Raw genomic sequence first — 57,281 nt, 5'->3', positions numbered from 1 at the left:
ACCATCTTCACGATCCGGGCGATCACCGAGTCCGCCGGGTCACGCTCGACCCGCACCCGCAGAGCACCGGCGCCGTTGATGGTGCCGGCGAACACCTCGTCCCCGGCCCGCTTGGCCACCGGCAACGGCTCGCCCGTGATGGTCGCCTGGTCGACATCACCGGCCCCGTCGAGGACCTGGCCGTCGGCGCCGACCCGCTCGCCGGGCCGCACCAGGATCGTGTCGCCCACCGCGAGGGAGTCGGCCGGGACGCTCTCCTCCTCACCACCGGGCAGGAGCCGGGTTGCGGTGGTCGGCGCCAGGTCCAGCAGACCGCGCACCGAGTCGGCGGTCCGCGCCGTCGCGACCGCCTCCAAGGCCCCGGAGGTGGCGAAGATGACGATCAGCAGCGCGCCGTCGAGGACCTGGCCGATGGCAGCGGCACCGATCGCGGCCACCACCATCAGCAGATCCACGTCCAACGTCTTGTTCCTGAGTGCCTTCAGACCCTCCCGCCCCGGCTCCCACCCGCCCGTGATGTAGACGGCGGCATACAGCGGGGCCCACAGCCATGTCGGGGCACCGAGAAGATCCAGCGGGAGGGCGATCAGGAACAGCACCAGCGCGGCCAGCGCCCACCGGGACTCCGGCAGCGCCAGCACCCGCGTACGCCGCTTCGGGAGCGCCGGACGCAGTCCGGCAGCGGTCGGCGCGGGCCGCTGATCCAGGACAGAAGACATGACAAAACAACCCTTCACGGACGGACGGGGTAACGCGCCCACCATACAGGAACATCTGAACAGGTCTTCAGGTGTCACCGGTATGATGCACCCATGGGCCACGGAACCGACGCCAGCAGCGCCACCACCCGCGAACGCCTCGACGCCGTCGGCACCGCGGACGTCGCCGCCACCCTCCAGGCCCTCGCCACCCCATCCCGGCTCCACATCCTGGCCCGCCTCCAGGAAGGCCCCTGCTCCGTCAGTGACCTCGCCGACGCCGTCGGCATGGAAGCCTCCGCCTGCTCCCACCAACTCCGCCTGCTGCGCAACCTCGGCCTGGTCACCGGCGAACGCCACGGCCGCTCGATCATCTACGCCCTCTACGACAACCACGTCGCCGAACTCCTCGACCAGGCGCTCTACCACGTCGAACACCTGCGCATGGGAATCCGCGACAACTCCGCAGCCACCGAAGAGGTACCGGCCGGTCTGTAAGAGGTAGTTGAGGACCTCGCGCTGCAGACACGGAGCCGGTCAGCGGATCACGCTGAACCGCAGATGGGTGGCGTTCGACGTCTCGATCACCTTCGTACGCTCCAGCCGGTACTGCCCGCCCAGGTGCTCGAAGAGCCGAGTCCCGCCGCCGAGCAGGACCGGGGCCAGATGGATCTGGATCTCGTCCAGCAGCCCGGCCGCGAGGCACTGCTGAGCCGCGCTCGCGCCGTGCACGGCGACCCCCTTGCCGCCCGCCGCCGACTTCGCCTGGGCCACCGCGCTGTGGATGCCGTCGGTGACGAAGGTGAAGACCGACGGGGGCCGTACAGTCTCCAGGGCGGGTGCCTTGTGGGTGAGCACGAAGCACGGCGTCGGTCCGGCGGGCCCGCCGTCGCCCCAGCCGCCGTCGCCCTCCGCCAGGCCGTATGACACCCGGCCCATCAGGATGGACCCCAGCCCTGCGCGCATCTCGTCCAGCAAGTCGATGTCGCGCGGGCCCGGCTGGTGCAGCCACTGGTGCAGCGGCAGGCCGCCGTCGCCCAGTTGCTGTTCGCGGGAGACATTCGGACCGGCGACGAATCCGTCCAGTGACATCGAGATGCCTGAAACGACCTTGCTCATGACCTCGTCCCTCCGTTGGGTGCCTTCCTGAGGTGACGTCGGAGCCGCGTGGGAGTTCTCGACATCGCTCGGGGCGGGGCGAGGGTTACGCGAATACGGCTTCCGGGCGCAGGCGGCGCCGGGCCCCGCCAGTGTCCGGTTGTGCTCGTACGGGCCCGTCGTGTGATCTGAACCGGGGAAAATACGGCAACTGGCCGTCCGTGGCCGACCGCCGCGGCTGATCAACCCATCGGTCGCCTAAGCCATCGGCTGCATCGACGGCCCCGAATGTTCCAGTCCTGGCAGAAGCCAGCTCTGGAACGGAGCCAGTGCAGCCAGGACCAGGAACAGCACACCGACCGCCGTACTGAACACCGGTCCCAGCCGCCACAGCTTCTCGATGAAGATGACGACCGCGAGTCCGGCCATCGCCGCGATGTTCATCGTGCCCAGCGGTACGAGGACGATCATGAGCCCCCAGCAACAGCCCACGCAGTAGAGTCCGTGGTGCGCTCCGACACGCAGATCGCGGGCACGCGACCGGTAGCCGGCGTAGCGCACGAGCTGGCCCATGGGGCTTCGGCAGTGGCGCAGGCACACGTTCTTCAGCGGACTGAGCTGGTGAAGTCCGGCGAGCAGGAAAGCGCCGGCGCCGATCCAGCGCCCGGCTTCGGGATGGCTGTCGACCAGACGGCCGGTCACCGTGAGGATCCCGTACACCGCGAGTCCGAATGCCGTCCAGGCGATCAGGTATCCGCCCACGAACTGCGCGATCCGCGCCGCCCGGACCGTACCGGACGACTGACGGCCGATGGCCCGGACCCAGGTGATGGCCACCGGCGACACGGACGGGAACATCATGGCTGCCATCATGATGACCCAGAGCAGCAGGAACAGCGGCAGGCCAAGGCCCATCGTTCCCGGCCCCGTCTCTGTGCCGCTGGCCTGCCCCACCACGAGGAGCCACGCAAGCAGGGCGAGCAGCAGCATGAGGGACCAGGCGGCGGTCATCTCCCGGGCGGAGAGGAGATTGCCCGGCCGCATGGGCGCGGAGAGCGATGCCCGGTTACGGAACACGCTTCCAGGTCACCACAGAAGGCGGCCCCTTGCGCGGTGTCCGCTCCGCCTGGACATCTTGGCTCCCCTACGTCAACGGGAGGAGGATGGAGGTGATGACCCGCGTCACCGAGTGGATGCGGTGTCCCACGGCGATGTGTTCCCCGCGAGATTGCCGACCACCTGATTCACCCGGGGTGGGTCGCGAGGAGGCGAGGACATGACGGAGACCGGGAAGTCTGTTCCGAAGTGGCATGCGGCCGGGGACTGGTTCGACACCTGCAAGTGCAACGTTCCGTGCCCGTGCTCGTTCGCACAGCCGCCCACCTACGGTGACTGCGAGGGAGTCCTGGCCTGGCACGTGCGCGAGGGGCGCTACGGCGATGTGCCGCTGGACGGCCTCAACGTGCTGATGCTCGGCTCGTTCGTCGGCAACGTGTGGGCCGAGCACTCCGATGCGTACGCGGCCGTCTTCCTCGACGAGAGGGCTGACGACGCGCAGCGCGAGGCACTACAGATGATCTTCGGCGGTCAGGCGGGCAGCTGGCCTGCCGAAATGATCAGCATGTTCGGAGCCGAGATGCGAGGCATGGACTTCGCCCCCATCGAGGTGCAGGTCGACGAGGATCTCGGTGGTTGGAAAGCCACCGTTCCGGGACGGGTCGAGGCGAGCGCGATGGCCCTGACGGGACCGACTACACCCGACGGCGCACGTGTGCAGTCCACCAACCTGCCGGGATCGGAGACCGGCCCGGGGCAGATCGCGACCTGGGGCCGCGCGACAGCGGACCGCGCCGACGCCTTCGGCTTCCACTGGAGCAGGGAGGGTCAGTCCAGCAAGCACATCACCTTCGACTGGTCGGGTCCGACCTGAGCCTGCCGGCGAGGTCGTGTCAGATGTGCCAGAGATCGGCGATCTGGACCGCATCGGGAGCGCCGGAGGCGGATGCAGCCCGGCGAGACGGCGCTGATATCTGCTGTGCTGTCGTACCAACGGTGCCGCAATCCGGACATCAATAATCCGTGCAGGTCAGACAACTGCAGTGCGTAGGTGTCGCAGTGCAGCGCAGGTGACGCGGGTTGCACAACAGCATCACGCGGCATCAGCCGCTACTGGGCAATCACTCGAGGCCTCGTCATGCGTACGCCTCGGGTTCGAATCCCGAAGGCGGCTCGGAAAGCCCAGGTCAGAGGTTTCAAGACCCTTCGTGAGAGATCACGGACATGCTTGCCGCCCTCGGCGCACTCCGAAACGCCACCAGAGTCCGCTGGGCCTCCCAATCGCGGCAGTGCGCCCCGGCCAGGGGGAAGCGCGCATCGCTGCCGGCCGCCGGGAACGGCCCGTGCCCGCGCCCCTGATTGCCGCGTTGGCCCGTCCGGTTGGTGGAGTTGGTGCGTCGTCGGCATTGTGGGATTATGTACATAAAATAACAAAAAGGGGATCAAATGTCTGCGATCAAAGAAAGCGTCGACATCTCCTGTCGCCCCGAAGAAGTCTTCTCCTACGTGACTGATCCCTCGCACCTTCCCGAGTGGCAGGAGAGTGCCGTGTCGGTACGCCCTGTGGGAGATGCTCCTGTGGCCGTGGGTTCGAGAGTCGTGGTGACCCGGCGGATCGGTCGCCGGGACATCCCGATGACCTCGGAGGTGACCGAGTTTGATCCGCCGAGGAGCTGGCGGGTCGACGGCATCGACGGTCCCATCCGAGGGCACGTGAAAGGGACGATCGAGCCGCTCGGCGACGGTGAACGGTCGCGCCTGACGATGTCCCTCGACTTCGAGACGCATGGGATCGGCAAGGTGCTCGTTCCGCTCGTCGTCCGTCCGCATGTGCGCAAGGAGATGCCGAGGAACGAGCAGACGCTGAAGAGACTCCTCGAGGGGAGTGCGTGAACCCGGCTCGCTCTCCGGCTGCCGACCCGGTCTCGCTCCCAAGGGGCGGGCGACGGACGGGCTTGCGCTTGCGGGCCCCTGTTCGCCGCCCGGGAGCAGAACCCGCCGGACCGGCCTGGCCCGGAAAAATAGGCGGTGACCTCGTCACGCTGTTCCTGGCCGGTGATGTGATGCTCGGCCGCCGAGTCGACCAGATCCTTCCAAACCCGGCGATCCGAAACTGTCGGAGTCCTACATCAAGGACGCCCGTGCCTATGTGGACCTGGCCGAGGCGGCGAACGGCATGATCCCCCGTCCGGTCGACTTCCCCTGGCCCTGGGGCGACGCGCTGGACGTGCTCGCCGACGCGGCGCCCGATGTCCGGATCCTCAACCTGGAGACCGCCGTCACGCAGAACGACGAGACCGCGCCCGGCAAAGAGATCCATGACCGGATGCACCCGGCCAACCTGCCCGGTCTGGCCGCCGCCCGTCCGCACGTCTGCGCCCTGGCCAACAACCAAGTGCTGGACTATGGCCGCCGCGGGCTGGAGCAGACCCTCGACGCCCTGATGGACGCGGGCCTTCGCTCGGCAGGGGCGGGGCGGGACGCCCACCAGGCCCGGCGTCCCGCGATCGTGCACGTCATAGGCGGACGGCGCGTCCTGGTCTTCTCCGTGGGAATGGCCTCCAGCGGCATACCCGGCAACTGGGCCGCCACGGCACAGCGCAGTGGGGTCGACTTCGTCGCCGAACCGTCGCACGCCGCCGCGGCCTCGATCGCCGCCCGGCGGCGTCCGGCCAAGTGGCCGGGCGACATCGTGGTCGTCTCGGTCCACTGGGGCTCCAACTGGGGCTACCACGTCCCGCGTGACCAGGTCCGCTTCGACCATGCGCTCATCGACGACGGCGCGGACGTTGTCCACGGCCACTCCTCGCACCATCCGCGGCCGCTGGAGTCGTACCGGGGAAAGCTCATCACCCACGGCTGCGGCGACCTGATCAACGACTACGAGGGCATCGGCGGCCGCGAGGAGTACAGGGACGACCTCCGACTGCTGTACTTCGTCACCGTGGACCAGGTTCCACGACGTGCGCATCGCCCCAATGAGGTCCCGGCGGATGCGGCTGGAGCGCGCGACGGTCGAGGACTCGCGGTGGATGCAGGACGCTCTGGACCGGATCAGCCGGGCCTACGGCTCACGCGTCGAACGGAACCCGGACAACACCCTCACCGCCCGGCCGTACCAGGGGCCGTAGGTGTGAGCGGGATCATGCACCCGACGGGAGCGCGGACCGCTCGGCGACATGTACGCCCGGCGCGCCGTTGGGGCGTGTCGTGGACTCACCGGGCTCCGGGTTCCCTGGACCGTCTCCGCAACGGCCGCCCGGGCGCGTACAACGGACTTCAGTCGGGGCTCGAGGACCTCACCTCGCCCGGGAGGCGACCATGTACTTCACAGACCGAACCGACGCGGGCCGGCGGCTCGCCGCCCGCCTGCACCACCTCAAGGGCCAGGATCTGGTGGTCGTGGGGCTTCCCCGCGGCGGCGTCCCGGTCGCCGCGCAGATCGCAGAGTCCCTGGGCGCTCCGCTCGACGTCTGCCTCGTACGAAAGCTGGGGGTGCCCTTCCAGCCGGAACTGGCCATGGGCGCCATCGGTGAGGAAGGCGTGCGCGTCGTCAATGAACCAGTGGTGCGGGGCATGGGTGTGACGGACCGTGATCTGGCGGCGGTGGAGGAACACGAGCGAGGCGTCCTGGAGCAGCACGCCGGCCGCTATCGGGGCGAGCGGCAGCCGGCCCGGTATGAGGGACGGACGGTTCTGGTGGTGGACGACGGTCTGGCGACCGGCTCCACGGCACTGGCGGCCTGCCGGATTGCGCGCGCCCGCGGCGCGTCACGGATCGTGCTGGCGGTTCCCGTGGCGCCGCACGACTGGTCAGCCCGCCTCGGAGGCGAGGCGGACGAAGGCGTCTGTCTGCATACCCCCCGGGAGTTCCACGCGATCGGTGAGTTCTACGCGGACTTCGGGCAGACGAGCGACGAAGAGGTCATCGCCTGCCTGGACCACAACCGCGCGGCGCACGCCACGTCCGACACGCCGCCGACCACAGGCGGCGCCTCCCCGGAACACGATTCCCTGCCCTATGACAGGTCGGTCCGGATACCGGCCGAAGGCGCCGCGCTCGACGGGCGGCTCACGATGCCCCGCGGTGCCCCGGGGGTCGTCCTCTTCGCCCACGGCAGCGGCAGCGGCAGGAAGAGCCCGCGCAACCGCTTCGTCGCCACCGGGCTGAACCGCGCCGGCCTGGGCACGCTTCTGTTCGATCTGCTCACCGAGGCCGAGGCGGTGAACCGGGACAACGTGTTCGACACGGCGCTGCTCGCCCGCCGCCTGACCCAGGCGACCGAATGGTTGCGCGAGCAGCCCGACACCCAGGGCATGGAGTTCGGCTACTTCGGTGCCAGCACAGGCGCCGCGGCCGCGTTGTGGGCCGCGGCGGAACCCGCCGCGGACGTCACGGCAGTGGTCTCCCGCGGGGGCAGGCCGGACCTGGCCGGCCCCAGGTTGCCTGAGGTGAAGGCTCCGACGCTGCTCATCGTCGGAGGCCGCGACCACCTGGTGCTGGACCTCAACCGACAGGCCGCGGCACGCTTGAGCTGCGAGCATCAGCTGGCCACCGTCCCCGGTGCCACGCATCTCTTCGAGGAACCCGGCACCCTGGAATCGGTCACCGAGCTGGCCACGGACTGGTTCAGCAGGAACCTGGCCTGATCCGGGAGCTATAACTGGTGGTACAGGGGGAGAAGTTGCTTCTTCGCAGATCAAGTGCGTTCGTCGGCGCGTACGACGGCTTCGGGGTCGAGCATGAGGATTGTCGAGGCCGCCGTTGCCGCACCGGCCGGAGTCAGTTCTCAAGTGAGCAAGCCGTCAGGCTCGGGTGTCGACGTGATGCCTCACAGTCGCCGGACGCGCAGCACACCTGTCTGCATCGGGAGAGTGAACTCGCCGCGGGCGGTCTCCGATCGCCGATCGGCTTGATGAGGCTCCATGACCAGTGAGAACCTGTCCGGATCCCAGGCTCCCGTGGAGGCAGTGCGGCAAAGGCTGTGGACGACCAGTTGATCGACGAGCTGGTGGGCCGGGCCCAGGCCGAGGGTCTGCAGCTGACCGGCGAGGGTGGGCTGCTGCAGCCGTTGACGAAGCGGCTGCTGGAGTCCGCCCTGGAGGGCGAGATCACCGACCACCTCGGCTATGCCAAGCACGACCCGGCCGGCAAGAACGGTGACAACTCCCGCAACGGCAAACGCTCCAAGACCGTCCTGACCGATGTCGGACCGGTGGAGATAACCGTGCCCCGCGACCGCGAAGGGCTCCTTCGACATCACCTTCGACGGCCGCCTCTCCGCAGCCCGTCAGTAGCCGTCAAACCCGGTTACACCGCCCGTTTGACAGATCCTCGCCCCGGCCCTCGACGACCTGGGCACGGGCGTCCGCTTCGGCGAACCGGCCACGCAGGGTGTCGTGGAGGAAGCGGTGCTGCGGCTGCTGGCGTAGCTTCGCGTATTCCGTGGCCGCAGGGGAACTCGGTGGCCATGAACACCGAGGCAGGAATCAAGGGATCGTACTGGCTGGAGACCGCACCGCCCGGCGAGCCCGCTCCCCCGCCGTCTCATGACCTCTCGGTCGACGTCGCGGTGGTCGGCGGCGGCATCGCGGGACTCAGTGCGGCCTGGGAGCTGGCCAGGCAGGGGCGTGAGGTGGCCGTACTGGAGGCCGGACGGCTCGCCGCCGGGGTCACCGGTCACACGACGGCCAAACTGACCGCCCTGCACACGCAGGTCTACGACCGTCTCCGCCGCACCCGTGGCCCCGAGGGCGCACGGCTGTACGCGCGCTCACAGTCCGCCGCGATCAGCCACGCCGCCGAGATCGTCCAGGAGCTGGACATCGACTGCGAGTGGGAGGAGGCCGCGGCCTTCACCTATGCCGAAGACCCCCGGGGCGTGGCGGAGCTGCGGGCCGAGGCGGAGGCGGCACGCGAGGCGGGACTGCCGGCCGACTTCGTCACGGAGACCGATCTGCCATTCCCGGTGGCCGGCGCGGTGCGGGTGACGGGGCAGGCTCAGTTCCATCCCCGGAAGTACCTGCTGGCGCTCGCGGACGACCTGCGCCGGCGCGGCGGTGCCGTGTACGAGGACACGCGGGTCGTGGGCCTCAGCGAGGGCGAACCGTGCGTGCTGTCGACCGACGCCGGGGTGTCGATCCGCGCCGGCGAGGTCGTGATCGCCACGCACTACCCGGTGTTCGACCGGGCCCTGCTCTTCACCAGGCTGTCCCCGAGGCGGGAACTGGTGGTGGCCGGTACCGTTGACGAGGCCCTGGCCCCTCGCGGCATGTACATCACGCCCGAGCAGGCCACGCGGTCCGTCCGCAGTGCACCGTACGGCAACGGCAAACGCCTGCTGATCGTCACCGGGGAGCACTTCACCCCCGGTGCCGCCGGCGTCGAGGAGCGCTTCGCCCGGCTGTCCGCCTGGGCCCAGGACCACTTCCCGGATCTCACGCTCACGCACCGCTGGGCCACCCAGGACAACGACTCCACCGACTCCGTGCCGCTCGTCGGACCGCTCCACGCCGGCAGCCGCCACACCTACGTGGCCACCGGGTTCGGCGGCTGGGGGCTGAGCGGCGGCATCATGGCGGGCGGCCTGATCGGGGACCTCGTTCGCGGACGCGAGTGCGAGTGGAGCGGCCTCTACGATCCGCGCCGCCTGTCCTCCGTGATCCGCGAGGGCGGCTCCTTCCTCAAGCAACAGGCGCACGTGGCCCGGCACTTCGTCGGTGACCGGTTGCCACCACTGACGGGCCCGGCACCGGAGGACATCCCTCGCGGCGACGGAGCCGTGGTGCGGACAGGTGGCCGGCAGTGCGCGGTTCACCGCGACGAGAACGGCTCGCTCCACGCGGTCTCGGCCCGCTGCACCCACCTGGGCTGCATCGTGGCCTTCAACCGTGCGGAGCAGGCATGGGAGTGCCCGTGTCACGGCTCCCGCTTCGCCCCGGACGGCCAGATCCTCCAGGGGCCTGCCGTACGGCCGTTGGAGAAGCGCGACATCTGAACGGTACGGCGTTTCGCGGCCCTGGGCGACGGGAACCCGGTGAGCATTCCGTCGAGAACCTGCCCCTGACACAGAGAGAAGTTGAAGCGCCGTGACCGCGCGCACTGCCCCGCAGAAAGTCCTCAAGGTGGCCAGGACCGGTTGGTCGAAGGCCCGTCACCGCCGCGGCACGGGCGTACGTACCTGCGTCCGCGCCGTGGACAGCAGCGGCCCCCCGGCTACGGCGCTCGCGGGTGCGGGCGCGGGCGCGGAGTGGAACGTCGTCCGGGGCGAAGACTGACCGGCGACTGGCCGTGGCGGTGCCGGCGTCCCTGGCCTGCATGATTGCCACGCCGCGGGGAACCCGGCCGCCATGGGTGTGAACCAGGCTGAGGCCCCGATTCTCGAAGCGCTCGCCCGATACGCGGACGCCGACGAACTGGGGTTCACTCCCCCGGGCCACAAACAGGCACGCGGCGCGGACCCCCGCGCCCGCGGGGTCCTGGGTGACGCCGTCTTCTACGGTGACGTCCTGGCCAACGGCGGTCTGGACGACCGGCTCACCCGGGGCGGTGTCCTGGCGCGGGCCGAGAACCTCATGGCCGACGCGGTACACGCGGACCACACGTTCTTCTCGACCTGCGGCAGTTCCCTGTCGGTGAAGGCCGCCATGCTGACGGTCACCTCCCCCGGCCACCAGTTCCTCGTCGGACGCGACGCCCACAAGTCGGTGGTGGCCGGGCTCATCCTGTCCGGTGTCGAACCCGTGTGGGTGGAACCCCAATGGGACACCTCCCGCCACCTCGCCCATGCCCCCTCGGCGGCGGCCTACGCTCAGGCGTTCGCGGAGCATCCGGACGCCGACGGTGCCCTGGTCACCAGCCCCACCCCGTACGGAGCCGCCGCCGACCTCAAAAGCATCGCCGAGGTCTGTCACCGGCTCGGCAAGCCACTCGTCGTGGACGAGGCATGGGGAGCCCACCTCCCCTTCCACGACGCCCTGCCGTCGTGGGCCATGGACGCGGGCGCCGACATCTGCGTGACAAGCATCCACAAAATGGGCAGCGGCCTGGAACAGGGCTCGGTGTTCCACCTCCAGGGCGACCGCATCGATCCCGCCGAACTGGCCTCGCGGGCCGACCTCCTCGGTACGACCAGTCCGAACGTCCTTCTCTACGCCGGCATCGACGCCTGGCGGCGGCAGATGGTCCAGCACGGTCACGAACTCTTCGGCCAGGCACTGGAGTTGGCGACACGCACCCGCACGGCCATCGAAGCGATCGGCGGCTTCCACGTCAACGACGCGAAGGACTTCTGCGGCCCCGGACTCGCCCACGACTTCGACCCGCTCCCGGTCGTCATGGACATCGGCGAACTGGGCACCAGCGGCTACCGCGCCGCCGACTGGCTGCGAACCCACCATCACATCGATGCCCACCTCTTCGACCACCGCCGTATCAGCACACAGCTCACCCACGCCGACGACGAGCAGACCACCGCGCGTCTCCTCGCGGCCCTGCGAGACCTGGCCGACCACACCGCCGAACTATGGGACGTCCCCCAGGTCGCCGTCCCGGCCCCTGCCGGTCTACGGATGCCCCAGGCCCGCCCGCCCCGGGACGCCTACTTCGCGCGACACGCAAAGGTCCCCACGGCCGAAGCCGTCGGCCGGATCGCGGCCGAGATGATCACCCCCTACCCGCCCGGCATCCCCGTGGCCCTGCCCGGCGAACGCCTCACCGAGCCCGTACTGAAATACCTGGTCACAGGAGTCAAGGCCGGAATGTTCCTGCCGGACGCGGCCGACCAGCGGCTGAAGACCGTACGGGTCGTCGAGGACTGACGCACACCCCGCGCCCGGAGCCGCACAGTGCCGTACGCACCTGCCTCCGACGAGTCCCGTCGCGCCCTGCGCCGTGGCCCGGGTTCGAGGACAGCGCCACAACTCCTCGGCGTACGGCACACGACGACGCCCTCTCCGATCACGCCGGCGAGCCCCACAAGGTACGCCGCCCGCAGCGGACGTTCCCTTGGACAGCAGACGCCGGCCCGACGGGTCCGCTCCGTCGCGCAGCGTCGACCGGGCCTTGTCGAGGCGCACGGACGCGGGACCGCCAGAGCTGCGAGCGGGAGCACTTCGAGAAAGCCTGCCATGTGCTGCTCGACCAGCCGGACGTCCCACTCGCCGGTTGCCGGCGACACGTCGTACAGCAAGGTCGCGCTGTGTACGAGGCACATGCGCACATCGTGGTGAGCACCAGGGGATCGACACGGGCGAGCAGCCCAGGACCACCCGCACGCCTAATCCGCTTCCCAGTACCCTCCCTCCGCCGCTCCCCGGACACCGCTCACGCCCCTGTTATGCACCTCGGATCACGGGGTACTCGCCAAGGCGCTCGGAGATCCGCCGCCACATGCTCCACCTGGGAGAGACCATGCCGGACTTCGGATGCTTCCTGTCGGGTGAGGAACACAGCCCGGCGGAACTCGTCGATCAGGCCCGGATGGCCGAGCAGACCGGTTTCGACGCACTCCGGATCGCGGACCACTACCGCCCGTGGAACGACCGCCAGGGCCAGAGTCCGTTTGTGTGTGCAGTGATCGGCGCCCTGTCACAGGTCGTTTTCGCTGTCCGTCGCAACGGCGGTGACCTGCCCACTGGTCCGCACTTTTCCCGCAGTGATCGCCCAGGCGGCCGCCGCCAGCGCCGCCCAGCTGGGTGGCCGTTTCCGGCTGGGGGTCGGCACCCGGTGAGGCGCTCAACGAGGACATCCTGGGCACCAGCCGGCCCGAAGTGGCGGTACGCCTGGAAATGCTGGAGGAAGCTCTCCAGCTCATCCGGCAGTTGTTCACCGGCGAGCAGATCAGCCATCGCGGCAAGCACTACACGGTGGAGAACGCCCGCCTGTACACCCTGCCCGACGAGCCGGTGCCCATCGACGTGCCCGCCTTCGGCCCGCAGGCCGCCGAGGTTTCGGCACGCATCGGGGACGGGCTGATCACGATGATGCCCGACACCGCCCTGGTCGAACGCTTCCGCCGCGCAGGCGGGGGCACCAAGCCGGTGTACGGCGGCCTCAAGGTGTGCTGGGGCACCGACCGGCAGCAGGCGCTGCACACGAACACCGCTCACCACCTGGGGGCCAATGAGCAGCTGCCCGGCGAACTCCCGCAGATCCTGCCGACCCCGAGCCACTTCGAGCAGGCGTCCCAGCTGGTCACCGAGGACCAGGGGGCGGCAACCGTACCGTGCGGCGACGATCCGGACGCCCACATGGCGGCCCTGACCGAGTTCGCCGACGCGGGATTCGACACCGTGTACGTCAACCAGATCGGCAAGGACCAGCAGGGCCTCTTCGACTTCTACCGCACGAAGATCCTGCCCCGACTACGCGACTGACAGCCGCGCCCGAGAGCACTGCCGACAGCACTGAATGGGTGGTGGAAGCCGTGGACCGGCCCGCAGACACGACAGGGATCGCTCTCGTCGTGATCGACATGATCAACACCTACGACCACGAGGACGCCGAACTGCTCGTGCCGTCCGTCAAACGTGTGGTGCCCGTCCTGGCGGAGCTGATCGACCGAGCCCGCGAGGCGGACGTACCGGTGATCTACGCGAACGACAACTTCGGACTGTGGCGCTCCCACCACGGAGAACTCGTCAATGACGCGCTGAAGCGACCGCACGCGGACCTGATCGAGCCGATCAGGCCCGACGACGACTCGCTCTTCGTGGTGAAGGCCCGCCATTCCATCTTCTACGAGACGCCTCTGTCCTACCTGCTGGGGCGACTGGGCGTCGGACACGTGGTGCTGAGCGGCCAGGTCACCGAGCAGTGCGTCCTCTACTCCGCTCTGGACGCGCACATCCGCCACCTGAACGTCACGGTGCCCAGGGACGCCGTCGCCTCCATCCACCCCCACCTGGAATCCGCCGCCCTGGAAATGATGGAGCGCAACATGGGCGCCCGGATCACCACGGCGAAGGAGATCGACTTCGCCCGGTAGCCCGCCGTAGAGACGCCTCGTACGACCAAACACCGCGTCTCGGCCAACGGCTCAGGACAGCAGTCTCCTCTGCACGGCCCGCGCCGGATCACCCTGGGTGCTTCACTGCCGCCACCTCCGGGCCGTGGGTCCACCTCGGTGCGCGGCTCCACAGGCTGTCGAAGGATTCAGGAGTCGCAGGAGGCTCCGCCGTCCGGCTGCCTCGGCCGCCCGGACGTGCGGTGACTGGTGTCGCACCACGGGTAGGTGCGGCTGCGTCGACAGGTGCACAGGGCGACACAGAACCGGTCGGACGACACGATGGTGCCATCCTCCAGTGTGACGTCCACAGGTCCTTCGACCAGCAGTGGCCCCGCGCGCTGGGCCACCATGCGGCAGCGCCGTTCATCCGGGTCGTACGGCACGAATGATCACCAGCTCTTCCTTCTCGGCGTCGCCTTCGATCAGGCCGCGGTCGCGCAGCCAGCCGCTGCGGGAGCGCAGGACGGGACCGAAGGCGACGCTGCGGTGTTCCACGATTCCGGCGCGCAGGCCCGCCATCCGCAACCGCCGCAGCGACTCTTCCGGGCCACTCAGCGCGGACTGCACCACGAGCAGCACGCCGCCGGGCCTCAGGAGCCCGGGTGCGTCCTGGCAGATCCGGTCCAGCACGAGACGGCCGTCGTGCCCCGCGTCCCAGGCCCGCGCCATGCCCCGCCGGGGGCACGCGCCGGTGGGTGCCGGCACATACGGCGGGTTGGACAGGATGAGGTCGAAGGACCGGCCCGACACCGGAGCCAGCAGGTCACCGCGTTCGACTCGGATCGGGAGACGGGCGAGTAGCGCGTTGACCTTGGCGTTCAGAGCCGCTCGCCAGGAGATGTCAATCGCCGTGACACGGGTGCCGAGCCGCGCTGCAACCAGAGCGACGGCACCTGTTCCCGTACCCACGTCGAGGACTTCCGCGTGCGGGGGAAGGAATTCATCGTGCAGGAATCGGACGAGCAGGTCGGTGTCGTCCTGAGGGGTGTAGACGCCGGGCAGAGTGACCATGGTCATCGGGGTTCGTCTCCGGTTCCCGTGGATGCGGCAGAACCTGTTCGTGGTCGGAACACCGATCGCACAGGTATGCGCAGTGACGACTCCCCGGCCCGCCACGCACCGAGAAGGCGTTCGGCGAGGCGGTCTTCGAGATGGGTGGTGGCGTCCACACCGAAGGCGACATCGCTGTCGAGGTGGGGCTCCTCTTCGAGCAGACCCGCTACGACATCCCGGCGGACGACCTGTTCGTGCACGGCGTCGGCCTCGACGTGTTCGTCGTAGAAGTGCTCGGCGGCCGGTCCTGCGCCGGTGCGCCGCATGGCCTGGGCGAGGCGACGTGAACCCGGCGACGAGGTGATCTCGACGGTGGCGAAATGTCCCACCAGAGCCCCTCGCAGGGCGCGGTGAAGGCCGAAGAGGGACATCAGGTTCACGACGGCGAGAGCCTCAGCACCGGTCGCCTCGAGATAGTGCCCATACGCGGTGTCCAGGTCCAGGTCGGCCATCAGCGCGGCGAACAAGCGGGCATGCACGCGATCCGCACGGCCTCCGCCGAACTCGTCGAACTCCACGGCCGCCATTCCCGCCTTTGCCCGACCCCACAACCGGGGCAGCACCCAGGCGTGCGGATCGGCTTCCTTGAGGTGGTAGAGCGAGCGCTGGGCAGCGTACTCACGCACCTGCCACAGTTCTCCCTCGTCCCGCAGGAAGTGGCTGACGCCCCAACCTTCGACGGGTTCGACGAGCAGCTCGTCCAGTGCCTCGTCGGCGTGCTTGTGCACGGGAGCGGCATCGCGGAGAGTCCTGAGAAACGACTGTTCCAGGGCTGCCCGGACCTTGAGCAGGTCGGGGTCCCACTCGCGGTCGGCATCGACGTCGGCGAACCCCCGGTAGTGCAGCTCGTAACAGATGTACAGGGCGAGCTGGAGATCGTCTCCGAGCGGGGTGACGGCGGAAATCTCCTTGCTGTTCGGAAGTGGTCCCGTACTGCACAGATATTCGATGATCGCTGCTGAGATCCGACCACGAGCGGACGGCAGGGTCGGCTCTCGTGATGTGGCATGCATGAACACCGAGTACCCGTGATCCAGAAGCCCTCACGTGAGCCGTTGTGGGACGTTCGCGGTGCGGGTTCCGGGTGGTTCTCCCTTGCCGTACTCGTGCTCCGGGTACTGAGACTCCTGGTGCGCGCAACAAGCCCGGGGTGACACCGTTGGGGCTCTCGCCGTATGCCGGATCGTCTTGCGGGTACTCGCAGGTTCCGTACACCGACCCCTGGAGCCGTCAGTGAGCCCACGCCCCCGCAACGTATTCGTCGTCGGTCTCGACGAGGCCAATCTGCGGACCTTCCGGGCCGTCCCCCGCGCCGAAGAGCTGTGCTTCCACCGCCTCCTGACCATCCAGGAGCTCCAGCACGGCGAGGTGGCCGTACCGGATCTGCTCGACCGGGCCCGGAGCGTGCTGGACGGCTTCGACGGACCGGTCGACGCGATCGTCGGCTACTGGGACTTCCCGGTGAGCACGCTGGTCGCGCTACTCGGAAAGGAATACGGGACGCGCGCCACCAGTCTGGAATCGGTGGTCAAGTGCGAGCACAAGTACTGGAGCCGTCTCGTGCAGCAGGAGGTCGCCACGGAGCATCCACGCTTCGGCCGGGTGGATCTCGACACGGCCGACCCGCAGCCGCCGGAGGGTGTGCGCTTTCCTATGTGGCTCAAGCCGGCGCTGTCGTACTCCTCCGAACTCGCCTACGGGGTAGGGGACATGGAGGAATTCAGCTCGGCCGTGGAACACATCGGCCAGGGAATCCACCGCGTCGGCCGCCCCTTCGAGTACATCCTGGACCAGCTCGACCTGCCGCAGGAGATGGCCGGGGTCGGCGGCCGGGTCTGCCTCGCCGAGGAGACGCTCAACGGGGTCCAGGTCGCGGTCGAGGGGTACGAGCACGACGGCGAGATCACCGTGTACGGCGTTCTCGACTCGATCAACTACCCGGATTCCACCAGCTTCCTGCGCCACCAGTACCCCTCGGCCCTGCCCGATCCGGTGCAGCAGCGCCTGCGCGAGGTGTCACAACGGGTCATGCGACGCATCGGCTGGCGGCAGGCGACCTTCAGCATCGAGTTCTTCTACGATCCGGCCACCGACAGGATCTCGATCCTGGAGATCAACCCCCGCCACTCCCAGTCGCACGCGGAACTCTTCGCCTACGTCGACGGCGTGCCCAACCACCACTGCATGCTCGCCCTCGCCCTGGGCGAGGATCCGGCCATGCCGTTCCGGCAGGGCCCGCATGCCCTGGCCGCCAAGTGGTACCACCGCTGGTTCACCGACGGCGTCGTACGCGAGGTGCCGCCGCCCGAAGAACTGGCCCGCATCGAGAAGGAGATACCCGGCGTCCGGATCGACGTCGTGCCCGACGAGGGGCAACACCTGTCGGACGTCGACCAGCAGGACAGTTACAGCTACGAGGTGGCGCACATCTTCACCGGCGGTGCCGACGAGCACGAACTGCGCGAGAAGTACGACCGCTGTGTCGCCGCGCTACGACTCGCCTTCGACCAGACGACCGGCCGTAGGACCGATCGCACGACCGACCGCACAACCTGAGAGACGCATGCGATACATCGAGAACCTCCCGCACACCACCAGGCAAGAGGACCACGTCAGGATCCCGATGCCGGACGGCGTCCACCTCTCGGCACGCGTCTGGCGCCCGGTGTCCTCGGACGACTGCCCCGTCCCGGCGATCCTGGAGTACATCCCGTACCGCAAGGGCGATCTGAGTTCGGTCCGGGACTCGATCCACCACCCCTACATCGCCGGGCACGGCTACGCGTGTGTCCGCGTCGACCTGCGTGGTACCGGTGACTCCGAGGGTCTACTCACCGACGAGTACCTGGAAGTCGAGCAGAGCGACGCGGAGGCGGTGCTCGACTGGCTGGCCGCGCAGCCCTGGTGTGACGGCACGACCGGGATGATGGGCATTTCCTGGGGCGCGTTCGCGGCGCTGCAAGTGGCCGCTCGGCGCCCCGCGAGTCTGCGGGCCATCGTCATCTCCTCGTTCACCGACGACCGTTACTCCGACGACATGCATTACATGGGCGGCGCGATGCTGTCCGACAACCTCGCCGAAGCGGGCACCATGTTCGCCTACGCAACGTGCCCGCCGGACCCGTCCGCGGTCGGCGAGCGCTGGCGCGAGATGTGGCACGAGCGTCTGGATACCGCCCAGCCGTGGGTCCTCAACTGGCTGCGGCACCAGCGCCGCGACAGCTACTGGCGGCACGCGTCGGTGTGCGAGGACTACGCCGCCGTACGCTGCCCCGTCCTCGCCTCCAGCGGCTGGGCCGACGGATACTCCAACGCGGTGACCCGTCTGCTCGCCCACCTGGACGTGCCGCGCAAGGGGCTGATCGGCCCCTGGTCCCACAAGTACCCGCACCTGGGCGAGCCCGGACCCGCCATCGGCTACCTCCAGGAAGTGGTGCGCTGGTGGGACCACTGGCTGAAGGGGGCCGACAACGGGGCGATGGACGGTCCAATGCTCCGGGCGTGGATGCAGGACAGTGTTCCGCCGTCCACCTCGTACGAGGATCGCCCCGGCCGGTGGGTCGGCGAACTCACCTGGCCCTCGCGGCACGTGCACGACACCGCGTATGCGCTGCGCTCCCGCCACCTCACCGCCGAGGACCAGGCCCCCGACGACGGGAAGAGCCAGACGCTGCGCTCTCCCCTGTCCGTGGGCCAGTTCGCCGGAAAGTGGGCCTCCTACAACGCCCCGCCGGACCTGCCCTACGACCAGCGCGAGGAGGACGGTGGCTCCCTGGTCTACGAGACCGAGCCCTTGACGGACAGGCTGGAGATCCTCGGAGCCCCACGCGTCGAACTCGAGGTGAGCGCGAACCAACCTGTGGCCATGGTGGCCGCCCGGCTGTCGGACGTGGCCCCGGACGGCAGCGCCACCCGGGTCACCTACGGCGTCCTCAACCTCACCCGCCGGGACAGCACGGACGAACCGGCGCCCTTGGAACCGGGCCGACGCCACCGGGCCACACTCCACCTGAACGGCGTGGCGCAGGCATTCCCGCCCGGCCACCGGGTACGGCTTTCCCTGTCCACGTCGTACTGGCCGTTGGCCTGGCCACCGCCACGGCCCGCGCTCCTTACGGTGTACGAGCAGCCGTGTCGCCTCGTCCTGCCGGTCCGCCCGGCTGACGAACCGGACACGTCGGCCCCCTTCGAGGCACCCGAGGGCACAGCCCCCATCACGACGACCCGAGTGACACCGCCCGAACAGCGCTGGGAGGTCAGCCGCGACCTGGTCGACTACGGCGCGGCGCTGAACATCGTCAAGGACCGTGGCACGGTCCACTTCGACGCGATGGACCTGGACGTCGGCTGCCGTGCCCACGAGCGGTACACCTCGGTCGCCGACGACGTCACCTCACCGGCCGGTGAGGTGACGTGGACCATGAGTTTCCGGCGCAAGGGCTGGGACGTACAGGTCCGCACGAGCACGACGTTGACCTGCGACGCCGAGACGTTCCACGTCAACGCCACGCTGGACGCCTACGAGAGCGGCCAACGCGTCGCCTCGCGCACCTGGAACGAGTCGGTCCCCAGGGACGCGCTGTAGACCGTGCCCGGGCAGACCGTTGCGAGGGAGAAAGGATCCGACCGGCCCTGCGTGGCGAGCCTCGTCCTGGGTACCCGCGGTCCGGCCGGCGTCCAGCACCCCCGTTGGGAGACGCCCTTGCCCCACGAACCGCCCGGCTGACGCTCCGCGCGCCATGCCCGCCCGGGTGGGCCAGTCTGGAAACGACGCCCACCACCGACATCGGAGACCCCAGCCGCCGAGAGGACGCGCCATGGGTGTACGTACCTGGATCAGTGACTGGCCCGCCTTCCGTCAGCTCACCGGATCCGACCCGCTGGGCCGTGGCTGGGCCGCCATGTCGGCGCGCACCGAGCAGCTGAGGCCCCGCACGGACACGGCCGACCGGGTGGTGAGTTCCGTCTGCCCCTACTGCGCGGTGGGCTGCGGCCAGCAGATCTACGTCAAGGACGACAAAGTCGTCCAGATCGAGGGCGATCCTGATTCGCCCATCAGTCGGGGCCGGCTCTGCCCCAAGGGCTCGGCCACGCTCCAGCTCACCACGGGCTCTGCGCGCCGCCACCAGGTGCTGTACCGGCGGCCGTACGCCACCGACTGGGAGCCCCTGGACCTGGAGACCGCCATGAACATGGTGGCCGAGCGGGTGGTCGAGACGCGGCGGCGGACCTGGGAGTGGGAGTCGGACGGGCTGCGCACCGCGCGCACCCTCGGCATCGCCAGCCTGGGCGGCGCAACGCTCGACAACGAGGAGAACTACCTCATCAAGAAGCTCCTCACGGGCCTCGGCGTGGTCCAGGTGGAGAACCAGGCCCGGGTCTGCCACAGCTCCACGGTCGCCGGGCTCGGCACCTCCTTCGGGCGAGGCGGCGCCACCACCTTCATGCAGGATCTCCAGCACGCCGACTGCATCGTCATCCAGGGCTCGAACTTCGCCGAGGCCCACCCCGTCGGCTTCCAGTGGGTGATGGAGGCCAAGGCGCGCGGGGCGCGGATCATCCACGTCGACCCGCGTTTCACCCGCACCAGCGCGCTGGCCGATCTGCACGTGCCGATCCGGGCCGGCAGCGACATCGCGTTCCTGGGCGGGATCATCAACCACGTCCTGACCGAGGGGAAGGACTTCCGGGAGTACGTCCTCAACTACACCAACGCCGCGACCCTGGTCAGCGAGGACTTCCGCGACACGGAGGATCTCGACGGCGTCTTCTCCGGTCTGGACGAGGACAAGCACCACTACGACCCGTCGAGCTGGCAGTACGAGGGCGTGGCCGTACAGCAGCCCACGGGAGAGGTCGACGAGCAGTACGAGGAGCGTGTCCGCGGCTCCGGCGGACCCGAGACGCACGGTTCGGGCGGGGCGCCCACCGGGGGCCGGGCGCCCCGGGACGAGACACTGCGCCACCCGCGCTGCGTCTACCAGATCCTCAAGCGCCACTACGCCCGCTACACCCCGGAGTTGGTGGAGGAGGTCTGCGGCGTGCCGCGTGCGACCTTCCTGCGGGTGTGCGAGGACCTGACCTCGAACTCGGGCCGCGAACGGACCAGCGCGTTCGCGTACGCGGTCGGCTGGACCCAGCACTCGGTCGGCGCACAGTACATCCGTGCCGCGAGCGTGCTCCAGCTGCTGCTCGGGAACATCGGCCGGCCCGGCGGCGGCATCCAGGCGCTCCGCGGCCACGCCTCCATCCAGGGCTCCAGCGACATCCCCACCCTCTACAACCTGCTGCCCGGCTACCTCCCCATGCCGCACGCCCACGCGCACGAGGACCTGGACGCGTTCATCGAGGCCAGCCGCACCGACAAGGGCTTCTGGGGCAACATGCGGGCGTACTTCGTCAGCCTCCTCAAGGCGTACTACGGCGACGCGGCCACCGCCGACAACGACTTCTGCTTCGACCACCTGCCACGCCTGACCGGCTCCCACGCCACCTACGACACAGTGATGGCCCAGCTGGACGGCATCTGCAAGGGCTACTTCCTGATGGGTGAGAACCCTGCGGTGGGCTCGGCCAACACGCGGCTCCAGCGGCTCGGCATGGCCAATCTGGAGTGGCTGGTCGTGCGCGACTTCTCCCTCATCGAGTCGGCGACCTGGTGGCAGGACGGCCCGGAGATCGAGACCGGGGAGCTGCGGACCCAGGACATCGGCACCGAGGTGTTCTTCTTCCCGGCCGCCGCCCACACCGAGAAGTCCGGCTCCTTCACGAACACCAACCGCTGGCTGCAGTGGCATCACGCGGCCGTCGAGCCGGAGGGCGACGCCCGCAGCGACCTGTGGTTCATGTACCACCTGGGCCGCCGCATCCGGGCGAAGCTGGCCGCCTCGACCGACCCGATGGACCGGCCCGTACAGGATCTGACCTGGGACTATCCGGTGGACGGCCCGCTGGAGGAGCCGGTCGCCGCCGCCGTGCTCGCCGAGATCAACGGCCACGGCCCGGACGGGGCGCCGCTCTCGGCGTACACCGAACTCAAGGACGACGGCTCGACGAGGTGCGGCTGCTGGGTCTACTGCGGGGTCTACGCGGACGGGGTCAACCGGGCCGCCCTCAGGAAGCCCGGGGCCGAGCAGGACTGGGTGGCCGCCGAATGGGCCTGGGCGTGGCCCGCCAACCGCCGCATCCTCTACAACCGTGCCTCGGCGGCCCCGGACGGCACGCCGTGGAGCGAGCGCAAGGCGTACGTCTGGTGGGACGAGGCGGAGGGGAAGTGGACCGGGTACGACGTCCCGGACTTCGTACCCGACCGCGCACCCGGCCACGTACCGTCCGACGACGCGACCGGGCCGGACGCCCTGCGCGGCGACGACCCGTTCATCATGCAGGCCGACGGCAAGGGCTGGCTGTACGCCCCCGCGGGCCTGGAGGACGGCCCGCTCCCCACCCACTACGAACCGCAGGACTCGCCCTTCACCAACGCCGTCCATCCGTCGACACCGCGGTCGCCCGTACGGCAGTTGATGCCCCGGGAGGGCAACCGCTACCACCCGAGCGGCGACGAGAAGGGTGCTGAGGTGTTCCCGTACGTCGTCACCACGCACCGTCTCACCGAGCACTTCACGGCGGGCGGCATGAGCCGCTGGTCGCCCTACCTCTCCGAGCTCCAGCCGGAGTTCTTCTGCGAGGTCTCCCCGCAACTGGCCGCCGAACGCGGTCTGGAGCACCTGGGATGGGCCACCATCGTCACGGCCCGCAACGCGATCGAGGCGCGCGTCATGGTCACCGCGCGGATCACGCCCCTGACGGTGCAGGGCCGGACGATCCACCAGATCGGGCTGCCGTTCCACTGGGGGCCCAACGGCGTGGCCACCGGCGACGCGGCCAACGAACTCGTCGCGATCGCCCTCGACCCCAACGCCCACATCCAGGAGGACAAGGCGCTGAGCGCCGACATCCGCCCTGGACGCCGACCGCGCGGCCCCGACCTGCCGAAGCTGGTCGCCGAGTACCGCAGGCGCGCGGGCATCACCGCCACCACGGGAACGGAGACCCGGAAATGACGGACCGCCACCTGCTGAGCGGTACGGAACCCGACCTCGCGCGCGACGCCGGCCACCCCGAACCCCCGCCACGCGTCGGCTTCTTCACCGACACCTCCGTCTGTATCGGCTGCAAGGCCTGTGAGGTGGCGTGCAAGGAGTGGAACGCCATCCCGCAGGACGGGCTCTCCCTCACCGGCATGAGCTACGACAACACGCAGGGGCTCGGTGCCTCCACGTGGCGTCATGTCGCCTTCATCGAGCAGCAGAAGCCTCAGGTCCCGGCGCCGGACGGACGTACCCGACTCCCTCTGGTGGAGGCCGAGTCCGACCCGTCCGACGGGGCGGGCGGCGAGCTGCGCTGGCTGATGTCGTCCGACGTGTGCAAGCACTGCACGCACGCGGCCTGTCTGGACGTCTGCCCCACCGGCTCGCTCTTCCGGACCGAGTTCGGCACGGTCGTCGTCCAGGAAGACATCTGCAACGGCTGCGGCTACTGCGTGCCCGCCTGCCCGTACGGCGTCATCGAGCAACGCCCCTCCGACGGCCGGGCGTTCAAGTGCACGATGTGCTACGACCGCCTCGGCGCCGGCCAGGAGCCCGCCTGCGCCAAAGCCTGCCCGACGGAGTCCATCCAGTTCGGCCCGCTGGACGAACTCCGCGAACGCGCCGCGCTGCGCGTCGACCAACTGCACGCGGCGGGCGTGGACGACGCCCGCCTCTACGGCCACGAACCCGATGACGGGGTCGGCGGCGACGGCGCGTTCTTCCTGCTTCTCGACAAACCCGAGGTCTACGGGCTCCCCCCGAACCCGGTCGTCACCACCCGCGACCTCCCCACGATGTGGAAGCACGCCGGTGCGGCGGCCCTCTCCCTGGCCGGGGGCCTCGCCGTCTCCTTCGCGCTGCCCGCGCTGCTGGGAGAGAAAAGGAAGGGAACACGATGACGGAAACGGAACGACCCAAGCGCCGAGGGCGGCGCCGCGGGGAACAACTCATGGTCCCCCACACGGAGTTCGAGTCGTACTACGGGCGCCCGGTCATCAAGGCACCGTCCTGGGCCGCCCGGGACATCGCCGGATACTTCTTCCTGGGCGGGCTCGCCGGCGCCGGCTCGGTGCTCGCGGCGGGCGCCCAGCTCACCGGGCGTCCGAGGACCGCCACCGCGATGAAGGTGTCCTCGCTCGCCGCGGTGTCGCTGTCCGCCGCAGCGCTCGTGCACGACCTCGGGGTGCCGAGCCGTTTCCCCAACATGCTCCGGGTACTCAAGCCGACCTCGCCCATGAGCGTGGGCTCGTGGCTCCTGGCGGGTTACGGTCCGGCCGCCGGCGCGGCCGCCGTCACCGCTGTCAGCGGGCGGCTGCCCCGGGTCGGGGCGGCGGCGACCGCGACGGCGGCTCTGCTCGGCCCGGCGGTCGCCTCGTACACCGCCGTCCTGGCGTCGGACACCGCCGTTCCCGCCTGGCACGGCGCGCACCGCGAACTCCCCTACCTGTTCGCCGCCTCCGCGACGGCGGCCGCCTCCGGCATGGCCCTGCTCCTCGGCCCCACACACGAGTCGGCACCCGCGCGCTGCGCCGCGGCCCTCGCCGTCGGCGCCGAGGAGGTCGCGACCCGGGCGGCCGAGCGGCGCCTCGGCATGGTCGCGGAAACCTACCGTCAGGGCCGCGCCGGAAACCTGCTCCGGGCCGCCCGTCTGCTCACCGCGACAGGCGCCACGACCGGACTGTTGCTCGGCCACCGCAGCCGCCCGGCGGCCGTCGTCGGTGGCTTGGCCCTCCTCGCGGGCTCGGCCTGCACCCGATTCGGTACTTTCGCGGCCGGAGTAGCCTCGGCCGAGGACCCGAAGTACACGGTCGCGCCCCAACGCGCGGCAGCGAACTCGTCCGACGAGGCTGCGAGCTGACCTCTCCAGGTCGTGGCCGCACTTTCCCGATGCCATACTTCCTGCGACTCCGGGTATCCACGGACGGCGAAACACTTCTCAGCAGGCACACAACACCCGATGGGAAGCAGCCGACAGGCCAGGGGCGGTCTGCTGCCGACGTGTATGAGGGACGGACGCGGGCAGGGGCGGGTCATGCGACAGCACTCAACTTCTCAGCAAGGATGCGGAGCCAGGGGCTAGCCTGCCCATCTGCGTGGCGCTCAGGCTGCTCCCTCTCGGCAGGAAAGCCACTCCGAGTCCGATGACGTGCAGCCGCTCCGGCAGGAGATCGATCAGCTGCGCCAAGCCCTGGGCACCCGGCCGGTCATCGACATGGCACGGGGAATCCTGATGGCGGGGTTCGGCTGCTCGGCCGAGGCGGCATGCGAGATCCTGGTGAAGGTCTCCCAGCACAGCAACACCAGACTGCGTGACGTGGCCGACTGCCTGGTCGAGGCGGCACGACCCGGCGGCGAAATGCCGCAGGAACTTCAACAACACCCGTCGGTGGCCGTTCAGACCACGCAGAACGAGCCGACCGCTCCCGTCCAACCGGGTCCTGAGGGTATCCGGCACTCGCAGTAGGAGGCGGCTGGCCGCGGATGGACCTTCGGGTCGCACCTTCGAGCCTGCGAGCATGACGCGCAAACCATGCGCTCCTCCCACCTCCGGTGTCTGCTTCCGGGGAGCAACCGAGGCTGTGGGGGGGGACCTCGGGCGGTTCGCCTCTGGCGGGTCGGGTACTCGCGGCTCATGCGAGTCAGCGTGGTGGATGCAGGGTCGAACACGGTCCGTCTGGCGATCGCGGACACGGACGCAGGGGTGCCACTACCGGTGCACACCGTCAAGTGGAAACTGCGGCTGTCCGAGCACGTCCAGCCCGACGGAGCCATCGGCGACGAGGCATTACAGCAACTGGTCAAGGCCGTGGCAGCCGCCGGGAGAACGGCCCAGGAGTGGAAGGCGTCCGCACCCCTCGCGTTCGCGACAGCCGTGGTGCGCCGCGCCCCCAACCGCCAACAGGTGCTGGACACCGTGCGGGCGCAGACCGGTATCCGCATGTGCACCCTGCCGGGCGAAGCGGAGGCGGAACTGACGTTCCTGGCGGCCCGCCGCTGGATGGGCTGGCACGCCGGCCCCCTGGCAATCCTCGACATCGGGGGCGGCTCACTGGAGGTCGCCTACGGCCGGGGCCGCCTGCCCGACTTCGCCGTCTCCCTCCCCCTCGGCGCAAACCGCCTCACCCAAGACTTCTTCACCACCCAGGACCCACCCACCGAGGCAGAGATCAAGGCGCTGCGCCGCACGGCCCGCCATCAACTGCGGGACGTGGCCGAGCGGATCCGCTGGGAGAACCCGCGCACCGTCGTGGTCACCTCCCGTACATTCCAGCAACTGGCCCGACTGTGCGGAGCCTCCCCCGGACGCCACGGCCCCTTCAAACGGCGCACCATGCACCGCAAGAACCTGCGCGAGGCCATCAACGTCCTCGCCGCCGTGCCGACCGCCGAACGCGCCCAGCTCTCCGGCATCTCCGCACCGCGCGCCGCCCAGAGCCTGGCCGGGGCCATCGTCGGCCACACCGCCATGAAACTCATGGCCCTGCGCACCGTCACCGTCTGTCCCTGGGCCGTCCGCGAAGGCGTACTGCTGCGACACATCGAGGACGGCGAGGGCTGGTGGACGGACATCACCCGCAACACCCACGCCGCCCTAGGACACGCCGATCCCCTGCGCCTGGCCATCCTGCCCTCACCGACAGGCGCCCACAGCGGATCATGAACTCCACCGGATCGCCGAAACCCACCCGCACCTGACCAGGCACAGATCGGACCTGGCTCCCACGTACGAACCCACGGCATGGAGCTACCGGCGCTCCGACCCGGACCTGGGCCCGACCACCTGGAAGCACAACGCGGATGTAACCGTGTCCCGCGCACCGACCAGATCATGGCCGAACCTCCATGGCGCCGCACAGATGTTGAGGACCCGACTCTGTAGCCGCGCCCGACGGGCCGAACGGACCGATCGCCCCGTCACCACGGACCGATCGCCCCGTCACCACGTGAGGGTGCCCGGCAGCAAGAGGGCTCCGAGCACGGTCGTGCCCGCCAGGAACCAGGCGACGTAGTCGCCGATGTGTCCCGACTGCAGCCGACTCAGGGGTTCCGTCCAGCCGTACGGTTCCTGGCGGGCCGGACCGAGCACAGCGGCCGCGGCCAGCCCGATGGCCAGCGCGACCGCGGCGAGTCCCAGAAGAAGCCCGGCCGGTGTCCAATGGGGTGCCTTGTGTGCGCCGAACGCGTCACCGACCGAGGCGACGAGCCCCGGCAGCAGTCCGGCCGCGAGGGACCCGGCGAGCAGCAGGGCCGGGACCACGGTCATCGTGGCCGGGACCCGTCGGATCCTTTCCCGGGTCTCCGGCTCCTCGTCCTTGCCCCGCGTCTCGTGGGCCGACTCGCCCACGGGTCGTGGCCCGAGGCCGAAGAAGACCCTGGCGGCCACGCGGAGCACCGCGCCCGCGGTGACCGCCGAGACGGCCACGAATGCCACGGTCAGCGCACCGCCGGCCGCCTCCTCCGTCACGGACTTCCCGAGCCCTGTGCCGAAGGGCGGCAGGCCGGCGAGGACCAGGGCACCGGTCACGAACAGCGCGCCGACGCGTCTCAACTCCCCGGCTCTTCCATACAGTTCGTGCTCGTCGACGCTGCCGTAGCGGTCGAGCAGGATGCCCGCGCAGGCGAACAGGGCGGCCTTCGCTCCGGCGTGGCCCAGAACGTAGAGCGCGACCCCGCCGTCGGCCTCCGGGCTCAGCAGGCCGATGCCGATGAGGAAGAGCCCGGTGTGTGCGACGGTCGAGTAGGCGAGGAGGCGCTTCACATGGCGTTGCTGCCAGCACATCAGCGCACCGATCAGAGCTGTCAGCAGGCCGAGGACGACCAGGGCCCTTTCGGCGTCCGGCGCGGGGACGCCGCCCGGTCCGGCGAACACGGTGCCGTACACCCTCCACACTCCGTACACCCCGAGTTCGACCATGACTCCGGACAGCAGCATGCAGACCGGCGTCGGCGCGACCGCGTGGGCGTCGGGCAGCCAGAAGTGAAAGGGCACGGCGGCCGCCTTGACCAGCAGCCCGGTCAGGACGAGCACACAGGCGCACAGGGTCAGGGCGTCGGTGTCGCCATGTGCGCCCAGCCCCTGCCCGATCTGCCGCATCCCCAGCTCGCCGGTGCGGGCATACAGCAGCGCGATGCCCATCAACGTGGCATACGCGCCCAGTGAGTTGACCACTCCGAACGTGAGGGCGCCCTGCACCGCCTTGGCCTCCTCGACGCGGTAGCCGGTCAGCGCGTAGGCGACCACGCTCATCAGCTCGAAGAAGACGAAGGCGTTGAAGAGGTCACCGGTGAGCGCGAAGCCGCACATGCCCGCCTGAAAGAGGAGCACCAGAGCGGGGTAGGAGCCCGCGTGCCCTCGCGGGGGTTCGTCGAAGTAGTGCCACGAGTACACGAGGACCGCCAGAACCAGAAGCGAGACGAGTGCCGCGAGGCCGGTACCCGGTCCGTCCCCGACCAGCACGATGCCCACGCCCTGGCCGCCGTGCGGGCGCCAGCCGCCGACCCACTCGACGGCTTCCGGGGAGGCGTTGGTGAGCAGCGCCAGGGCCAGGGCCGCCGTGGCCGCGGCAACGACGCAGCCGATCGTCTCGGCCGCCACTCGGGGCAGTCGGCGGCCGGCGGCGACCAGCAGGGCCGCGCCCATCAGCGGCAGAGCCACGACCAGGGGCAGCAGTTGGTTCATCCACGCAGCTCCGACAGCTCGTCGGGGTTCACCGTGCCGTGCCGTTTGGCGACCTGTACCACCAGAGCGAGAAGCAGGGCGGTGACGGTTGCGCCGACCACCACGTCCGTGAGGGCGAGAGCCTGCACGACGGGATCGACCAGTGGCCGGGAACCGGGCTTCAGGTCGGAGAAGACGGGCGCCGTGCCGCCGTCCCGGTATCCCACCGCGAGGAGCAGGACGTACGTCGAGGACTGACATACCGTCAGACAGCCCACCGCGTGGACGAGATGGCGGCTGGTGGCCAGGCCGTAGCAGCCGGCCAGGAAGATCCACGCGGCGATCAGATAGGGCAGTACGGACATCATCGTGCGCCAGCTCCCCCGCCGGCTCCCCGGCTCATGTTCCGGCCTCCTTCTCGATCTCCACGGCCTGGTCGAGGAAGCCGGCGAGCAGCACGACGACCGCGCAGGCCACCTCCATGCCGACCGCCGCGTTCAGCAACGGTACGAAGCCGCCCGATGCGAGAGTGTTGAACGTCCCGTACGGGATCAAGGTGTTGGCCAGGAACGCCGAGCCCCCGAGGAGTCCCGCTATGCCCAGGACGAGGTAGGCGCCCTCCCCCACCGCGTCCCCGATCTCGTACAGACCGACCGGCCGGATCCGCTCCAGGGCCCGGTAGTCGGCCCCGATGTAGAGCAGGTGCAGGGCGGTCGCCGCGACGACACCGCCCTGGAAGCCGCCGCCCGGGCTGAGTTGTCCGTGCACGACGACGTACAGGCCGACGAGCAGTGTCACGGGGAGCATGGTCAGCGCGTATCGACGTATCGGCACGGAGATCTGCGCCGGGGTGGGCCGCACTTGGCGCTCGTCGCGGGTCTGGCGCAGCAGGACCACCGTTCCGAGTACCGCCGCGAAGAGGATGGTCTCTTCGCCCAGGGTGTCGAAGGCGCGCTGGTCGAAGTTGACGGCGGAGACGACGTTGGCGGTGTGGTGGGCAAGCGCCGCGCCGACGGCCCGGTCACCGTAGGGATGACTGTTCCCGCCGAAGTCCGGAAGCCGCAGGCAGGCGGCCGTGAACAGAATGGCAAACCCGAGACCGCCCACGGTCAGGATCCACAGCCGAAGTCGGCGGCTCATCGGTCACCGCCCTCGCGCCGACCGGGGCGGCGCACCTTCCGTACGGACAGCAGGATCAGCAGAGGGGTCAGGGCCGAGCCCACCGCCAGTTGCGACAGGGCGACGTCCGGGGCCTGCAGCACGGTGAACAGGACGGTGAGCGTCAGGCCGAGCACGGCGAGGACGAGCGCTTGGCGGGCCGGGTCGCGGACTGCCACGACGGCGGTCGCCGAACCCGCGACGAGGAGCAGCGAGATCAGCACGAGGACATCGGTCATCGCGTGACCTCCGAGCGGGAGAACCCACCGGTGAGCGCACGAGAGACGATCACGTTCCCGACCACAAGGAGGACTCCTACGAGTACGAGTTTCGCCGCCGCCCTGCCCGGTCCGCTGGCCAGGCACAGCGCCACCACAACGGGCACCGTGACGCAGACGACCGACACCGTGAACAGACGGGTGTGCGGTGGATCGTCCTGGAGTTCGTCGGCGAGCAGCCGGGCGTACACGAGAGTGCCGACCGGGCCGAGCATGGCGACCACCAGGGCGACATCGACGTAGGACGGACGGTCGTACCCCTGAGAGAGCAGCAGAATCGCCAGACACACCACCGACGTGCCGAGGTTCTGGGCGGCGACACCACGCCCCAGTGGGCCGGTGGCCACGCCCCACACGACCGGCACGAAACCTGCGACGAGGAGCACCGAGGCGGTAGCGAGCCACACGTTCACCGGCCGGTCACCGCCCGGCGCGCGGCCACCGCCAACACGGCCGCCAACAGGGCGCAGACCGCCCCTGCGAGCACTTCCAGCGCGTCGACCGTGCTGATGAGTACGAGCCACAGGACCGACAGCGAGAACCACCACACGAGCAGTTCCGCGATCAGGGCTGCCGTCCGTTTTCCCGTCATGCGCGAGGGGCGGGGCAGTCCGCGCCCGCCGGTTGGTCGGTGAGGGTCAAGACGGCCTCCTCATGGTCGCCGTGCGCGGGGTCGCGGTACTCACACCGCGGGTAGCCCGGCGGGGCATCCGGCAATCCCCGGGCATGGGAAACAAGCGCACAGCAAACCAGTCGGCGATGGAAAAGCCGGGGGAAAGCCATGTCCGCGCCCCAGGCCAAGCAAAAATGGACCCGTCTGGCCCTGCGCGGCGAGAAGTGGCCGTGCCAGCCCCGCCTGGCCCAAGGCCGCTGACGGCTCCCGCTGTCCGGTGGACCGTGAGTGGCTGTGCTCACCGGGCATCGTCATCGCCGACCGGGCTACCCGTGTGTCGGCCTGAGCCCTGGCCAGGGAGGGCGCGCACTGTGAACGCTCGTGCCGATGCCCTCCCGCGAGTCGCTCAGCTGTCGGCCAGCCGCGAGCGCAGTAGCCGCTTGCCGATTTCGGCGCCCTTGCGGCTGTCCGCCTGGGCCTTGCGGAAAGGATCCACGACCTCGGTGTCCTTGTCGCGCTCCGCATCCGCGATGTACGCCTCCAAGCGCAGCGCATTGCTCAAACACGCCTCCACATACCAGATCAGGTTGTAGTCCTTGTCCGGCGTGCCCGTAACGCCACCGCTCTCCGTACTGCTGGTCATACCAGCCTCCTGCGTGTTCGGGCTCTCGCCCTTCGGGGCGACCCGGGTACCCGCCCCGCCCCCGCACACACCTCGGCCCCGCACGTGTCTCACGCGTGCCGGAAGGTGTGGCCGGTCCAGCCTTGATATGTGGACTCGAGGCGCCCGAACCCCAAAATCGGGAAGTCGGGGCTGTCTCGGCCGGCCGGGGACGATGAAGAGGAATGGCGTCCGGCGCAGACTGTGGGTGCGTCTGCTGCCGACCCAGGTGGTGGACTACACTGTGCTGGCCATGAGCCTGTACACGGACTGCGGCTATCGGCAGGTGTGGGCGGCGTTGACGGCCGGATGGCCGCGGGACATGGTGGCCGACCCGTCGGCGGCAGCTCTGCGCCAGGCCCGGAAACGATTGGGCCCCAGGCCCCACACCACACGCCCCGCCGGATACCCCCAAGTGCGGCTGACGCCCTGGTCGAGTGCGGCACCCGCGCACTGATCGATGCCGTCCTCGGACCGCGGCACTACATCGGGCACAGGTTGCCCCAGGTCCCGGAGCTGCTGCCGTCGCTCAGCCAGGGATGCCGCCGCTCGCCGACCGCGGTCATGACGGCTCCGAAGCACCGCGGGACGCCGCCGCCACTGGCGCGGCCTGTGGCGGCGAGTGCAGTCGCGACGTCTGCTGCCGATGATCGAAGCACTGCCCCGTGGGCGCGCGCTTGGCCCTGGTCACCGATCGCCGCTCCGGTGACCGGCTCACCCAATGGGCACGCAACAGTGGCCGAGGACCGCGTCCCCGGAAGCTGACCGCAGTCACCCCCCGGTTGACCAGTCACAGGATCACCGTCGCCGGCACGGGCAGCACTGCCGCGGCACGATATCCGGCTCCCCGGCCGAGCACCGTCCTTCGAGCGAGGCAGATACCGATGCCGTACTCCCCGACCGCGGCGGGAACCCGAACATGTCCGTGTGGATCACTCCGGCGGGGGCACCCGGAGCCACAGTAGAGGCGACGTGCATCGCCACAGTCCCCGACAAGCCACCCCGCGACACACCGCACGTGCGACACGCGGTAGTGGAAGCAGGGACCGCAGCCCGTGCGGCCCATGCCGAGCCGAGAGTGCCCCTTGGCCACAGGACAGCTGCCGACTTGGGCGGCCAAATACCCCGAGGAGCGGCTCGACACCACCCCTCAAAACCCAGCGCCGGCCGCGCCGCATCCCGCTGATCCACGACTGAACAGGAGCCACCATGCCCGAGAACCCCACTGACAAGCACCCCCGCCCCGACTTCCCACAGCAGGACCAGGAACACCCTGGCTGGACCGGCCCGATGGACCCGCCGCCCGACCATGGCGAAACCTCCTACGAAGGCAGCGGACTCCTCCACGACCGCAAGGCGCTGGTGACCGGCGGCGACTCCGGCATCGGACGCGCCGTAGCCCTCGCCTACGCCCGCGAAGGCGCCGACGTGCTGTTCACCTACCTGCCGGAGGAGGGCCAGGAAGCCGCCGAGACCTCACGCCTCGTCGAGGACGCGGGCCGCAAGGCAGTCTCCGTTCCCTGCGACATCCGCGAGGAGGAGCAGTGCCGCCGACTGGTGGAGCGCGCCCTCGACGAATTCGGACGGATCGACATCCTCGTCAACAACGCCGCCTACCAGATGTCCCAACCGGACGGAATCGAGGCGATCCCGACGGAGCAGTTCGACCGGGTGATGCGCACGAACCTGTACGGCATGTTCTGGCTCTGCAAGTTGGCCCTGCCGCACATCCCGGCGGGTGGTTCCATCATCAACACCACGTCTGTGCAGGCGTACAAGCCGAGCCCGCATCTGCTCGACTACGCGATGACGAAGGGCGCGATCGTGACTTTCACCCAGGGGCTCGCACAGATGCTGTCCTCCGCCGGTATTCGCGTCAATGCCGTGGCACCCGGACCGGTATGGACACCCCTGATCCCGGCGACGCTCCCTGACACCGCCGAATTCGGTAAGCAAGCACCGCTCGGGCGGCCCGCCCAGCCCGCCGAGATGGCGCCCGCCTTCGTCTTCCTCGCCTCGCCACAAGCGAGTTTCATCACCGCGGAGATCCTCAACGCCACGGGCGGCACTCCACTGCCGTGAAGAACTGGAAGAAGGCGACCCTCTTCACCTGGCGCTCGATCACCCGCGAGGCTCAGACCATCAGGCACTCGGCCCGCAGGTGCGCCACCGAGGCCGGGCCGGAGCGCGACACCGCGGTGCAGTCCCTCAAAGCAGCGGGCGCCGCGCTGCTGGCCTGGACGGTGGCAGGTTGGTGGTGGAGTGCGCCCATGGCCCTGCTAGCACCATGGACGGCGTTGTTCCTCGTTCAGAGCACCGTCTACCGGTCGCTGTTGGCCGCGCTGCAGCAGTTCGCCGTGGTCGTGGCAGGCACGCTCCTCGCCGCCGGAGCGGGCGTACTGACCCACAACACCATGACTGCGATGGCGCTGGCGCTACCGCTCACCGTGCTGCTCGGCAATTACGCGCGCTTCGGCGCACAGGGCCTGTACGCGCCCACGGCCGCGCTGTTCGTACTCGTCTACGGCTCGTACACGGGCTTTGACATCCTGCACCGATTCCTGGAGACCCTGCTGGGCGCGGTCATCGGCATCGCCGTGAACGCCCTGATCCTCCCACCGGTCCATTCCCGCCGTGTCCGCCATCTACGGGATCGACTGCCCCAGGACTGCGCCGAGTTCCTGCACACCGTCGCCGACGGCCTGGAGGAACCGTACAACCGGGAGCAGACTCGCGCCTGGTACCACCAGGCGGTACGGCTCACCGACGCAGTGACGGACCTGCGGGTCGCGCGGCGCTGGTCGAACGAGAGCTACCGCCTCAATCCCGGGCACAGGCTGCGCCGATCCGTTCTCGCACCTCCGCGGGCCGACTGGGACCTCACCTGGGACCAGATCACCGAACACATCCGGACGACCATGCGCACACTCACCGAGGCCACCGTGCTGCCGGACGGCGTGCCCGGCATCCTCGCGACGCTGCTGCGAGCTGCCGGTGACGTGCTAGACCTCCAGGAAAGCCACGCCGCCGACGATGGCCGTCACGCTGAGGCCGTGGCAATGGCAGCTCATTGCCAGTTGACTCTCATACTCGCCGATGGCCGCTACGAGACCACCCCCGCACTGGGAGGACTGACCGCGGACACCCAGCGGCTCCTGAACGATCTCACTTCGCTCGTCAATGCCCGGCACGAGACACCCCGCAGCACAGCTGGGGAACCGCCCTGAACGGCAGCGTCACCAGGGTGATCGGAGACGACAGCGTGACGGCTTCGCCGTCTGCCTCTCCCCGCGCCTGGGCTGGCTGAGGTCTGGGCCACCACTCGATGCGCCCGCCCCCAACCGGGAAGTCACACCGCATGAGCGGAGCGTCGCCCCGATCGCGGATGCCTTCGACCTCGCTGACTCAGCTGCCGGGCCGGGGACCGGCCGAGCGGGCGACGCAGGCTGTGCTGACCACGCTGGGCGAACGGCTACCGCCGGAACCGGCAGATTCCATCCGGCAGGCGACGGACTCCTCGGCCGAGGGGCCCGCGGCCCTCTCGACTGAGCGATTCGGCATGGCTCGAGGTACTCGACGCCGCGCTCGCTCCGGAACTCACGGAGAACGTGGCCGGGGCACCACCCGCCGGCATCCGCGTACTGCTGCCTGCGCGCCGCGCCGCCGAAGATTCGGACTGACGCGGAACTACGGCGCTGAGATCACACAACCGCACCGGGGCTCCCATGGTCGGTGAGGTCGTCACCATTCGGCCCCGAACACACCAACGACCGGTCTCCCCCAGCCGTTCGGACGCCCGTGCCGGAACAGAGATCGATGGCCGACCGACCTGGTACGCCCACGTGCCGGTTGATGGAGCAGCCTCTGCCGGCGGAGTGCCGGGAAGCCTGGTCGGTGAAGTCTCGTCAACGAGTCCGTAAAGAGAACAAGGAAGGTTCTCGGCGAAGGCAGGGGCAGGGTTGCTGCGGAGGGTGAGGCCCAGATGGGTGGTGTAGAAGTCGACGGCCGCCTGGACGTACACACGGGCTCGCGCGGTCATGGACCTGGACGCCGAGATCACGCGCGTTGACGCGCTCATCGAGGACCGGTTCCGCCGGCACCAGAACGCCGAGACCATCGTGATCGTGCCCGGCGTCGGCGCCCTTCTCGGCGCCGAGTTGATCGCTTGGCCCGCTGCCCTGTCGGTACGCCAGCGCCAGCACAGCGCCGGACAGCCCGTGTCGCCATACGAGTCCACTCCATGGCACATCAAGTGCCACACCAGACTCGTCACCGACCGTGTACGCCGCGGACGTACGGCCTGTTGCGGTCCGCCTTCCTCATCCCCGCCGGATCGGCCGAGTGGGGGAAGGCCGGGGCGCGGTAGCCGCTCGCGTGGGGCTCGTTGCGTTGTACTGCTGTTGGAGGTGGGCGGATGGCCGGGCGAGCGTGCGGGGTAGTGGTTGCCGTTCTGCTGGGCGGCTGCAGCGCCAGCGGGTGTGGAACGGTGGCCGAACGGCGGAATGACGTACGCGACACAACGGCCGTGTTCGAGCGGGCCCTCGGTGAAGGTGCGTACGACCGGGTGTGCGCCGTTCTCGCGCCCGTGACCGTGGAGGAGGTGGAGCAGTCGGCGGGCAGCCCGTGCGTAAGAGCGATGAGTGAGGCGTCGCTGCCGCCGGGCGGTCCCGTGCGGCGGACGGACGTGTACGGGAACCAGGCGCGGGCGGTACTTTCGTCGGACACCCTGTTTCTCTCCCACTTCACCTACGGCTGGAGGGTGGTGGCCGCCGGATGCGAGCCGCGGCCGCAGGAGCCGTACCAGTGTCGGATCAAGGGCGGGTGAGGTGGTGAGGATCATGTTCACCATGGTCGTCGTGATCATCACGGTCGGCCTCGCCTACCTGGCGGCACTGGGGTTGATGCACCAATGACCGAGCGCTCGTCCCAGGCCGGATCGCCGAAGCACCGGGGCCTGCGGGGCTTCGTGCAGGACAACGGGCTCGGACTGTTCTTCACCGCCGCGTTCGTCTTGGCCCTGGTCGGGCAGGCGTTCGCCGGACACGCCGACTTCAACAACCAGATGGCCGCGGACCAGCTCCAGCAGATCTCTCTCGGCGAGTACGTCACGACGTCCGATTTCGCCGTCGATGTGTCCGAGAACTGGCAGTCGGAGTACCTGCAGTTCTTCCTGTACGTCGGGGTGACCGTCTGGCTGTTGCAACGCGGTTCCCCGGAGTCCAAGGAACTGCACAAGGCCGGCACCGAGTCCGACGAGGCACAGTTGGTCGGCGAGTACGCCCAGGAGGGCTCGCCCAGGTGGGCCAAGGTCGGCGGATGGCGGCGTGCGGTGTACTCGCACTCGCTGCTGCTGGTGATGGGGACGGTCTTCCTGCTCTCCTGGCTGGTCCAGTCGATCACCGGCACGGCCGCCCACAACGAACAGCGGCTACGGCAGCTGCAGGCGCCGCTGAGCTGGGCCGACTACCTGGGCGCGGCGGATTTCTGGAACCGCACGCTTCAGAACTGGCAGTCCGAACTCCTGGCCGTCGCCTCGATGGCCGTCCTCTCGATCTACCTGCGACAACGCGGGTCCCCGGAGTCCAAGCCGGTGGGAGCGGCCCACAGGGCCACCGGAGTGGAAGGCTGAGGGCACGGACCAGGCGGTCGGCCCTAACCCGGATTCAACCGCTCTGCCGTCACACCGCCCCACAGGCGTGCCCGGTACGGTCCTCAGCTGTCGGCCAGCCGCGACCGCAGCAGCCGCTTGCCGATGTCGGCGCCCTTGCGGCTGTCCGTCTGCGCCTTGCGGAAAAGATCCACGGCCTGGGTGTCCTTGTCGCGCTCCGCATCCGCGATGTACGCCTCCAAGCGCAGCGCGTTGCTCAAACACGCCTCCACATACCAGATCAGGTTGTAGTCCTTGTCCGGCGTGCCCGAGACGCCACCGGTCTCCGTGCCGCGGTTATACCAGCCACCTCCGTGATCGCGGGCCCCGCGCTGCAGGGCGGCCCGGGTACCCCCGCCCCCGCACACACCCCGGCCTCAGCCCCGCACACCTCCCGGCGTGCCGGAAAGTGTGGACGGGGTCAGCCTGGATACGTGGACTCAAGAACCTGGATCCATCCGAAAGGTATGTGCGCCATGGGAAGCCAGAACGACGACGTCATGGGTGACGAGGTTTACCAGCCCCAAGGCACCGACGACCGTGAGGACGAGGGCGTCCTGGATCCGGAGGACACACTCAGCGACCGGGGCAGCGACCCCTACGAGGAAGGCTGGTCACCCCCCGAGCGTCCGCTCGCCGTGGAACACCAGGGCACCACCGGTCGTGAGCAGCACGAGGGCGAGAGCCTGGACCAGAGGCTGGCCGAGGAGCGTACGGATCCGGTGCTGGAGGAGCCCGGAGCGGACGACGACATGGGGGATCTCGCGGGCGGGCAGGGCGAGCCGCTGGACGCGGAGGTGGGTGTGGACCGGGCGGGCCGCCTCGTGGCTCCGGACGAAGGCGCGCACGAGGATGGCGAGAAGGACATGATCGCTCACGACGTCGGCATCGACGGCGGCGCGGCCTCCGCGGAAGAGGCTGCCGTCCACCGGGTCCCGGACGAGGACGACACATTGCCGTAGCTCTCGTGCCCCCGTTTTCCGAACGTCCCGTCCCAACGGCCTTTACGTACGGGAGGTCTTCATGGATTCCGACGTCGCGCGCGGCACCTCCGCCTCACCCGACAGCCACCACTCTGAAGTCACCCTGCGGGTGAACGGCAAACCGCACACACTCACCGTCGACCACCGTTCCGTTCTTCTGGACGTGCTGCGCGAGGACCTCGACCTCATCGGTGCCAAGAAGGGCTGTGACCACGGTCAGTGCGGCGCATGCACGGTCCTGGTCGACGGCCGTCGCGCCAACAGTTGCCTGCTGCCCGCCGTCGCCCTCGACGGGGGCGACATCACGACCGTCGAGGGACTCTCGGGGGACGGCGAGGAACTCCATCCGCTCCAGCGCGCCTTCCTGGACCGAGACGCCTTTCAGTGCGGCTACTGCACCCCAGGACAGATCTGCAGCGCCCTGGGCGCGGTCGCCGAGGCGGCGGCCGGCCATCCCTCCCACGTCACCGACCCCGCTGTTCCCTCCGGGCGGCCCGTGCCGCTGGGCGGGGACGAGATCCGCGAGCGGCTCAGCGGCAACCTCTGCCGTTGCGGCGCCTACCCGCACATCGTCGAAGCCGTGCAGGACGTGATCTCGTGAAGCCCTTCGGATACGTACGCGCGGGCAGCGCCGAGGAGGCGGCCGACGCGTACGCCTCGCATCCCGGCGCGCGGTATCTCGGCGGCGGCACCAATCTCGTGGATCTGATGAAGCTCGGCGTGGAAGAGCCGGCCACCCTGGTCGACGTCAGCCGACTGCCCCTGGACTCGGTGGAGGTGCTGCCCGACGGCGGGCTGCGGATCGGGGCCACCGTCCGCAACAGCGACCTCGCCGCCCATCCTCTGGTCCGTGATCGCTACCCGGTGCTCTCGCAGGCGCTGCTCGCGGGCGCCTCCGGACAGCTGCGCAACATCGCCACCACGGGCGGCAACCTTCTCCAGCGCACCCGCTGCCCCTATTTCCAGGACACCGGCAAACCCTGCAACAAGCGTGAGCCGGGCAGCGGCTGCGGTGCCCGGGACGGCGTCCATCGCGACCACGCGGTGCTCGGGTATTCGCCGCAGTGCATCGCCACGCATCCCTCCGACATGGCCGTCGCCCTGTCAGCCCTCGACGCACGCGTCGAGTTGTACGGGACCGACGGCGAACGCTCCGTCCCTGCCGCCGAGTTCCACCGGCTGCCTGGTGACCACCCTGAGCGTGACACCGAGATCCGCCCCGGTGAACTCATCACCGCGGTCGTCCTTCCGGCCGCCGCGGCCGGGCTGCCGTCCCTTTACCGCAAGGCCCGCGACCGCGCCTCGTACGCCTTCGCCCTCGCCTCCGTCGCCGCGGTCCTGCACACCGGCGACGGCGTCGTCCAGCACGCCGGAATCGCTTTCGGCGCGCTGGCCCACCGGCCCTGGCGCGCCCGACGCGCGGAGGAAGCCCTGCTGGGCGCAGCACCCACGGTCGCCGCCTTCGAGCGTGCCGTCGACCTCGAACTCTCCGCCGCCCAGCCCCTGCGTGACAACGCCTACAAGGTGCGTCTGGCCCGCAACCTCGCCCTCGACGTCCTGACCCGGCTGGCGCCGCCGGCCAACACCTGACAGGGCCTCGCGACCGGCACCCCCAGGAGGACTCCATGGCCGACACCGATACCGCGCTGGGCGCGCCCGCCGAGCGCCGGGAGGGCCGTGACAAGGTCACCGGCCTGGCCCGTTATGCCGCCGAACACACTGTCTCCGGCCGGGTGCACGCATGGCCCGTGGCTGCCGCCGTCGCCCGTGGTTCGGTCCGCGCGATCGACACCAGCGAGGCCCTGCGGCTCCCCGAGGTCCTGACCGTGCTCACCCACGAGAACGCTCCCCGGCTCGCCGACCCCGACGACCCCACACTCGCCGTCCTGCAGAACTCCCGGGTACCGCACCGCGGTTGGCCGGTCGCCCTGGTCGTCGCCGAGACGCTGGAAGCGGCCCGGTCCGGTGCCGCGGCGGTGCGTGTCGAGTACACGGCACAGGACCATGACGTGACTCTCACCGAGACCCATCCGGGAGCCTACGTCCCCGAAGAGGCCAACGGCGGCTACCCGGCACAGCGGGAACAGGGCGACCCCGAGGGCGCGTTCACGTCCGCCGCGGTCCGCGTCGACGCCGACTACCGGGTGCCGCCCCTGCACAACCACCCCATGGAGCCGCACGCGGCCACAGCCCACTGGGACAACGGCCGGCTCGTCGTGCACGACTCCAGCCAGGGCACCACGGTCGTACGAGCCACACTCGCCGCGCTGTTCCGGCTTCCCGAGGACCGGGTCACCGTCATGTCGGAGCATGTCGGCGGCGGCTTCGGGTCCAAGGGGACCCCACGCCCCCACGTGGTGCTCGCCGCGATGGCGGCACGCCAGACCGGACGCCCTGTCACTGTGGTTCTGCCCCGCCGCCTCCTGCCCGCCCTCGTCGGCCATCGCGCGCCCACCCTGCACCGCCTCCGCCTCGGCGCCACCGAACAGGGCTCCCTCACCTCGCTCCGGCACGAGGTCACCACCCACACATCCCGCATCAAGGAGTTCGTCGAACAGGCGGCTGTGCCCGCCCGCATCATGTACGCCGCGCCGAACAGCCGCACCAGCCACCGCGTCGTACCGCTGGACGTTCCCAGCCCTTCCTGGATGCGCGCGCCCGGCGAGGCACCGGGCATGTACGCCCTGGAATCGGCCATGGACGAACTCGCCGTGGCACTCAAGATGGACCCCGTCGAGCTGCGCATCGCGAACGAGCCGGACACCGAACCGGACAGCGGCAAACCGTTCAGCAGCCGGCATCTCGTCGAGTGTCTGCGTGAGGGCGCCCGGCGCTTCGACTGGTCGCACCGCGATCCCCGGCCGGGCACCCGTTCCGCGGGCCCCCTGCTGGTGGGATCGGGGGTGGCGGCCGCGATGTATCCCGTGCTGATTCAGCCCTCCACCGCGACCGCCCATGCGCGGCCGGACGGAAGCTTCATCGTGCGGGTCAACGCGACCGACATCGGCACCGGTGCCCGCACGGTCCTCGCGCAGGTCGCCGCCGACGCCCTCGGCGTCCCGCTGGAACGGGTCCATACCGAGATCGGGAACAGTGACCTGCCGTCGGCTTCACTGGCCGGCGGTTCCTCGGGCACCGCCTCGTGGGGCTGGGCGGTCCACGAGGCGTGCACACGGTTGCGCGCGGTCCTCGCGGAACACACGGGATCCCTGCCCGAGACGGGTCTCACCGCGAGCGCCGACACGGAAGGCAGCGCGGACGCCGACAGCGACTACTCGCGGCACGCCTTCGGCGCCCACTTCGCCGAGGTCACCGTCGACACGGTCACCGGGGAGGTCCGGGTCCGCAGCCTGCTGGGCGTGTACGCAGCGGGGCGCATCCTCAACGCCCGTACCGCCCGCTCCCAGTTCATCGGCGGCATGACGATGGGCCTGGGTATGGCCCTGACCGAGGGCAGCACCATGGACGCCGCGTTCGGTGACTTCACCGAGGCGGACCTTGCCGCCTACCACGTTCCCGCCCATGCCGACGTCCCCGCCGTCGAGGCCCACTGGATCGACGAGGACGATCCCCATCTCAACCCGATGGGCAGCAAGGGCATCGGCGAGATCGGGATCGTCGGTACGGCGGCGGCCATCGGCAACGCCGTCCACCACGCCACCGGTGTCCGGTACCGCGAACTTCCCCTGACGCCGGACCGCGTGCTGGCCGCCCTGCCGTGAGTCCGTTCATTCCGCGGTGAGCGCGGAGGGGACGTACGTGGACGAAGACCTTGTCGTCGTCCAGGGCCAGGACGGAGCGCTCAACGTGGCCTGCACGGGGACGCGGCCGGTTTCCCGCCTGGTTTTGTCTCGGGCAGCAGTCGGCTGCCGCTCACACGCCGGGCAGCCACGTACTCGCGTGCGCTGCCGCCCCTCCACTGCGCCCACACCGGGTTGACGGCGACGTCCCCACCGCGTGACAGACCGGCATGCCGGAGGAATTCGACGGCATCGTGGTCGGCGGCGGGCGCCCGTAGGCCCACGCCCTCAGTGGCGTTTCCGCAATGCCCGCGCGGCGACTTCCAGATCCGACACCAGGCCCGCGTACGCGGCCTCTCTGTCATCGGAGCGCAGTACGGCCGACGGGTGAAGCGTCGCCACCACATAGGGCTCTTCGCCCTCGTTCCGGTCCTCACTTCCGTGCCGTCCTGCGTCCAGGTCAGGCAGCGGAATGAGGGTTCCGCGGTCCTTGGTCACTCGAAACGACTGTCCGAGCAGGGCTTTTCCGGCCGTCGCGCCGAGGGCCACCACCACGTCAGGACCGACCAGGTGCAGCTCGGCAAGAAGCCAGGGCCGGCAGGCGGTCAGCTCGTGCAGGTCCGGCGCCTTGTGGATACGGCGTTTGCTGCCTTCGGCGAGAGCGAACTTGAAGTGCTTCACCGCGTTGGTGACATACGTGGTCTTACGGTCGATCCCGGACTCGGCCAGGGCCTTGTCCAGCAGCCGGCCGGCGGGGCCGACGAAGGGCTCGCCCTGCTTGTCCTCCTGATCCCCGGGCTGCTCCCCCACGAGGACAATCCGTGCTGTGGACGCGCCCTTGCCGAATACGGTCCGGGTGGCGTTCTCGAAGAGGGGGCAGCCCCGGCACTCCGCCGCCGCCCGCCGGTGGGCAGGGAGCCCGCCCCGCTTCGGCAGGTATGGGGTGGCGTCATACGCGTCGGGGCCCGGGGGCCGGTCCGCGTGTGCGCCGTCTGATCGGTTCATTTTCCTGCCTGCTCACGTCCTGCCGGGGATGCTGTCGCGCCGAGGGCCACCACCCAGGCGCACCCACACACCAGCTCGCCTGCGACGCCAAGACCAACGGCCACGGAGCCGATCGGCCCTCCGGCCGTGTTCACCCCGGTCACGCAGTGCACTGCGTGATGCGTCGCCTTCATGAACGCCGAGTACCCAGCCCTCCAAAAGGGCAACCGATCCGCATCGCTGCGTGGGCGCTTCCTGCGTCGCGGCTGCCATCACAACAGCCCTCCCGAAGTCATTGCCCGGAAGGACGACAGTTTCGCGAACAACGCGATCATGCCCACAAGAACGAGCGGGTCGCGACAAGCACGCATGCATGTCCGGCCCGCCGCGTAAATGGGTCCCCGAGAAGGTTCTGTCCGTCGGCCTGGGCCGCGCGGTGGAAGTGATGCGTGACCATTGCGTGCGCCGGCTCCGGTCATCGGCGAAGGGCAGCGCCCGGTGGGGCAGCGCTTCCATCGGCGGCCTGGCCTTCGCGACCCCGAGCGGGCACTCGTCGCCACCAGCGCCGCCAGGACCGACAAGTGATATGCGCTCACGAATAACACGCCACCGGGCGGCGGTCCCGCCCACAGCCTCACGGCGCGTCTGGACACCTGGCACAGCACAAGGGTGCGAACCCGTGCCGCTGGCCTTGATCGTGATGGTGGGGCCGGTCACGTAGCCCTTGCTGGGCAGACTCAGGGCCGTCGCCAGGCATCATCGGGGAGATGGCTGCCGGCCTGCGGTCCCATCCGCAGCATGCCCCCGTCCACCGCCCACGAGGCACCCGTGACGTAGGACGCGTCCGGGCCGGCGAGGAAGGCGATCACTGCCGCGACCTCCCGGGCATCGCCCGGGCGCCCCAGCGGCACCCCGGGCCGTCGCTCGGTGGTGACGTCGGTGTCCTCCTGGCCGGTCATCGGCGTGGCGATCTCACCGGGAGCGACAGCGTTCACGGTGATCCCGTGTTCGGCCAGTTCCAGTGCCATGACCTGGGTGAGCAGCCCGAGTCCGCCCTTGGCCGCGCAGTACGGTGCCGCTCCCACACGTGGCTGATGCTCGTGAACGCTGGTGACGTTGATGATCCGGCCGCCTTCGCCCTGGGCGATCATGTGGTGGGCGGCGCGCTGAGCGCACAGGAAGGGCCCCACCAGATCGACATCTACGACCTCGCGCACGGTGCCGAGATCCAGATCGAGGAACGGGGTCATGGTGCCGGTCCCCGAGTTGTTGACCAGCACGTCGAGCCTGCCCAACCGCTCGGTCAGCCGATCTACGACCCCGGCGGCCTCCGGAAGCCGGGTGAGGTCCAGCTGCTCGGTCTCGGCGCGGCGCCCTGCCGCGCGTACCTCGTAGGCCGTCTGCTGTGCCCCTTCCTCGTCGCGGTGCCAGGTGACGCCGATGTCCATGCCGGCTTCGGCCAGCCGGACGGCTGTGGCACGGCCGATCCCGGAGTCGGATCCGGTGATCAGGGCCACGGGGGCGGCAAGTGGTCCCGGGGCGGGGTGCTGCGGTTCCATGGCGCCTCCAAGTGAGTGTTGGCCGGCTCACTCGACGGGACGAGCGAGGGTGGGCTGTGCCGGCACGGACGTGTCCCCGGCACGGAGGTGGTAGACGCTGAAGGCCTGGCGGATGACCGGCTGCGCGACATTCCGTACACGCACGCCTCCGCCGGTCATCCCGCGTTCCGTGCCGGCGTGGGCGTGCCCGTGGACGACCAGGTCGGCGCCTGCCGTGTCCACCGCCTCCGCCAACAGATAGCTGCCGAGGAACGGATAGATCTCCGGGGGCTCGCCCGCCAGGGTGTCCGGGACCGGGGAAAAGTGCATGAGCGCGATCCGTACCGCGCACCCCTCCCGCGCCAGAGCTTCGAGACTGCCGCGCAGACCGTCCGCGCACCGGCGCGTGTACCGGACGAACTCCTTCATCAATGGTTCGCCGAACTCACTGCCGCACCGTCCCGCGAACCCGCCCCCGAACCCCTTGGTACCGGCGACGCCGACGCGGAGGCCGTCGACCTCGACGACCGTTCCCTCACCCTCCAGGACCCGTACGCCCACCCCACGGAGAATGTCGGTGACCTGCTCCGGCTTCTCGTCATGGTGGTCGTGGTTGCCGAGAACAGCCACGACGGGGACGGCCAGACCGGTCAGCTCTTCGGCGACCGCCCGTGCCTCCTCCGGTGTGCCGTGCCGGGTGAGGTCGCCGGCGAGGAGCAGCAGATCGGCGCAGCCGGGCAGGGTGTCGAACGCGGGCCTGAGGAGCCCCTGGCTGTCCGGGCCCATGTGGATGTCACCGACGGCCGCGACGCGGATCATGTCAGGTCCTCCGAGTGGTCGGGCGGCGCGGCCTCGGCGATCAGGATGTCCGTGTGGACCGCGAGCCCCGCCAGCTCCTGGCCCACCGCACGCAGCAGTTCCTCGCGGCAGTCGGCGCTGGGCACGGTTCCACGGACCGTCACGGCCGCCCCGTGCATCTCGATGCGCATGCCCAGCTCGCCCAGTTCTCCCGCGGCGAGGCGCGCCTCCAAGCCGGCGATCCGGTACTCGAGGTTCGCCGCCGGCGCCGTTTCCCTGCCCTGGCCGTCCATGACCGTCTCCTCATGTCCCACTCGCCGGCGCGATCACCTGCAGGCGCTCCAGCAGGTAGAGGAACGCCTCCGGCATCGGCGCGCCCGCGCAGTCCTCGCGCACCCGCTCCCAGTCGACCTTCTCCCGCAGCGCCCGTGCGATGGGCAGCACGGCGCCGAAGTCGCAGTGGTGCTCGGAGAACGACGCCAGCAGGCTCCACACCAGATCGGTGGCGGCCAGCACGGGCATGTGCACCGAGTCCACGGGCAGCTCCACCGCTCGGCCCAGCATCTCGGACGTTACCGGTTCGTGGGCCAGCTCGAAGAGCAGATCGATGTCCTGGCCCAGGCACTTCGCCTTCCACAGCCAGTCCTCCGGCGGCTCGACGACGCTCAGACCGGCCTCGGTCAAGGTCGCCGCGACGCCATCCGCGTCCTCGCGTCTCACGCAGAAGTCGGCGTCGTTCTGGAGCCGGCCCGACCCGCCGTGGGCGTGGACCGCAACACTCCCCGCGACGGCAAAGCAGTGGCCTTGCCGCTTCAGCAAGGAGCCCACCTGCTTGGCCGCCTCCAGAATCGCCTGATGTCGATCCGGCGCAGGACCCTGACCCTCCGGCGCTCCAAGTGCTGCCGGGTGGAGGGCCATTTCGGCCGAGTACTCGGCCAGGGGCGCGCCTGACAGAGTGCCGTGCTCGCTCTCAGCGGTGTCCTTCGCCTCGGGCATGCCTGCCACTCCATCTCCCTGGCCAGAACGCCTCGGCAGCCGGCCTCGCGTGCGCCTTCGCCTCTCTGCTTGTCAGCTGGCCGAGCCAGGATTCTCGGGCCGGATACGTCCTCGCCAGGCACCCGTCTCTCCCCCGCGCTCTTCGACGTATTCCTTGAAGCGGTGCAGATCCCCCTTGACCCGGCGGTCGATCATGCCCAACGCGTCGGCGCCCTTCTCGGCGGCCCCGGTGGGCTCGACGTCCATCGTGAGCTCCACTCGAGTGTGGGTGTCGTCCAGCCGCTCGAACCTGACCGAGCCCCGCTGCCGGGTGTCGCCGTCGACGACTCGCCAGGTGATCCGGTCGTCCGGCAGCTGGTCGACGATTTCGGTGTCGAACTCGCGTCGTACCCCACCGATCTTCGTGGTCCAGTGGTTGTGCCGGTCGTCAAGCTGTCGCACTTCCTCGACGCCCTCCATGAAGCGCGGGAACTCCTCGAACTGTGTCCACTGGTTGTAAGCCGTGTGGACGGGGACCTCGACGTCGACCGCTTCCTTCACCATGCTCATCGTTTCCTCCTCAGTGGTGGTCGTTCCGCGCAGTTGGGCGACCATCGCCCGTCCGCACGACTCCGGGTACCCCGGTACAGAGCCATGAAGACCGCATAACAGGGCGTATCCCCTATCGCGGCGGGCATTCGGTAGCCACGAACGCCTAGACGGGAACCCAGGGTCCATTAGCGGCAAACCCCGCAGGGGGCGACACCGCTGCCCCGCCGTCGAATCACCTACCGACACCGGGCACCGCCAACCGCCGTGCGGCCCCGGCCACCGGCTCAGCGCGACGGCGCAACAAAACGGCACATCCGGTGGGTGGCCGTCCCGCCCGGTCGCCGCTTAGCGGGAGCGCCAGACCGGGAGTTCGCGGCCCTGGACGGATTTGGTCTTGGAGCGGAAGTAGGTGCGGTACTTCTCGGACTTCGCGGCCAGCCTCTCGGGGGTTTCCGTGCAGTTGTCGAACCTCGACGAACAGCACGGGCACGCCGGCTTCCGGGGCCTGGAGGATCGCGTCGGCGCACACGGCGGTGCGGGTGCCTCTGCTGCCGGGAGCCGCTCGTCTGTCCTGGTTCGCGTACGGCCTACCGATCGTGACGACGCCCGCCGCCCCTGATGTTACGGGTGAACGCCTGCACGCACCGCCGGCCCGACCTCCAACTGCACATCCTCGACTCACCCGCCCGGGCCTCCCGCCCAGGCCTCCCCGCTACGGCGCGCTGGCCGGCCCCTGCCTCTTCCGGCCTCTCACCTCGCGTCACTGCGGTCGGCCCGCCGGCCACTCCCCCGGAACAGAACGGCCCTGGGAAGGATGCAATGAGTCCACAACGACTTGGTTCTGCGTCGCCTTTCCAAGGAAAAGCGTTGATCGGCTTCTCGGATCGAGCGACGATCACCGTCCGCTGCATCTGCGCAGCCACCCATCCGGAAGAGGATTTTCCATGCGGACGAGACATAAGAGCCGAGTGTTCACGCTCCTGGCAGCCAGTGCGGTCCTTGTCGGCAGTTCCCTCACTCTCGGGGCGGGCAACGCGGCCGCTGCCACGTGGACTTTCGAGAAGGGCCCGTCATACTCGGACGGGACCTTCAGCATCATCGCCTACAACAACGGCCGCTACGCGGGCCTCATGGAGTGGCGCGGCGATCCCCTCAGCGGCTACCCCGGCGACGCGTTCCGGGTCTTCGACAAGCTCTCCGACGGACGCGGCATGGAAGCCAAAATGATCCTCCCGGTGACCGGACGTAAGGCCACTACGCGCGGGCACTCGGCCGAGTACTTCAGCCCGTGGAGCACCGGAGATCTCACAGAGGGCACCAAGGTCACCATCCAGCTCTGCTCCGTCGCGGGTGACTACGCGGACTGCAGTTTCGCCTACAGCGGCCACGCGTAACCACACGCCGGCCAGCCGTCCTCGAACCATCTCGCCGCCCGCCCCGGAAACCGTGGGACGGGCGGCTTTCCCGCTCATTCTTCGGTGACGAGGATGATCGTCTTGCCGGGGGTGCGCTTGTCCGGCGTGAACGCGGAGGCCGCCTCGGCCAGCGGCCGGACGGCGCCGACGACCGGCGTGAGGCGGCCGTCCCGCAGCCGCTGGGCGAGGTCGGCCAGGCGGGCCCGGTCGGGTTCGACGACGAAGAAGACGGCTCGTCCGTCGCGGGGGTGGACGGTGACCGGCTCGGCGATGGTGACCAGGGTGCCGCCGGGGCGGACCAGTGCGGTGGAGCGTTCGAGGATCTCGCCGCCGATCACGTCGAACACCACATCAACCTCGCCGATTTCCTCCAGCTTCTCGGCCTGGAGGTCGACGAAAGCGTCCGCGCCCAGGCCGAGGACGGTGTCGCGGTCGCCGGCCCGGCCGGTGCCGATCACCCGGGCGCCGCCCTCGCGGGCCAGCTGCACGGCGATGGAACCGACGCCGCCCGCGGCGCCGTGGATGAGCACGCTCTGACCGGTGACCACGTGGGCGTGGTCGAACAGGGCCTGCCAGGCGGTGAGCCCGGAGATCGGCAGCGCGGCGGCCGTGACGTGGTCGACATCGGCCGGGAGCGGGGCAAGATTGCGGGCCTCGACCGCCGTGTACTGGGCCAGCGAGCCATTGCGGCTCCAGTCGGTCAGACCGAACACCCGCTGCCCGACCGTCAGACCTGTGGTGCCGTAACCGAGCTCGGCGACCACGCCCGACAGCTCGTGGCCGGGCACACTCGGCGTCCGGTCACGACCGGCCCGATCGGTCCAGGTGCCGGGCCAGTCCAGCTCACCCGGGGTGAACCCGGCAGCATGGACCTCCACGATCACATCGTTCTCCGCGGCACGCGGGTGGGGCACCTCGGACAGGGCCAGACCGCCGACACCGGCGTCACGGTCCTGGACAGTGATGGCTTGCATGAAGGATTCCTCCGAGCAGGGGGACGTTTGAGGAGCGCGCATCACGCCTAGTAGGCAGGCGCAGCACCGACCCCGCAGGCCGACCACCCGCCATGACCAATCCCAGCGCCGTACGCCCCCGTCCGCCACCGCACACAACGGCAGACCAAGGACGGCCGACAGGCGCCGTCGTGATCACGTTTCCGATCCTAGGAGCCAAGCAGCCCAAACATCTGGGCCACTTGCACCCACATACAGTGGGCCACTTACTCAACCCCGGATCCCCACAGCCACACACGTGCCGACCGTGCCGCCGGCGCGGCCGCGCTCAGCTCTCCGACGGGATGCGGGCGGCAATCTCCCGCGCCAGCCAGCCCGCGTCCGGCGAGAGGGGCCCGGCCTCCCCCGGTTTCCCGGAAGTGGTAGCCGCCGCCAGGCAGCCGCCGGACGCGACGGCACTGGACGGCGTTATGTGACCTGTGGGGGTGTCTCAGTCCCAAGGCGTCTCAGGCGGTGCAGCTCCCATAGACGAGACGTGACAGGCGTCGCGGTCACGTTCCGCGGCAGCCGCTCAGAGGTGGCCGTCCAGGAACTTGCGTACCTCGGCGATGGTCATGGGCCCCGTGCCGTGCGCCACCGCTTCTCCCTCCTTCAGCAGGACGTAGGACGGGGCTCCGGTGATCCCGTATCGCTCGGTTGCGGCCGGACAGCGCGTGATGTCGGTGCGGACGGCCGTCAGGCGGCCCGTGTAGTCGTCGGCGATGCCACCCACGACGAGGTCCATCACCCGGCAGGGCTCGATTGCCTTGGGCCATGCCCCGGTGAAGTATGCGAGGACCGGAACTTTGCTCATCCCGAGGATGAAATTGAACTCCGCGTCCTCACGGGGTCGGTGAACCCGCAGCGCCATGGAAGCTCCTGACCTCACGTTCCGTCATTCCATCACCATCATCCCTCGCGCGGTGTGCCAGGCCGGCCCGGTCGGTCGTCCGGCTGGCCTGTCGGAAGGGAGGCACGGGGCCGTCACAGAACCACGATGGTCCCCGGCGCGAGCGGCCCGGGCCCCCGCCCCTGGTGACTCGGCCTGGCCGCCCCGCCGGTCACCCAGCGGCAGCCCCCCGCGCGCCCGCGGGTCAGCTCGTGCCAGGACCGCGACCTCCACGACGACATGAAAGACGCTTTCCAGGGCATAGCTGACCAGATCGCCGACCAGATGCTCGATGAGCGCGTCGACGAGCGGGCCGGTGCGCATCGTCGACGGGACCCGGTCGAGCCGTGTCCGCCAGCTCGCTTCTCAGAGACCGTGCCCCCGACGGGCTTCCCGAGGCCTTGTCCGGTCTTCACGTCAACCCCCGGTCCAGCCGGCTCGTACCGCTCTTCCCCGGGCCGCATGAGCCGGCTGACGCACCGAGAACGAGGCACGATTCCTGGACCGCTCGCGGACACGGACACGGTCGTGGACGGTCGACGTACGCGTCAGCCGGCCCGAAGACCGACCGCCAGCGTCAGTTCAAGGACCCGCTGTGGCGATGCGAGATCCGGAAACAGCTCCCGCAGCTGCGACATCCGGTACCGGACTGTCTGGGGATGGACGAACAACGCCGCCGCCACCTCGTCCCGCCTGCCTTGGTGCAGCAGCCACGCCCGCAACGTCTCCTCCAGCCGCCGTGCGGTCGCGACAGGCAGGGTCCGCAACGGTGCGAGAGCTCGGGCACGCAGGTCCGCGAACGCGTCCACGTCGGCGCTCAGCACCAGCTCGGGCAGGTGGTCCTCGGTGTCGTGAATATCGGAGGAGAGCGAGCGGGCGCGTACGGCCCGTGCGTACGAGGCGGACGCTCGGGTCCATGGCCGGGCCGGGCCGACCACGGCGGTGCGGTCGGTCAGCTGCCGCAAGAGATGTGGTCGGTCGGCGTCGGGGACGAGCAGCACACCGGTGGAGTCCGGCAGATCATCGAGGACGAGGGTGCCCGGGTCGAGCGCGCGGTAGGCGGGCCGGGCCTGGGCGGCGGGCAGCAGGACCGCGGTCAGCGAAACCGGAGGCTGCCATCCGGCCCGTTGGACAGAGACCAGCAGCACGTCCGGGCTCGCGTCGGCGAGGAGGTCGCGGGCCAGGTGTTCCAGGTGGCGCTCGTGGGCCCTGCCCCGGGCGGCCAGTTCGTCGGCGTGGCCCGCGGCGCTCGCGGCGGAGAGCTCGTCGATGTAGGCGAAGGTCAGCTCTGCGAACTTGGCGACCTCGGCGGCGGGCAGACCCGCGGGTACGGCACCCGCTGCCAGGCATCGCCAGGCCACGCGGGCGCCGACGCGGTAGGCGCTGAGCAGGGCGTCCATCGAACGGCCGTCGCGGACTTCGCCGCGGCCCAGCTCGTAGGCTGCGTCACCGGCGTCGCCGCCTGTGGGGTTGCCGCTCGCGAGGTCCAGGTAGTGCCCCAGGGCGGTGCGGACGGCTCGGCGGATGGTGGCGCCCATGGGGCCCGAAAGGGCGTTGGCGTAGGAAGGGACCTCGTCGATGATCGCCTGGACGACCTCGTCGGCGGTGCTCTTCAGCGCGGCCCGAAGTGCTGTGACCGTCGTCTCGTCCAGGGCCAGATCGCTGACCCTTCGGATTGCATGGCTCACGTTTTTGTTCCCTGCGAACAATTCAGCCGACCAGATTTACGTCCTACGGTCAGGACTTTACCCCTTGAGGCGCAGCAAGCTGGAGTCATGACGAGTACAGCCCTCCGCAGCAGGGCGAGGAAACTGCTGGAGATGGTCACGACGCCGCTGCTGCCGTCGGACTACCTCGACCTGGTCAGCCCACTGCGTGCCGGCGCTGACCTGCGTGGGCGCATCGAGGCCGTGCACCCCGAGACGGGTGACGCCGCGACTGTCGTGATCAGGCCGGGACGGGGCTGGCGCGGCCACACAGCCGGTCAGTACGTGCGGATCGGGGTCGACGTCGACGGGGTGCGCCTGTGGCGTGCCTACTCCCTCACCTCGCCGACAGACCGCCAGGACGGCCGCGTCACGATCACCGTGAAGGCGATCCCGGACGGCAAGGTCAGCAACCATCTGGTCCGCAGGGCGAAACCGGGCACGCTGATCCAGCTCGACCAGCCGACCGGTGACTTCGTGCTGCCGCAGGCCAAGCCCGCCAAGGTGCTCTACCTGACGGCCGGCAGCGGCATCACGCCCGTGATGGGCATGCTGCGCGACACCGGGTTCGACGACGTCGTCATGGTCCACTGCGCGCCACAGCCGCAGGACGTGATCTTCCGCAGCGAACTGCACGACCTGGTCGCGGACAAGAAGCTGCGGCTCACCGAGGTGCACACCGACACGGACGGCATGCTCGACATCGCCCGTCTCGACGAACTCGTGCCCGACTGGGCCGAGCGCGAGACCTGGGCCTGCGGGCCCGCGGGCCTGCTCGACGCCGCCGAAGAGCACTGGAGCGAGCACGGCGTACAAGAGCGCCTGCACACCGAACGCTTCCGCCCGAGCATCGTCGTCGCCGGCGACGGCGGCGAGGTCACGTTCAGCACCACCGGCAAGACCGTCGACGCGGGCGGCGCCACGCCGTTGCTGGACGTGGGCGAGGAGGCCGGCGTGCTCATGCCCTCCGGGTGCCGCATGGGCATCTGCTTCGGCTGCGTCACGCCGCTCAAGGCGGGCGCCGTCCGCGACCTGCGCACCGGCGAGATCACCGAGGCAGAGCCGGGCGTCCTCATCCAGACCTGCGTGTCCGCCGCGGCGGGCCCCTGCGACATCGAACGGTAGGAGCACCTTGACCGCCATCGACCCCACCGCCCACCTGACCGCGGAGCAGATCGAGGAGCTCGGCCGCGAGCTGGACGCGATCCGCGACGAGGTGATCGCCGACCGCGGCGAGAAGGACGCCGCCTACATCCGCAAGGTCATCTCGGCGCAGCGCAAGCTCGAGCTGGTCAGCAGGGGCGTACTGCTGTTCTCGCTCTTCCCGCCCGCGTGGCTGATCGGCACCGCCGGTCTGTCCGTGGCGAAGATCATGGACAACATGGAGATCGGCCACAACATCCTGCACGGCCAGTGGGACTGGATGCGTGACCCGAAGATCCACTCCACCACCTGGGAGTGGGATCACGTCTCGCCGTCCGAGCAGTGGAAGCACTCGCACAACGAGCTGCACCACACGTACACCAACGTGATCGGCAAGGACAACGACCTCGGCTACGGCATCATGCGCGTCGACGAGGATCAGAGGTGGCACCCGTTCCACCTCGGCCAGCCGCTGTGGAACTTCATCAACGCCTGCTTCTTCGAGTACGGCATCGCAGCGTACGACCTGGAACTCGGCAAGAACCTGCACAAGCGCCGCCGCAAGAACCCGGAGTTCCGCGCGCGGGCCAGGGCCGTGGGCCGCAAGATCCGCAAGCAGGTCCTGAAGGACTACGTGATCCACCCGCTGCTGTCGGGCCCGTCGTTCCTCCCCACGCTCGCCGCCACGTTCACCGCGAACCTGGTCCGCAACATATGGACCCACTCGGTGATCATGTGTGGGCACTTCCCCGAGGGCGTGCAGGTCTTCGAGCGCCGGTCGATCAAGGGCGAGACGCGCGGCCAGTGGTACCTGCGCCAGATGATGGGCTCGGCGAACATCAGCGGCAGCAAGGCCATGCACTTCATGACCGGCAACCTGTCGCACCAGATCGAGCACCACCTGTTCCCGGACCTGCCGAGCAACCGCTACGCCGAGGTCGCGGTGAAGGTACGCGCGCTGTTCGAGAAGTACGAGCTGGAGTACGTCACCGGGCCGTTGCCCAAGCAGGTGCTCTCCGCGTGGCACAAGGTCTTCCGGCTCTCGCTGCCGAACAAGAAGCCCAAGGTCAAGACACCGGACCGCGAGCAGGAACTCATCGCGGCCTGATTCCCGGTATTGATTCAGATCTTTCGACCGACCCGGCGGCACCGCCGGGTTCGGTGAGATCCGTTGCGGACGATGAGTGGCCGGCCCCGCTTCTCGTAGGTGTCCAGTCCGACGAACCGCAGCCCGCCGAGATCGCGCGCGAAGTACGCGGGCCCGTCGCCACGGGAGAATTCGTCCAGGAAGCTGTCCCCGAACGGTTCATGGCCGCTCGTCGTTCGTCTGGGCCGGCCGTGGTACCCGCGGACGACGAAGTAGTCCTGTCCGTGCGTGCCGATGCCGTCCAGGATCTGCCTGGCCCCGGCCAGATCGCGCGGCGCGGCGCGCCGCCGGCCGATATGTCCCCTGCGGCCAGCAGATGATCGGCTCCGCACCTGCGGGCCTCGTCGACCAGGGCCCGGCCCATGATTTCCGGATACGGGGCGAGGCCGAGCCGCTGCGAGACGCCCCGCACCAACGGGACTCCGGCCACCGGCTCGGCCGTGGTCTCCCCCAGCTGCGGTTCAGCCGGGCGGGGTGGGTGCCGTAGACGACCTCGCCCTCGGTCACCGTGGGGAGCAGGTGGCCGAATCCGTCGTCGCTGCCGGTCACGCCGGTGTACCAGGTGATGACGGCCAGGTCCTCGGTGAGGGTGACCAGTTCAAGGTTGACGGCGGACACGGCGTCCGGGTCGCGGGGGTGGCGTATGTGTGTCGTACCTCGGCGGGCGGCGTGGAGGGCTCGGAGGATGGCGCGGGCGAGGAGCGCGGCGAGCGGCGGCCACTTGAAACGCCGGCGTGCGCCGTTCTCACAGCAGGCCGAGGTCCCGGGCGCGCAGGGCCGCCTGGGTGCGGTCGCGCAGGGCGAGGCGGGTGAGGATGCGGGACACGTGGTTCTTGACCGTGCCCTCGCTGAGGTACAGCCGCGCGGCGATCTCCCGGTTGGTGTGACCCTGGGCAACGAGCCGCAGGATGTCCGTCTCCCGCGGGCTCAGGACGGCAGCAACGGCCGCGGGAGGTTGGGCAGTTGGGACGGGCTTGGGGGTCGGCAGGGAGGCGGTGAGGTGGCGGGCGACGGACGAGTCGAGTTGGGTGACGCCCGCGTGCGCCAGGCGGACCGCGTGGGCGAGTTCCTCGGCCGGCAGGTCCTTCAGCAGGTAGCCGTGGGCGCCGGCCCGCAGCGCCTGCACGACGTACTCCTCGTCCTCGAACGTCGTCAGCATGACCACCCTGCACTCCGGGGCCCGGCCACGCAGGACGGCGACCGCTTCGATCCCGTCCATCTCCGGCATCCGGACGTCCATGAGCACGACGTCGGGGCCCAGTTCGAGTGTCTTCGCCACGGCGTCCCGTCCGTCCACGGCCGTACCGACGACCGCGATGCCCGGCCGGATCGCGAGCAGCGAGGCGATGCCGTCGCGGATGAGCCGCTGGTCGTCGACCACCAGCACCCGGACCGGCGGTGCCGGCTCCTGCTCGTCCATGGTCATCTCCGCCCACGCTCGTCCGTGCTCATCCCCGCGCCGTCTTCCCGCGCGGCACGGTCACCGTAAGCCGCGTACCGGCATCCGGGCCGCTGTCGATATCCACGCTCCCCGCCACCAGGTGCACCCGTTCCCTCATCCCGAGGAGCCCGAACCCGCTGGCTGCCGCGTCCGGTACGAAGCCACAACCGTCGTCGGTCACCACCAGCCGCGCCGTGTCCTCGGCCAGCAGGACCGCCACCGTCACCCGTGCGGCCCGCGCATGGCGGCGCGCGTTGGTCACCGCCTCCTGGGCCGCCCGGTACAGGGCGGTCAGTTCGGCCGCGCCGAGGCCGTCCTCGTCGCCCGTCACCTCGACGGTGACCACCGGCCGGGCACCGCCGCCGTGGGCCAGGCCGGCGAGCACGGCCGAGAGCGTGGGGTGCGCCGCCTCGCCGCGCAGCGCGCGGACCGACTGCCGTACGTCGCCGAGTGCGAGCCTCACCGAACGCCTCGCCTCGTTCAGCGCCCGCTGGGCCGCGTCGGGGTCCAGGGCCCGGAAGTCGGAGGCCATCTCCAACTGCACGGACATCGCGGTGAGATGGTGACCGAGACTGTCGTGGATGTCCCGGGCCAGCCGGTTGCGTTCGGTGGCGGCCGACAGCTCGGCGACCCGCGCGGCATACTCCTCCAGTTCCCGCCGGGCGCGCTGTTCACCGACGGCCACCGCGGCCATCGAGAGCGCCAGCACCAGGCCGACGGAGAGCATCAGCAGGTCGGAGACGTGCTCCAGGTCGCGGTACCAGCCGGGAGCGGTCAGCGCGTACAAGGTGATCAGCCCGGCCAGGCAGAGCGCGCCCAGCACGAGCGCGGTCGTACGGCCGAAGGCGAAGTAGGCGGTGAACGGCAGCAGCACGAACAGCACTTGGGCCAGGTCCGACGCGTCGAGGACCACCGCCGCGACGATCAGGGCGCAGCGCGCCAGCAGCAGCGGCACCCGGGCCGTGGGACGGCGATGTCCCGCGGCTTCCAGGGCGAACAGCGCCCCGATCGCGGTGACGAAGCCGACCGTCCGCCACACCGACGGCCCGGGGCCGTCGCCCAGTCCGGCCGCCGCGTAGTACAGACCGCCCACGAGCACGGCGCCGTACAGCAGCGGCGGCACCCATCGCACGGGCCCGTACGCCGCCATGAACACCCCCCTCGCCCACTGTCGTCAGGCTAGGCCGAACGCGACGGCTCGGCGGCACCGCCGCGGAAACTCCGAACGGTTGGGGCCGAACGACACGTGCCGAACGGCTGGCCTGCGCACGGGAGATGGTGACTTCCGGCCGTCGATGTCCCCGTTCTGCACCTCCTGCCGCTGATCGGCGGCTCCCTACGGTTGCGGCCTGTCCCACTGTCAGAACCCTCGGAGCAACCGGAGTTGGCCTCATGTCCTCACCCATTGCCTCACCCACCACCTCATCGACCTATCGCGTCGGCGCCCTGTGCGGAGTGCTGTCGGGTCTGCTGATCGCCCTGCCCGCGCTGGTCGAGGCGTTCACCGGGGAGACCACCGCGACCAGCGTCCCGCTCGGCCTCTCCCCCGCGTTCGCCCTGCCACTGCTCACCGCACTGCAACTGCGTCAGCGCCCGGCCACCGGCCGCTTCGCAGAGGTGGCACACATCGTGAACCTCGTCGGCCTCGGCCTGTTCGGCAGTGCCGCGTTCGCCTCGAACCTCGTGCTGTTCTACTTCGACGACGACGTCATCGAAGAGGTGCTGACCGGCCCGACGATCCCCGCGCTCATCGGCTGTGCGGCCGTGTTCGCCGTGGGCTGTGCCCTGTTCGGGGCGGCGATGATCCGCGCCCGGGTGTTTCCGAGGACTCCGGCCTGGGGCTACGCCGTCGTCCTGCCGCTGTTCGCGTTCCTCACCGGCCTGTCCGACAGCCCGCTCACGAGCGGGCTGCACATCCTGGTCGGCGCCATCCTGATCTGGCTCTCGGCGGCGCTGTG

The 57,281-nt window shown here is 69.8% G+C and carries 54 protein-coding genes and 3 pseudogenes (2 of these 57 running past the window's edge); 31 read left to right on the top strand and 26 right to left on the bottom strand.

Annotated features, from left to right (window positions below):
• Positions 1-719 carry the beginning of a heavy metal translocating P-type ATPase gene (locus QF035_RS50965; RefSeq protein WP_307529562.1) on the bottom strand. The gene continues 1,270 nt to the left of window position 1, outside the view, so the window shows 719 of its 1,989 coding nt (coding positions 1-719); its start codon is at positions 717-719; its stop codon lies beyond the left edge, outside the window.
• 93 nt (positions 720-812) lie between these two features.
• On the opposite strand from QF035_RS50965, the gene QF035_RS50960 reads away from it, so the two are divergent.
• On the top strand, positions 813-1,196 hold the full coding sequence (locus tag QF035_RS50960) for an ArsR/SmtB family transcription factor (protein ID WP_307529560.1): 384 nt from the start codon (positions 813-815) through the stop codon (positions 1,194-1,196).
• Between the two features lie 39 nt (positions 1,197-1,235).
• Here QF035_RS50960 and QF035_RS50955 read toward each other — a convergent pair whose 3' ends face one another.
• Positions 1,236-1,817, bottom strand: coding sequence for a dihydrofolate reductase family protein (locus QF035_RS50955; protein WP_307529559.1), 582 nt, complete (start codon positions 1,815-1,817; stop codon positions 1,236-1,238).
• Positions 1,818-2,054: 237 nt separating this feature from the next.
• Entirely contained in the window at positions 2,055-2,840 is a 786-nt protein-coding gene (locus QF035_RS50950) for a DUF2182 domain-containing protein (RefSeq protein WP_373467033.1), read from the bottom strand.
• Positions 2,841-3,072: 232 nt separating this feature from the next.
• On the opposite strand from QF035_RS50950, the gene QF035_RS50945 reads away from it, so the two are divergent.
• The 10 genes and pseudogenes from QF035_RS50945 (at position 3,073) to QF035_RS50900 (ending at position 13,840) form a co-directional block, all read left to right on the top strand.
• On the top strand, positions 3,073-3,726 hold the full coding sequence (locus tag QF035_RS50945) for a DUF1326 domain-containing protein (protein ID WP_307529556.1): 654 nt from the start codon (positions 3,073-3,075) through the stop codon (positions 3,724-3,726).
• Between the two features lie 572 nt (positions 3,727-4,298).
• Positions 4,299-4,745, top strand: a complete 447-nt coding sequence (locus QF035_RS50940; RefSeq protein ID WP_307529554.1) for an SRPBCC family protein — start codon at positions 4,299-4,301, stop codon at positions 4,743-4,745.
• Between the two features lie 128 nt (positions 4,746-4,873).
• Positions 4,874-5,983 (top strand): annotated as a pseudogene (locus QF035_RS50935) (CapA family protein).
• Positions 5,984-6,173: 190 nt separating this feature from the next.
• Entirely contained in the window at positions 6,174-7,502 is a 1,329-nt protein-coding gene (locus QF035_RS50930; RefSeq protein ID WP_307529552.1) for a phosphoribosyltransferase family protein, read from the top strand.
• A 299-nt stretch (positions 7,503-7,801) separates the two neighbouring features.
• Positions 7,802-8,101 (top strand): annotated as a pseudogene (locus QF035_RS50925) (transposase); the annotation flags it as partial.
• Positions 8,102-8,323: 222 nt separating this feature from the next.
• Positions 8,324-9,850, top strand: a complete 1,527-nt coding sequence (locus tag QF035_RS50920; RefSeq protein WP_307529550.1) for an FAD-dependent oxidoreductase — start codon at positions 8,324-8,326, stop codon at positions 9,848-9,850.
• Positions 9,851-9,941: 91 nt separating this feature from the next.
• Complete coding sequence (locus tag QF035_RS50915; protein ID WP_307529548.1) at positions 9,942-10,130, top strand: hypothetical protein; 189 nt, start codon at positions 9,942-9,944, stop codon at positions 10,128-10,130.
• Positions 10,131-10,202: 72 nt separating this feature from the next.
• Positions 10,203-11,672, top strand: a complete 1,470-nt coding sequence (locus QF035_RS50910) for an aminotransferase class I/II-fold pyridoxal phosphate-dependent enzyme (protein WP_307529547.1) — start codon at positions 10,203-10,205, stop codon at positions 11,670-11,672.
• A gap of 592 nt (positions 11,673-12,264) precedes the next feature.
• Positions 12,265-13,229 (top strand): annotated as a pseudogene (locus tag QF035_RS50905) (TIGR03557 family F420-dependent LLM class oxidoreductase).
• Between the two features lie 50 nt (positions 13,230-13,279).
• Positions 13,280-13,840 carry a cysteine hydrolase family protein gene (locus QF035_RS50900; RefSeq protein ID WP_307529546.1) on the top strand — a complete coding sequence of 187 codons (561 nt, stop codon included), beginning with the start codon at positions 13,280-13,282 and terminating at the stop codon, positions 13,838-13,840.
• A gap of 167 nt (positions 13,841-14,007) precedes the next feature.
• On the opposite strand, the gene QF035_RS50895 is transcribed toward QF035_RS50900, so the two are convergent.
• Genes QF035_RS50895 through QF035_RS50885 form a run of 3 tightly spaced genes read right to left on the bottom strand, consistent with a single transcriptional unit; the run spans position 14,008 to position 15,927 of the window.
• Positions 14,008-14,211 (bottom strand): CDGSH iron-sulfur domain-containing protein, encoded by a 204-nt coding sequence (locus QF035_RS50895; protein ID WP_307529544.1) that lies wholly within the window; start codon positions 14,209-14,211, stop codon positions 14,008-14,010.
• A 13-nt stretch (positions 14,212-14,224) separates the two neighbouring features.
• Complete coding sequence (locus QF035_RS50890; protein ID WP_307529542.1) at positions 14,225-14,878, bottom strand: HemK2/MTQ2 family protein methyltransferase; 654 nt, start codon at positions 14,876-14,878, stop codon at positions 14,225-14,227.
• On the bottom strand, positions 14,875-15,927 hold the full coding sequence (locus QF035_RS50885; protein WP_307529539.1) for an iron-containing redox enzyme family protein: 1,053 nt from the start codon (positions 15,925-15,927) through the stop codon (positions 14,875-14,877). The genes QF035_RS50890 and QF035_RS50885 overlap by 4 nt, the downstream gene beginning before the upstream one ends.
• Positions 15,928-16,147: 220 nt before the next feature.
• Between QF035_RS50885 and QF035_RS50880 the strand changes: the two genes are divergently transcribed.
• The 7 genes from QF035_RS50880 (at position 16,148) to QF035_RS50850 (ending at position 26,665) form a co-directional block, all read left to right on the top strand.
• Positions 16,148-17,470 (top strand): ATP-grasp domain-containing protein, encoded by a 1,323-nt coding sequence (locus QF035_RS50880; protein ID WP_307529537.1) that lies wholly within the window; start codon positions 16,148-16,150, stop codon positions 17,468-17,470.
• 7 nt (positions 17,471-17,477) lie between these two features.
• Complete coding sequence (locus QF035_RS50875; protein ID WP_307529535.1) at positions 17,478-19,499, top strand: CocE/NonD family hydrolase; 2,022 nt, start codon at positions 17,478-17,480, stop codon at positions 19,497-19,499.
• A 232-nt stretch (positions 19,500-19,731) separates the two neighbouring features.
• Positions 19,732-22,977 carry a formate dehydrogenase gene (fdh, locus tag QF035_RS50870; protein ID WP_307529533.1) on the top strand — a complete coding sequence of 1,082 codons (3,246 nt, stop codon included), beginning with the start codon at positions 19,732-19,734 and terminating at the stop codon, positions 22,975-22,977.
• On the top strand, positions 22,974-23,903 hold the full coding sequence (locus tag QF035_RS50865) for a 4Fe-4S dicluster domain-containing protein (protein WP_307529531.1): 930 nt from the start codon (positions 22,974-22,976) through the stop codon (positions 23,901-23,903). Before fdh ends, QF035_RS50865 begins: the two co-directional genes overlap by 4 nt.
• Positions 23,904-23,953: 50 nt before the next feature.
• On the top strand, positions 23,954-24,862 hold the full coding sequence (nrfD, locus tag QF035_RS50860) for an NrfD/PsrC family molybdoenzyme membrane anchor subunit (protein ID WP_307529529.1): 909 nt from the start codon (positions 23,954-23,956) through the stop codon (positions 24,860-24,862).
• A gap of 288 nt (positions 24,863-25,150) precedes the next feature.
• A complete protein-coding gene (locus QF035_RS50855; RefSeq protein ID WP_307529527.1) occupies positions 25,151-25,468 on the top strand; it encodes an ANTAR domain-containing protein in 318 nt (105 codons plus the stop codon).
• Between the two features lie 168 nt (positions 25,469-25,636).
• On the top strand, positions 25,637-26,665 hold the full coding sequence (locus QF035_RS50850; RefSeq protein WP_307529525.1) for a Ppx/GppA phosphatase family protein: 1,029 nt from the start codon (positions 25,637-25,639) through the stop codon (positions 26,663-26,665).
• Between the two features lie 276 nt (positions 26,666-26,941).
• On the opposite strand, the gene QF035_RS50845 is transcribed toward QF035_RS50850, so the two are convergent.
• The 7 genes from QF035_RS50845 to QF035_RS50815 all read right to left on the bottom strand — a co-directional run bounded on the left by QF035_RS50845 (position 26,942) and on the right by QF035_RS50815 (position 31,355).
• The gene (locus tag QF035_RS50845) at positions 26,942-28,684 is read right to left on the bottom strand and encodes a complex I subunit 5 family protein (RefSeq protein ID WP_307529523.1); all 1,743 of its coding nucleotides are present in this window, start codon (positions 28,682-28,684) and stop codon (positions 26,942-26,944) included.
• On the bottom strand, positions 28,681-29,031 hold the full coding sequence (locus QF035_RS50840; RefSeq protein ID WP_307529521.1) for a sodium:proton antiporter: 351 nt from the start codon (positions 29,029-29,031) through the stop codon (positions 28,681-28,683). The genes QF035_RS50845 and QF035_RS50840 overlap by 4 nt, the downstream gene beginning before the upstream one ends.
• A 31-nt stretch (positions 29,032-29,062) precedes the next feature.
• Positions 29,063-29,803: a hydrogen gas-evolving membrane-bound hydrogenase subunit E gene (mbhE, locus tag QF035_RS50835; protein ID WP_307529519.1), complete on the bottom strand. Its 741-nt coding sequence runs from the start codon at positions 29,801-29,803 to the stop codon at positions 29,063-29,065.
• Positions 29,800-30,060, bottom strand: coding sequence for a Na(+)/H(+) antiporter subunit B (locus QF035_RS50830; protein ID WP_306942732.1), 261 nt, complete (start codon positions 30,058-30,060; stop codon positions 29,800-29,802). Before QF035_RS50830 ends, mbhE begins: the two co-directional genes overlap by 4 nt.
• Positions 30,057-30,512: an MrpF/PhaF family protein gene (locus QF035_RS50825; protein ID WP_307529517.1), complete on the bottom strand. Its 456-nt coding sequence runs from the start codon at positions 30,510-30,512 to the stop codon at positions 30,057-30,059. The genes QF035_RS50830 and QF035_RS50825 overlap by 4 nt, the downstream gene beginning before the upstream one ends.
• A complete protein-coding gene (locus tag QF035_RS50820) occupies positions 30,509-30,691 on the bottom strand; it encodes a hypothetical protein (RefSeq protein WP_307529515.1) in 183 nt (60 codons plus the stop codon). The genes QF035_RS50825 and QF035_RS50820 overlap by 4 nt, the downstream gene beginning before the upstream one ends.
• A gap of 427 nt (positions 30,692-31,118) precedes the next feature.
• Positions 31,119-31,355: a hypothetical protein gene (locus tag QF035_RS50815; RefSeq protein WP_307529513.1), complete on the bottom strand. Its 237-nt coding sequence runs from the start codon at positions 31,353-31,355 to the stop codon at positions 31,119-31,121.
• 271 nt (positions 31,356-31,626) lie between these two features.
• On the opposite strand from QF035_RS50815, the gene QF035_RS50810 reads away from it, so the two are divergent.
• From QF035_RS50810 to QF035_RS50790, 5 genes are all read left to right on the top strand, one after another.
• Positions 31,627-31,830, top strand: coding sequence for a transposase domain-containing protein (locus tag QF035_RS50810; RefSeq protein ID WP_307529511.1), 204 nt, complete (start codon positions 31,627-31,629; stop codon positions 31,828-31,830).
• Between the two features lie 752 nt (positions 31,831-32,582).
• On the top strand, positions 32,583-33,455 hold the full coding sequence (locus QF035_RS50805; protein WP_307529509.1) for an SDR family oxidoreductase: 873 nt from the start codon (positions 32,583-32,585) through the stop codon (positions 33,453-33,455).
• Positions 33,452-34,600 (top strand): FUSC family protein, encoded by a 1,149-nt coding sequence (locus QF035_RS50800; RefSeq protein WP_307529507.1) that lies wholly within the window; start codon positions 33,452-33,454, stop codon positions 34,598-34,600. Before QF035_RS50805 ends, QF035_RS50800 begins: the two co-directional genes overlap by 4 nt.
• A gap of 1,259 nt (positions 34,601-35,859) precedes the next feature.
• A complete protein-coding gene (locus QF035_RS50795; protein WP_307529505.1) occupies positions 35,860-36,198 on the top strand; it encodes a hypothetical protein in 339 nt (112 codons plus the stop codon).
• 84 nt (positions 36,199-36,282) lie between these two features.
• Entirely contained in the window at positions 36,283-37,002 is a 720-nt protein-coding gene (locus tag QF035_RS50790; RefSeq protein ID WP_307529503.1) for a DUF6766 family protein, read from the top strand.
• Between the two features lie 83 nt (positions 37,003-37,085).
• On the opposite strand, the gene QF035_RS50785 is transcribed toward QF035_RS50790, so the two are convergent.
• Complete coding sequence (locus tag QF035_RS50785; protein ID WP_307531973.1) at positions 37,086-37,358, bottom strand: hypothetical protein; 273 nt, start codon at positions 37,356-37,358, stop codon at positions 37,086-37,088.
• Positions 37,359-37,496: 138 nt separating this feature from the next.
• On the opposite strand from QF035_RS50785, the gene QF035_RS50780 reads away from it, so the two are divergent.
• The 4 genes from QF035_RS50780 (at position 37,497) to QF035_RS50765 (ending at position 41,725) form a co-directional block, all read left to right on the top strand.
• Entirely contained in the window at positions 37,497-37,982 is a 486-nt protein-coding gene (locus QF035_RS50780; protein WP_307529501.1) for a DUF5709 domain-containing protein, read from the top strand.
• A 61-nt stretch (positions 37,983-38,043) separates the two neighbouring features.
• On the top strand, positions 38,044-38,604 hold the full coding sequence (locus tag QF035_RS50775; protein ID WP_307529500.1) for a (2Fe-2S)-binding protein: 561 nt from the start codon (positions 38,044-38,046) through the stop codon (positions 38,602-38,604).
• Positions 38,601-39,593 (top strand): FAD binding domain-containing protein, encoded by a 993-nt coding sequence (locus QF035_RS50770; protein WP_307529497.1) that lies wholly within the window; start codon positions 38,601-38,603, stop codon positions 39,591-39,593. The genes QF035_RS50775 and QF035_RS50770 overlap by 4 nt, the downstream gene beginning before the upstream one ends.
• Before the next feature lie 35 nt (positions 39,594-39,628).
• Positions 39,629-41,725: a xanthine dehydrogenase family protein molybdopterin-binding subunit gene (locus QF035_RS50765; protein WP_307529496.1), complete on the top strand. Its 2,097-nt coding sequence runs from the start codon at positions 39,629-39,631 to the stop codon at positions 41,723-41,725.
• A 306-nt stretch (positions 41,726-42,031) separates the two neighbouring features.
• Here the strand turns inward: QF035_RS50765 and QF035_RS50760 are convergent, their stop codons facing one another.
• From QF035_RS50760 to QF035_RS50735, 6 genes are all read right to left on the bottom strand, one after another.
• Positions 42,032-42,748, bottom strand: coding sequence for a UdgX family uracil-DNA binding protein (locus tag QF035_RS50760; protein ID WP_307529493.1), 717 nt, complete (start codon positions 42,746-42,748; stop codon positions 42,032-42,034).
• Between the two features lie 716 nt (positions 42,749-43,464).
• Positions 43,465-44,286 (bottom strand): SDR family oxidoreductase, encoded by an 822-nt coding sequence (locus tag QF035_RS50755; RefSeq protein WP_307529491.1) that lies wholly within the window; start codon positions 44,284-44,286, stop codon positions 43,465-43,467.
• A gap of 27 nt (positions 44,287-44,313) precedes the next feature.
• Complete coding sequence (locus QF035_RS50750; RefSeq protein ID WP_307529489.1) at positions 44,314-45,084, bottom strand: metallophosphoesterase family protein; 771 nt, start codon at positions 45,082-45,084, stop codon at positions 44,314-44,316.
• Positions 45,081-45,356, bottom strand: a complete 276-nt coding sequence (locus QF035_RS50745) for a hypothetical protein (RefSeq protein ID WP_307529487.1) — start codon at positions 45,354-45,356, stop codon at positions 45,081-45,083. Before QF035_RS50745 ends, QF035_RS50750 begins: the two co-directional genes overlap by 4 nt.
• A 10-nt stretch (positions 45,357-45,366) precedes the next feature.
• Complete coding sequence (locus QF035_RS50740; protein ID WP_373466875.1) at positions 45,367-46,059, bottom strand: nucleotidyltransferase family protein; 693 nt, start codon at positions 46,057-46,059, stop codon at positions 45,367-45,369.
• Between the two features lie 72 nt (positions 46,060-46,131).
• Positions 46,132-46,608 carry an SRPBCC family protein gene (locus QF035_RS50735; protein WP_307529485.1) on the bottom strand — a complete coding sequence of 159 codons (477 nt, stop codon included), beginning with the start codon at positions 46,606-46,608 and terminating at the stop codon, positions 46,132-46,134.
• Between the two features lie 926 nt (positions 46,609-47,534).
• Here QF035_RS50735 and QF035_RS50730 point away from each other — a divergent pair.
• Positions 47,535-47,984 (top strand): hypothetical protein, encoded by a 450-nt coding sequence (locus tag QF035_RS50730; protein WP_307529483.1) that lies wholly within the window; start codon positions 47,535-47,537, stop codon positions 47,982-47,984.
• Positions 47,985-48,058: 74 nt separating this feature from the next.
• Here QF035_RS50730 and QF035_RS50725 read toward each other — a convergent pair whose 3' ends face one another.
• The 3 genes from QF035_RS50725 to QF035_RS50715 form a co-directional block, all read right to left on the bottom strand.
• A complete protein-coding gene (locus tag QF035_RS50725; protein ID WP_307529481.1) occupies positions 48,059-48,979 on the bottom strand; it encodes an NADP-dependent oxidoreductase in 921 nt (306 codons plus the stop codon).
• A gap of 550 nt (positions 48,980-49,529) precedes the next feature.
• Positions 49,530-49,868, bottom strand: coding sequence for a thioredoxin family protein (locus QF035_RS50720; RefSeq protein ID WP_307529479.1), 339 nt, complete (start codon positions 49,866-49,868; stop codon positions 49,530-49,532).
• 566 nt (positions 49,869-50,434) lie between these two features.
• Entirely contained in the window at positions 50,435-51,574 is a 1,140-nt protein-coding gene (locus QF035_RS50715) for a PucR family transcriptional regulator (RefSeq protein ID WP_307529477.1), read from the bottom strand.
• 87 nt (positions 51,575-51,661) lie between these two features.
• Here QF035_RS50715 and QF035_RS50710 point away from each other — a divergent pair, with 87 nt between their 5' ends.
• Complete coding sequence (locus QF035_RS50710; protein ID WP_307529475.1) at positions 51,662-52,717, top strand: ferredoxin reductase; 1,056 nt, start codon at positions 51,662-51,664, stop codon at positions 52,715-52,717.
• 7 nt (positions 52,718-52,724) lie between these two features.
• Complete coding sequence (locus QF035_RS50705; RefSeq protein ID WP_307529474.1) at positions 52,725-53,843, top strand: fatty acid desaturase family protein; 1,119 nt, start codon at positions 52,725-52,727, stop codon at positions 53,841-53,843.
• Between the two features lie 14 nt (positions 53,844-53,857).
• On the opposite strand, the gene QF035_RS50700 is transcribed toward QF035_RS50705, so the two are convergent.
• The 3 genes from QF035_RS50700 to QF035_RS50690 form a co-directional block, all read right to left on the bottom strand.
• Complete coding sequence (locus tag QF035_RS50700) at positions 53,858-54,214, bottom strand: hypothetical protein (protein WP_307529472.1); 357 nt, start codon at positions 54,212-54,214, stop codon at positions 53,858-53,860.
• Between the two features lie 413 nt (positions 54,215-54,627).
• Positions 54,628-55,302 (bottom strand): response regulator, encoded by a 675-nt coding sequence (locus QF035_RS50695; RefSeq protein WP_307529470.1) that lies wholly within the window; start codon positions 55,300-55,302, stop codon positions 54,628-54,630.
• Between the two features lie 28 nt (positions 55,303-55,330).
• A complete protein-coding gene (locus QF035_RS50690) occupies positions 55,331-56,473 on the bottom strand; it encodes a sensor histidine kinase (RefSeq protein WP_307529468.1) in 1,143 nt (380 codons plus the stop codon).
• A gap of 242 nt (positions 56,474-56,715) precedes the next feature.
• Between QF035_RS50690 and QF035_RS50685 the strand changes: the two genes are divergently transcribed.
• Positions 56,716-57,281, top strand: partial view of a hypothetical protein gene (locus tag QF035_RS50685; RefSeq protein ID WP_307529466.1) — the 5' portion only. Its footprint extends 55 nt past the window's final position; the window shows 566 of its 621 coding nt (coding positions 1-566); it begins with the start codon at positions 56,716-56,718; its stop codon lies off the right edge, out of view.

It is taken from the genome of Streptomyces umbrinus (assembly GCF_030817415.1).
Classification (GTDB): Bacteria; Actinomycetota; Actinomycetes; order Streptomycetales; family Streptomycetaceae; genus Streptomyces; species Streptomyces umbrinus_A.
Note: the sequence above shows the minus strand (reverse complement) of the source record. Positions and strands in the feature narration are given on the sequence as shown.

Bases quoted from the DNA above. Each gene is read 5' to 3' on its own strand.
- QF035_RS50730 (WP_307529483.1), top strand. From the start codon at position 47,535: ATGCGGACGAGACATAAGAGCCGAGTGTTCACGCTCCTGGCAGCCAGT.
- QF035_RS50765 (WP_307529496.1), top strand. From the start codon at position 39,629: ATGGCCGACACCGATACCGCGCTGGGCGCGCCCGCCGAGCGCCGGGAG.
- fdh (WP_307529533.1), top strand. From the start codon at position 19,732: ATGGGTGTACGTACCTGGATCAGTGACTGGCCCGCCTTCCGTCAGCTC.
- QF035_RS50720 (WP_307529479.1), bottom strand. From the start codon at position 49,868: ATGGCGCTGCGGGTTCACCGACCCCGTGAGGACGCGGAGTTCAATTTC.
- QF035_RS50755 (WP_307529491.1), bottom strand. From the start codon at position 44,286: ATGGAACCGCAGCACCCCGCCCCGGGACCACTTGCCGCCCCCGTGGCC.
- QF035_RS50815 (WP_307529513.1), bottom strand. From the start codon at position 31,355: ATGACCAGCAGTACGGAGAGCGGTGGCGTTACGGGCACGCCGGACAAG.
- QF035_RS50955 (WP_307529559.1), bottom strand. From the start codon at position 1,817: ATGAGCAAGGTCGTTTCAGGCATCTCGATGTCACTGGACGGATTCGTC.
- mbhE (WP_307529519.1), bottom strand. From the start codon at position 29,803: ATGAGCCGCCGACTTCGGCTGTGGATCCTGACCGTGGGCGGTCTCGGG.
- QF035_RS50695 (WP_307529470.1), bottom strand. From the start codon at position 55,302: ATGGACGAGCAGGAGCCGGCACCGCCGGTCCGGGTGCTGGTGGTCGAC.
- QF035_RS50960 (WP_307529560.1), top strand. From the start codon at position 813: ATGGGCCACGGAACCGACGCCAGCAGCGCCACCACCCGCGAACGCCTC.
- QF035_RS50745 (WP_307529487.1), bottom strand. From the start codon at position 45,356: ATGGACGGCCAGGGCAGGGAAACGGCGCCGGCGGCGAACCTCGAGTAC.
- QF035_RS50725 (WP_307529481.1), bottom strand. From the start codon at position 48,979: ATGCAAGCCATCACTGTCCAGGACCGTGACGCCGGTGTCGGCGGTCTG.
- QF035_RS50780 (WP_307529501.1), top strand. From the start codon at position 37,497: ATGGGAAGCCAGAACGACGACGTCATGGGTGACGAGGTTTACCAGCCC.
- QF035_RS50885 (WP_307529539.1), bottom strand. From the start codon at position 15,927: ATGCATGCCACATCACGAGAGCCGACCCTGCCGTCCGCTCGTGGTCGG.
- QF035_RS50750 (WP_307529489.1), bottom strand. From the start codon at position 45,084: ATGATCCGCGTCGCGGCCGTCGGTGACATCCACATGGGCCCGGACAGC.
- QF035_RS50950 (WP_373467033.1), bottom strand. From the start codon at position 2,840: ATGCGGCCGGGCAATCTCCTCTCCGCCCGGGAGATGACCGCCGCCTGG.
- QF035_RS50830 (WP_306942732.1), bottom strand. From the start codon at position 30,060: ATGACCGATGTCCTCGTGCTGATCTCGCTGCTCCTCGTCGCGGGTTCG.
- QF035_RS50775 (WP_307529500.1), top strand. From the start codon at position 38,044: ATGGATTCCGACGTCGCGCGCGGCACCTCCGCCTCACCCGACAGCCAC.
- QF035_RS50845 (WP_307529523.1), bottom strand. From the start codon at position 28,684: ATGAACCAACTGCTGCCCCTGGTCGTGGCTCTGCCGCTGATGGGCGCG.
- QF035_RS50760 (WP_307529493.1), bottom strand. From the start codon at position 42,748: ATGAACCGATCAGACGGCGCACACGCGGACCGGCCCCCGGGCCCCGAC.
- QF035_RS50690 (WP_307529468.1), bottom strand. From the start codon at position 56,473: ATGGCGGCGTACGGGCCCGTGCGATGGGTGCCGCCGCTGCTGTACGGC.
- QF035_RS50875 (WP_307529535.1), top strand. From the start codon at position 17,478: ATGCGATACATCGAGAACCTCCCGCACACCACCAGGCAAGAGGACCAC.
- QF035_RS50805 (WP_307529509.1), top strand. From the start codon at position 32,583: ATGCCCGAGAACCCCACTGACAAGCACCCCCGCCCCGACTTCCCACAG.
- QF035_RS50740 (WP_373466875.1), bottom strand. From the start codon at position 46,059: ATGCCCGAGGCGAAGGACACCGCTGAGAGCGAGCACGGCACTCTGTCA.
- QF035_RS50840 (WP_307529521.1), bottom strand. From the start codon at position 29,031: ATGATGTCCGTACTGCCCTATCTGATCGCCGCGTGGATCTTCCTGGCC.
- QF035_RS50820 (WP_307529515.1), bottom strand. From the start codon at position 30,691: ATGACGGGAAAACGGACGGCAGCCCTGATCGCGGAACTGCTCGTGTGG.
- QF035_RS50710 (WP_307529475.1), top strand. From the start codon at position 51,662: ATGACGAGTACAGCCCTCCGCAGCAGGGCGAGGAAACTGCTGGAGATG.
- QF035_RS50890 (WP_307529542.1), bottom strand. From the start codon at position 14,878: ATGACCATGGTCACTCTGCCCGGCGTCTACACCCCTCAGGACGACACC.
- QF035_RS50865 (WP_307529531.1), top strand. From the start codon at position 22,974: ATGACGGACCGCCACCTGCTGAGCGGTACGGAACCCGACCTCGCGCGC.
- nrfD (WP_307529529.1), top strand. From the start codon at position 23,954: ATGGTCCCCCACACGGAGTTCGAGTCGTACTACGGGCGCCCGGTCATC.
- QF035_RS50945 (WP_307529556.1), top strand. From the start codon at position 3,073: ATGACGGAGACCGGGAAGTCTGTTCCGAAGTGGCATGCGGCCGGGGAC.
- QF035_RS50790 (WP_307529503.1), top strand. From the start codon at position 36,283: ATGACCGAGCGCTCGTCCCAGGCCGGATCGCCGAAGCACCGGGGCCTG.
- QF035_RS50910 (WP_307529547.1), top strand. From the start codon at position 10,203: ATGGGTGTGAACCAGGCTGAGGCCCCGATTCTCGAAGCGCTCGCCCGA.
- QF035_RS50895 (WP_307529544.1), bottom strand. From the start codon at position 14,211: ATGGTGGCCCAGCGCGCGGGGCCACTGCTGGTCGAAGGACCTGTGGAC.
- QF035_RS50930 (WP_307529552.1), top strand. From the start codon at position 6,174: ATGTACTTCACAGACCGAACCGACGCGGGCCGGCGGCTCGCCGCCCGC.
- QF035_RS50810 (WP_307529511.1), top strand. From the start codon at position 31,627: ATGAGCCTGTACACGGACTGCGGCTATCGGCAGGTGTGGGCGGCGTTG.
- QF035_RS50735 (WP_307529485.1), bottom strand. From the start codon at position 46,608: ATGAGCATGGTGAAGGAAGCGGTCGACGTCGAGGTCCCCGTCCACACG.
- QF035_RS50920 (WP_307529550.1), top strand. From the start codon at position 8,324: ATGAACACCGAGGCAGGAATCAAGGGATCGTACTGGCTGGAGACCGCA.
- QF035_RS50850 (WP_307529525.1), top strand. From the start codon at position 25,637: ATGCGAGTCAGCGTGGTGGATGCAGGGTCGAACACGGTCCGTCTGGCG.
- QF035_RS50940 (WP_307529554.1), top strand. From the start codon at position 4,299: ATGTCTGCGATCAAAGAAAGCGTCGACATCTCCTGTCGCCCCGAAGAA.